The organism is Tenacibaculum soleae, from assembly GCF_001693415.1.
GTDB classification, from domain to species: Bacteria; Bacteroidota; Bacteroidia; order Flavobacteriales; family Flavobacteriaceae; genus Polaribacter; species Polaribacter soleae.
The window spans coordinates 230,686-288,356 of record NZ_MAKX01000024.1; the positions used below are offsets into that span (position 1 = coordinate 230,686).

54 protein-coding genes (2 of these 54 only partly in view) are annotated in these 57,671 nt (G+C 29.6%); 27 read left to right on the plus strand and 27 right to left on the minus strand.

Annotated features, from left to right (window positions below; all coding sequences use genetic code 11):
- The 4 genes from BA195_RS12145 to fabG form a co-directional block, all read left to right on the plus strand.
- Positions 1–685, plus strand: partial view of a UDP-3-O-(3-hydroxymyristoyl)glucosamine N-acyltransferase gene (locus BA195_RS12145; protein WP_068705849.1) — the 3' portion only. It extends 242 nt beyond the left edge of the window; the window shows 685 of its 927 coding nt (coding positions 243–927); its start codon lies off the left edge, out of view; it ends in the stop codon at positions 683–685.
- A 65-nt stretch (positions 686–750) separates the two neighbouring features.
- On the plus strand, positions 751–1,623 hold the full coding sequence (gene sucD / locus BA195_RS12150) for a succinate--CoA ligase subunit alpha (RefSeq protein ID WP_068705851.1): 873 nt from the start codon (positions 751–753) through the stop codon (positions 1,621–1,623).
- A gap of 99 nt (positions 1,624–1,722) precedes the next feature.
- A complete protein-coding gene (locus BA195_RS12155) occupies positions 1,723–4,692 on the plus strand; it encodes a M16 family metallopeptidase (protein ID WP_068705853.1) in 2,970 nt (989 codons plus the stop codon).
- A gap of 92 nt (positions 4,693–4,784) precedes the next feature.
- Positions 4,785–5,531: a 3-oxoacyl-[acyl-carrier-protein] reductase gene (gene fabG, locus BA195_RS12160; protein ID WP_068705855.1), complete on the plus strand. Its 747-nt coding sequence runs from the start codon at positions 4,785–4,787 to the stop codon at positions 5,529–5,531.
- A gap of 78 nt (positions 5,532–5,609) precedes the next feature.
- On the opposite strand, the gene fahA is transcribed toward fabG, so the two are convergent.
- Positions 5,610–6,890 carry a fumarylacetoacetase gene (gene fahA / locus BA195_RS12165; RefSeq protein ID WP_068705857.1) on the minus strand — a complete coding sequence of 427 codons (1,281 nt, stop codon included), beginning with the start codon at positions 6,888–6,890 and terminating at the stop codon, positions 5,610–5,612.
- Between the two features lie 191 nt (positions 6,891–7,081).
- Between fahA and BA195_RS12170 the strand changes: the two genes are divergently transcribed.
- Positions 7,082–8,356, plus strand: a complete 1,275-nt coding sequence (locus BA195_RS12170; protein ID WP_068705859.1) for a serine hydroxymethyltransferase — start codon at positions 7,082–7,084, stop codon at positions 8,354–8,356.
- 46 nt (positions 8,357–8,402) lie between these two features.
- Here BA195_RS12170 and BA195_RS12175 read toward each other — a convergent pair whose 3' ends face one another.
- Entirely contained in the window at positions 8,403–9,779 is a 1,377-nt protein-coding gene (locus BA195_RS12175; protein WP_068705860.1) for a DNA recombination protein RmuC, read from the minus strand.
- A 195-nt stretch (positions 9,780–9,974) separates the two neighbouring features.
- On the opposite strand from BA195_RS12175, the gene BA195_RS12180 reads away from it, so the two are divergent.
- The 3 genes from BA195_RS12180 (at position 9,975) to BA195_RS12190 (ending at position 12,605) form a co-directional block, all read left to right on the plus strand.
- Positions 9,975–10,526, plus strand: coding sequence for a 1-acyl-sn-glycerol-3-phosphate acyltransferase (locus BA195_RS12180; RefSeq protein WP_068705862.1), 552 nt, complete (start codon positions 9,975–9,977; stop codon positions 10,524–10,526).
- A 109-nt stretch (positions 10,527–10,635) separates the two neighbouring features.
- On the plus strand, positions 10,636–11,970 hold the full coding sequence (locus tag BA195_RS12185; protein ID WP_068705864.1) for a DEAD/DEAH box helicase: 1,335 nt from the start codon (positions 10,636–10,638) through the stop codon (positions 11,968–11,970).
- Between the two features lie 173 nt (positions 11,971–12,143).
- The gene (locus BA195_RS12190; protein WP_068705866.1) at positions 12,144–12,605 is read left to right on the plus strand and encodes a cold-shock protein; all 462 of its coding nucleotides are present in this window, start codon (positions 12,144–12,146) and stop codon (positions 12,603–12,605) included.
- Between the two features lie 61 nt (positions 12,606–12,666).
- Here the strand turns inward: BA195_RS12190 and BA195_RS12195 are convergent, their stop codons facing one another.
- The 3 genes from BA195_RS12195 to BA195_RS12205 form a co-directional block, all read right to left on the minus strand.
- Positions 12,667–13,080, minus strand: a complete 414-nt coding sequence (locus BA195_RS12195) for a helix-turn-helix transcriptional regulator (protein WP_141677711.1) — start codon at positions 13,078–13,080, stop codon at positions 12,667–12,669.
- A gap of 561 nt (positions 13,081–13,641) precedes the next feature.
- Positions 13,642–14,970 carry a sensor histidine kinase gene (locus tag BA195_RS12200; protein ID WP_068705870.1) on the minus strand — a complete coding sequence of 443 codons (1,329 nt, stop codon included), beginning with the start codon at positions 14,968–14,970 and terminating at the stop codon, positions 13,642–13,644.
- A 1-nt stretch (position 14,971) separates the two neighbouring features.
- Complete coding sequence (locus BA195_RS12205; RefSeq protein WP_068705871.1) at positions 14,972–16,345, minus strand: sigma-54-dependent transcriptional regulator; 1,374 nt, start codon at positions 16,343–16,345, stop codon at positions 14,972–14,974.
- A gap of 164 nt (positions 16,346–16,509) precedes the next feature.
- Between BA195_RS12205 and BA195_RS12210 the strand changes: the two genes are divergently transcribed.
- From BA195_RS12210 to BA195_RS12230, 5 genes are all read left to right on the plus strand, one after another.
- Positions 16,510–17,757, plus strand: a complete 1,248-nt coding sequence (locus BA195_RS12210; RefSeq protein ID WP_068705872.1) for an efflux RND transporter periplasmic adaptor subunit — start codon at positions 16,510–16,512, stop codon at positions 17,755–17,757.
- A gap of 67 nt (positions 17,758–17,824) precedes the next feature.
- Complete coding sequence (locus BA195_RS12215; protein WP_068705873.1) at positions 17,825–18,526, plus strand: ABC transporter ATP-binding protein; 702 nt, start codon at positions 17,825–17,827, stop codon at positions 18,524–18,526.
- 16 nt (positions 18,527–18,542) lie between these two features.
- Entirely contained in the window at positions 18,543–20,969 is a 2,427-nt protein-coding gene (locus BA195_RS12220; protein WP_068705874.1) for an ABC transporter permease, read from the plus strand.
- Between the two features lie 259 nt (positions 20,970–21,228).
- Positions 21,229–21,876: a response regulator transcription factor gene (locus tag BA195_RS12225; protein ID WP_068705875.1), complete on the plus strand. Its 648-nt coding sequence runs from the start codon at positions 21,229–21,231 to the stop codon at positions 21,874–21,876.
- Positions 21,877–21,998: 122 nt separating this feature from the next.
- On the plus strand, positions 21,999–22,418 hold the full coding sequence (locus tag BA195_RS12230) for a hypothetical protein (RefSeq protein ID WP_068705877.1): 420 nt from the start codon (positions 21,999–22,001) through the stop codon (positions 22,416–22,418).
- Positions 22,419–22,529: 111 nt separating this feature from the next.
- Here the strand turns inward: BA195_RS12230 and BA195_RS12235 are convergent, their stop codons facing one another.
- From BA195_RS12235 to BA195_RS12250, 4 genes are all read right to left on the minus strand, one after another.
- On the minus strand, positions 22,530–23,141 hold the full coding sequence (locus BA195_RS12235; protein WP_068705879.1) for a DEAD/DEAH box helicase: 612 nt from the start codon (positions 23,139–23,141) through the stop codon (positions 22,530–22,532).
- Between the two features lie 213 nt (positions 23,142–23,354).
- Entirely contained in the window at positions 23,355–24,446 is a 1,092-nt protein-coding gene (locus BA195_RS12240; protein WP_068705881.1) for a M42 family metallopeptidase, read from the minus strand.
- 20 nt (positions 24,447–24,466) lie between these two features.
- Positions 24,467–25,297 carry a lysophospholipid acyltransferase family protein gene (locus tag BA195_RS12245; RefSeq protein ID WP_068705882.1) on the minus strand — a complete coding sequence of 277 codons (831 nt, stop codon included), beginning with the start codon at positions 25,295–25,297 and terminating at the stop codon, positions 24,467–24,469.
- 52 nt (positions 25,298–25,349) lie between these two features.
- A complete protein-coding gene (locus tag BA195_RS12250; RefSeq protein WP_068705883.1) occupies positions 25,350–25,979 on the minus strand; it encodes an NUDIX hydrolase in 630 nt (209 codons plus the stop codon).
- Positions 25,980–26,082: 103 nt separating this feature from the next.
- On the opposite strand from BA195_RS12250, the gene BA195_RS12255 reads away from it, so the two are divergent.
- From BA195_RS12255 to BA195_RS12270, 4 genes are all read left to right on the plus strand, one after another.
- Positions 26,083–26,376: a hypothetical protein gene (locus BA195_RS12255; RefSeq protein ID WP_068705884.1), complete on the plus strand. Its 294-nt coding sequence runs from the start codon at positions 26,083–26,085 to the stop codon at positions 26,374–26,376.
- Positions 26,377–26,513: 137 nt separating this feature from the next.
- Positions 26,514–28,940: a phenylalanine--tRNA ligase subunit beta gene (gene pheT / locus BA195_RS12260; protein ID WP_068705885.1), complete on the plus strand. Its 2,427-nt coding sequence runs from the start codon at positions 26,514–26,516 to the stop codon at positions 28,938–28,940.
- 133 nt (positions 28,941–29,073) lie between these two features.
- The gene (locus BA195_RS12265; protein WP_068705892.1) at positions 29,074–30,108 is read left to right on the plus strand and encodes a quinone-dependent dihydroorotate dehydrogenase; all 1,035 of its coding nucleotides are present in this window, start codon (positions 29,074–29,076) and stop codon (positions 30,106–30,108) included.
- 3 nt (positions 30,109–30,111) lie between these two features.
- Positions 30,112–30,726, plus strand: a complete 615-nt coding sequence (locus BA195_RS12270; RefSeq protein ID WP_068705893.1) for a LysE family translocator — start codon at positions 30,112–30,114, stop codon at positions 30,724–30,726.
- A 215-nt stretch (positions 30,727–30,941) separates the two neighbouring features.
- On the opposite strand, the gene BA195_RS12275 is transcribed toward BA195_RS12270, so the two are convergent.
- The 3 genes from BA195_RS12275 to BA195_RS12285 form a co-directional block, all read right to left on the minus strand.
- The gene (locus BA195_RS12275; protein WP_068705895.1) at positions 30,942–31,493 is read right to left on the minus strand and encodes an HNH endonuclease; all 552 of its coding nucleotides are present in this window, start codon (positions 31,491–31,493) and stop codon (positions 30,942–30,944) included.
- A gap of 75 nt (positions 31,494–31,568) precedes the next feature.
- Positions 31,569–32,096 carry a YfiT family bacillithiol transferase gene (locus BA195_RS12280; protein WP_068705897.1) on the minus strand — a complete coding sequence of 176 codons (528 nt, stop codon included), beginning with the start codon at positions 32,094–32,096 and terminating at the stop codon, positions 31,569–31,571.
- Entirely contained in the window at positions 32,096–32,779 is a 684-nt protein-coding gene (locus tag BA195_RS12285) for a tetratricopeptide repeat protein (protein ID WP_068705902.1), read from the minus strand. Before BA195_RS12285 ends, BA195_RS12280 begins: the two co-directional genes overlap by 1 nt.
- A gap of 203 nt (positions 32,780–32,982) precedes the next feature.
- Here BA195_RS12285 and lon point away from each other — a divergent pair, with 203 nt between their 5' ends.
- Positions 32,983–35,457: an endopeptidase La gene (gene lon, locus BA195_RS12290; protein WP_084443199.1), complete on the plus strand. Its 2,475-nt coding sequence runs from the start codon at positions 32,983–32,985 to the stop codon at positions 35,455–35,457.
- A 243-nt stretch (positions 35,458–35,700) separates the two neighbouring features.
- On the opposite strand, the gene BA195_RS12295 is transcribed toward lon, so the two are convergent.
- The 15 genes from BA195_RS12295 to BA195_RS12365 all read right to left on the minus strand — a co-directional run bounded on the left by BA195_RS12295 (position 35,701) and on the right by BA195_RS12365 (position 50,145).
- Complete coding sequence (locus tag BA195_RS12295) at positions 35,701–37,377, minus strand: RluA family pseudouridine synthase (RefSeq protein WP_068705903.1); 1,677 nt, start codon at positions 37,375–37,377, stop codon at positions 35,701–35,703.
- A 14-nt stretch (positions 37,378–37,391) separates the two neighbouring features.
- Positions 37,392–38,912: a hypothetical protein gene (locus tag BA195_RS12300; RefSeq protein ID WP_245662351.1), complete on the minus strand. Its 1,521-nt coding sequence runs from the start codon at positions 38,910–38,912 to the stop codon at positions 37,392–37,394.
- A 12-nt stretch (positions 38,913–38,924) separates the two neighbouring features.
- Entirely contained in the window at positions 38,925–39,542 is a 618-nt protein-coding gene (locus BA195_RS12305) for a hypothetical protein (RefSeq protein WP_068705907.1), read from the minus strand.
- A 52-nt stretch (positions 39,543–39,594) separates the two neighbouring features.
- The gene (locus tag BA195_RS12310) at positions 39,595–41,889 is read right to left on the minus strand and encodes an FdhF/YdeP family oxidoreductase (protein WP_068705908.1); all 2,295 of its coding nucleotides are present in this window, start codon (positions 41,887–41,889) and stop codon (positions 39,595–39,597) included.
- The gene (gene fdhD / locus BA195_RS12315; RefSeq protein WP_068705910.1) at positions 41,879–42,679 is read right to left on the minus strand and encodes a formate dehydrogenase accessory sulfurtransferase FdhD; all 801 of its coding nucleotides are present in this window, start codon (positions 42,677–42,679) and stop codon (positions 41,879–41,881) included. Before fdhD ends, BA195_RS12310 begins: the two co-directional genes overlap by 11 nt.
- Before the next feature lie 153 nt (positions 42,680–42,832).
- Positions 42,833–44,014 carry a class I SAM-dependent methyltransferase gene (locus BA195_RS12320; RefSeq protein ID WP_068705912.1) on the minus strand — a complete coding sequence of 394 codons (1,182 nt, stop codon included), beginning with the start codon at positions 44,012–44,014 and terminating at the stop codon, positions 42,833–42,835.
- Complete coding sequence (locus tag BA195_RS12325; protein ID WP_068705914.1) at positions 44,015–45,295, minus strand: hypothetical protein; 1,281 nt, start codon at positions 45,293–45,295, stop codon at positions 44,015–44,017.
- Positions 45,285–46,196, minus strand: coding sequence for an ATP-grasp domain-containing protein (locus tag BA195_RS12330; RefSeq protein ID WP_068705916.1), 912 nt, complete (start codon positions 46,194–46,196; stop codon positions 45,285–45,287). Before BA195_RS12330 ends, BA195_RS12325 begins: the two co-directional genes overlap by 11 nt.
- A gap of 73 nt (positions 46,197–46,269) precedes the next feature.
- Positions 46,270–46,737: a CAP domain-containing protein gene (locus tag BA195_RS12335; protein WP_068705918.1), complete on the minus strand. Its 468-nt coding sequence runs from the start codon at positions 46,735–46,737 to the stop codon at positions 46,270–46,272.
- Positions 46,738–46,770: 33 nt separating this feature from the next.
- Positions 46,771–47,433, minus strand: a complete 663-nt coding sequence (locus BA195_RS12340) for a pyridoxamine 5'-phosphate oxidase family protein (RefSeq protein WP_068705920.1) — start codon at positions 47,431–47,433, stop codon at positions 46,771–46,773.
- A gap of 2 nt (positions 47,434–47,435) precedes the next feature.
- Positions 47,436–47,951, minus strand: a complete 516-nt coding sequence (locus tag BA195_RS12345) for a GNAT family N-acetyltransferase (RefSeq protein ID WP_068705923.1) — start codon at positions 47,949–47,951, stop codon at positions 47,436–47,438.
- Between the two features lie 3 nt (positions 47,952–47,954).
- The gene (locus tag BA195_RS12350; RefSeq protein WP_068705926.1) at positions 47,955–48,245 is read right to left on the minus strand and encodes a DUF1272 domain-containing protein; all 291 of its coding nucleotides are present in this window, start codon (positions 48,243–48,245) and stop codon (positions 47,955–47,957) included.
- Complete coding sequence (locus tag BA195_RS12355) at positions 48,245–48,763, minus strand: DinB family protein (protein ID WP_068705927.1); 519 nt, start codon at positions 48,761–48,763, stop codon at positions 48,245–48,247. Before BA195_RS12355 ends, BA195_RS12350 begins: the two co-directional genes overlap by 1 nt.
- A 12-nt stretch (positions 48,764–48,775) precedes the next feature.
- Positions 48,776–49,651 (minus strand): peptide chain release factor N(5)-glutamine methyltransferase, encoded by an 876-nt coding sequence (prmC, locus tag BA195_RS12360; RefSeq protein WP_068705928.1) that lies wholly within the window; start codon positions 49,649–49,651, stop codon positions 48,776–48,778.
- 2 nt (positions 49,652–49,653) lie between these two features.
- Positions 49,654–50,145, minus strand: coding sequence for a GNAT family N-acetyltransferase (locus BA195_RS12365; protein WP_068705931.1), 492 nt, complete (start codon positions 50,143–50,145; stop codon positions 49,654–49,656).
- Positions 50,146–50,195: 50 nt separating this feature from the next.
- On the opposite strand from BA195_RS12365, the gene BA195_RS12370 reads away from it, so the two are divergent.
- The 9 genes from BA195_RS12370 to rpsA form a co-directional block, all read left to right on the plus strand.
- The gene (locus tag BA195_RS12370; protein ID WP_068705932.1) at positions 50,196–50,657 is read left to right on the plus strand and encodes an LEA type 2 family protein; all 462 of its coding nucleotides are present in this window, start codon (positions 50,196–50,198) and stop codon (positions 50,655–50,657) included.
- A 4-nt stretch (positions 50,658–50,661) separates the two neighbouring features.
- Entirely contained in the window at positions 50,662–51,717 is a 1,056-nt protein-coding gene (gene ribD / locus BA195_RS12375; RefSeq protein ID WP_068705933.1) for a bifunctional diaminohydroxyphosphoribosylaminopyrimidine deaminase/5-amino-6-(5-phosphoribosylamino)uracil reductase RibD, read from the plus strand.
- Positions 51,710–52,321, plus strand: coding sequence for an HAD-IA family hydrolase (locus BA195_RS12380; RefSeq protein WP_068705934.1), 612 nt, complete (start codon positions 51,710–51,712; stop codon positions 52,319–52,321). Before ribD ends, BA195_RS12380 begins: the two co-directional genes overlap by 8 nt.
- 1 nt (position 52,322) lies before the next feature.
- Positions 52,323–53,183, plus strand: a complete 861-nt coding sequence (locus BA195_RS12385) for an EamA family transporter (RefSeq protein WP_068705936.1) — start codon at positions 52,323–52,325, stop codon at positions 53,181–53,183.
- Entirely contained in the window at positions 53,183–53,797 is a 615-nt protein-coding gene (locus tag BA195_RS12390) for an IMPACT family protein (protein WP_176714999.1), read from the plus strand. Before BA195_RS12385 ends, BA195_RS12390 begins: the two co-directional genes overlap by 1 nt.
- Position 53,798: 1 nt before the next feature.
- Positions 53,799–54,665, plus strand: coding sequence for a YkgJ family cysteine cluster protein (locus BA195_RS12395; protein ID WP_068705967.1), 867 nt, complete (start codon positions 53,799–53,801; stop codon positions 54,663–54,665).
- Positions 54,666–54,773: 108 nt separating this feature from the next.
- Positions 54,774–56,345, plus strand: a complete 1,572-nt coding sequence (locus tag BA195_RS12400; RefSeq protein ID WP_068705938.1) for a GMC family oxidoreductase — start codon at positions 54,774–54,776, stop codon at positions 56,343–56,345.
- Positions 56,346–56,351: 6 nt separating this feature from the next.
- Complete coding sequence (locus tag BA195_RS12405; RefSeq protein WP_068705940.1) at positions 56,352–57,287, plus strand: alpha/beta fold hydrolase; 936 nt, start codon at positions 56,352–56,354, stop codon at positions 57,285–57,287.
- A 197-nt stretch (positions 57,288–57,484) separates the two neighbouring features.
- On the plus strand, positions 57,485–57,671 hold the 5' portion of the coding sequence (gene rpsA / locus BA195_RS12410; protein WP_068705942.1) for a 30S ribosomal protein S1. It continues 1,586 nt past the right edge of the window; only the first 187 of its 1,773 coding nucleotides appear in the window; the start codon lies at positions 57,485–57,487; its stop codon lies beyond the right edge, outside the window.

The window sequence follows — 57,671 nt, forward strand, 5'->3', positions numbered from 1 at the left end:
CCCTTTTCGTGATTTCAATAAAATAACAACACATTTTAACCCCTTTATAGCATCAAAAGAAAGTATATCTGAAAACGCCATTATTGGAGAAGGAACCATTATTCAGCCGAATGTTTTTATAGGTAACGATGTTCAAATCGGAAAAAACTGTGTAATTCACCCTAACGTTACTATTTATAGTAATACAATTATAGGTAATAATGTTACCATTCATGCGAATACAGTATTAGGAGGAGATGCATTTTATTATAAAAATAGGCCTACAGGATTTGATAAATTAATATCAGGAGGTAGGGTAGTTTTAGAAGATAATGTAGATTTAGGAGCTTCTTGTACTATTGATAAAGGAGTTACCGGAGATACAACGATAGGAGCAGAAACAAAAATAGACAACCAAGTACATGTTGGGCATGATACAATTATCGGTAAAAAATGCTTGATTGCATCACAAACAGGTATTGCAGGGTGTGTTATAATTGAAGATGAAGTAACTATTTGGGGGCAAGTAGGTACCAATAGCGGAATTACCATTGGTAAAGGTGCTGTAATACTTGGTCAAACTGGAGTTACAAAATCGGTTGAAGGAGGTAAATCGTACTTCGGAACACCAGTTTCAGAATCAAGAAATAAGCTAAAAGAATTGGCTGAAATAAAACGATTAATAAAACAACAAAAAAAGAAATAAAAGTTTCACAAATCAATTACAAAAAACTATTTTTGTGAAGCTTAAATTTAAATAAAAATATACCAATGAGTGTTTTAGTAAATAAAGATTCAAAAATTATAGTTCAAGGATTTACAGGTAGTGAAGGTACTTTTCACGCTGGTCAAATGATCGATTACGGTACAAACGTCGTAGGAGGTGTAACACCAGGTAAAGGAGGTCAAGAGCATTTAGGTAAGCCAGTTTTTAATACAGTTGATGAGGCTGTACAAAAAGTAGGAGCAGATACTTCTATTATATTTGTACCACCAGCTTTTGCTGCTGATGCTATTATGGAATCTGCTGAGGCAGGAATTAAAGTAATTATTTGTATTACTGAAGGAATTCCTACAGCTGATATGGTTAAAGTAAAATCATACATTGATCAATTAGATTGTACTCTAGTTGGACCTAACTGTCCAGGAGTTATTACACCAGACGAAGCTAAAGTTGGTATTATGCCAGGGTTTATCTTCAAAAAAGGAAAAGTAGGTATTGTTTCTAAATCAGGTACTTTAACTTATGAAGCTGCTGATCAAGTTGTAAAACAAGGTTTCGGTATAACAACTGCAATCGGTATTGGAGGAGATCCAATTATTGGAACTACAACAAAAGAAGCTGTTGAGTTATTAATGAATGATGATGAAACTGAAGCAATCGTTATGATTGGTGAAATTGGAGGTAATTTAGAAGCAGAAGCTGCTCGTTGGATAAAAGCTGATGGTAACCGTAAACCAGTAGTTGGTTTTATAGCAGGTCAAACTGCACCAGCTGGTAGAACAATGGGACATGCCGGAGCTATTGTAGGTGGTGATGATGATACCGCTCAAGCAAAAATGAAAATTTTAGCAGAAAATGGAGTTCACGTTGTTGAATCTCCTGCAAAAATTGGTGAAATGGTTGCAAAAGTTTTAGCATAGTTTTATAAAAACTGTTAAAATATCATAATATATTATTTTTTAATCCGTTGAATTTGTAAATTCAACGGATTTTTACATTTAATAAAAAAACAAATTTACATGAAAACAATCAAAATGCTATTTATTAGCATGGTACTTATATCAATAGTAGGGTGTAAGCAAACAAACTCTTTAGAGAAAGAAATAAAAACCGAAAAGCAATCTGATGCTAATGGTTATAATTATGAAACGGTTACAAACGACCCAACAGGTTTACGTTTGTATACATTAGACAATGGTTTAAAAGTATACTTAAGTAAAAATACTGATGAACCTAAAATTCAAACCTATATAGCTGTTCGCGCAGGTTCAAATTATGATCCAAAAGAATCAACAGGTTTGGCACACTATTTAGAGCATATGGTGTTTAAAGGAACTCACAAAATTGGTACTGCTGATTGGGAAAAAGAAAAAGCTTATTTAGATAAGATTTCTGATTTGTATGAACAACATAGAGCTGAAACAGATACTATTAAAAAATTAGCATTGTATAAAGAAATTGATAAAGTTTCTTTAGAAGCATCTAATTATTCAATTGCAAATGAATATGACAAAATGATCAGTTCATTAGGTGCAACAGGTACAAACGCACATACTTGGTTTGAAGAAACGGTATATAAAAACAAAATACCAACAAACGAATTAGATAAGTGGCTGAATGTTGAAGCAGAGCGTTTTAGTACGTTAGTATTACGTTTATTTCACACGGAATTAGAAGCTGTTTTTGAAGAGTTTAATAGAGGACAGGATAATGACGGAAGAAAACGTTATGCAGCAATGTTAAAAGATTTATTTCCTAATCACCCTTATGGACAACAATCAACAATTGGTATAGCAGCACATTTAAAAAACCCTTCGATGATAGATATTCATAACTATTTTGATAAATATTATGTACCAAATAATATGGCAATCGTTTTAGTTGGTGATTTAGATTTTGATGCAACTATTAAAAAAGTAAATGATACTTTTGGTAAGTTTGAAAAGAAAGAATTAACACACCCAACATTACCAAAAGAAGAACCAATAACTAGCCCAGTTATTAATGAGGTTTTTGGACCAACTTCTGAATCAATCTCTATTGCTTACCGTTCAGGTGGTGTAAATACTAAAGATGAAAAGTTTGTAACACTTTGTGATATGATTATGGCTAATGGTAATGCAGGTTTAATCGATTTAAATTTAAATCAAAAACAAGCAGTACAATATGCAGGATGTTCACCAACATTTTTAAATGATTATGGCTACCACTCTTTTACAGGAGCACCAAAATCTGGTCAAACTTTAGATGAAGTTAAAGATTTATTATTAGCGCAAGTTGAAAAGTTAAAAAAAGGTGAGTTTGACGAATGGATGATTGATGCGGTTGTAAATGACTTAAAATTAAGCCAAACGCGTCAGTATGAAAATAATACGGCTTTAGCATCTGCTTACTTTAATGCATTTATTCACCATGAAAATTGGGCAGATAAAGTAAAGTTCTTAGATGATTTAAAGAAAATTACTAAACAAGAATTAGTAGATTTTGCAAATAAATTTTACCAAAATAATTACGTTGTAACATATAAACGTAAAGGAGCTGATAAAAATATAGTAAAAGTATCTAACCCTGGTATTACTCCAGTAAATTTAAATAGAGGAAAAACTTCAGCATATGTTACTGAATTTAATAAAATTAAATCAGCACCTTTACAGCCTCAGTTTGTAGATTATAAAACTGCTATTAAAGAAACTAAAACAGCTAATGGGATTAAAGTTTCTTATGTAGAAAATGAAAAAAATGATTTATTTGATATGAATATCATTTTTGATATGGGAAGTGATAATGATAAAAAATTATCGTTAGCAGCTGGGTATTTAGAATACCTTGGTACTGAAAAATATACTGCTGAAGAGTTAAAGAAAGAGTTTTATAAATTAGGAATTTCTTATTATGTAAGTACAGGAAACGACAAAACATATGTAGGATTAAATGGGTTAAAAGAAAATTTACCCAAAGGATTAGAGTTATTAGAGCATTTATGGGATAATGCAAAAGCAGATTCTGAAGCTTATGATAAATATGTAGCTAAAATTCAGAAAGGACGTGAAAATGGAAAAACTCAAAAAGGAAATATCTTATTTGGTGGTTTAATGAACTATGGTAAATATGGAGAAAACTCTAGGTTAAGAGATATCATGCAAATTGATGAGTTAAAAGCCATAAATCCTGAAGAATTAGTAGCTATAGTTAAAGACATGAAAAACTATAAACAGCGAGTTTTTTATTATGGTAAAGATGTAAATACAGCTGTGGCATCATTAAATAAAAGTCATAAATTATATGGTGAATTAAAAGAATATCCACCTGCAAAAGAATACAAAGAAACAGAAACTGGTGGAAATGTATTTTTTACAAATTATGATATGGTGCAAACTGAAATGATGTTTTTAGCTAAAGGAGAGCCTTTTAAAGCAGAAAACTTAGCAGCATCAACCTTATTTAATACGTATTTTGGTAGTGGATTATCATCAATCGTTTTTCAAGAAATTAGAGAATCTAAATCATTAGCATACTCTGCATTTGCCTCATATAGTAATGCTTCTAAAAAAGGAGACTCAAATTATGTTATGGCTTATGTAGGTACGCAGGCTAATAAATTAGAGCAAGCTGTTGATGCTATGATGGATTTAATGAACAACATGCCAGAAGCAGAAAAGCAATTTAATGCAGCAAAAGAATCTACATTAAAAAAATTAGCAGCGCAACGTATTACTAAATCTAATATTTTTTGGACTTATGAAGGTTTAAAGAAAAGAGGTATTGATAATGATCATAGAGAAGCGATGTACAATACTATCAAAAACATGAAAATGGAAGATTTAAAAGCATTTTTTGATAAAAATGTAAAAGGGGAATCTTACAATGTTATGGTTATTGGTAATAAAAAGGATTTAAATGTTGAATCTTTAAAAAAGTTAGGTAAAATTAAAGAGCTAGATATAGATTATTTGTTTAATTATGTAAATGAAAAAAAGATTAAATCTTAATAAAATAAATTAGAACTATTTAAAATCCTGCTAAAGACTATTCTTTAGCAGGATTTTTATTTTTATATTTGACCTATCAAAACAACTAGGTAATGAAATTATTAGAAAATAAAACAGCTATTATAACCGGAGCTTCTAGAGGAATCGGAAGAGGAATAGCTTTAGAGTTTGCAAAACAAGGAGCAAATATTGCTTTTACATACAGTTCATCTGTAGAAGCTGCAACTGCTTTAGAAAATGAATTAATAGCTTTAGGAGTAAAAGCAAAAGGATATCAATCTAACGCAGCAGATTTTGATGCAGCACAAGAATTAGCTAAAGAAGTACATGCAGAATTTGGTAGTATTGATGTATTAATTAACAATGCAGGTATTACCAAAGATAATTTATTGATGCGTATTTCTGAAGATGATTTTGATAAAGTTATTGAAGTTAATTTAAAATCGGTTTTCAATTTAACAAAAGCTGTTATTCGCCCAATGATGAAACAACGTAAAGGGTCAATTATAAACATGAGTTCTGTTGTTGGATTAAAAGGAAATGCAGGTCAGGCTAATTATGCAGCTTCAAAAGCAGGAATTTTAGGTTTTTCAAAATCAGTAGCTTTAGAATTAGGTTCTCGTAATATTAGAAGTAACGTAGTTGCTCCTGGATTTATTGAAACAGAAATGACCGCAAAATTAGATGAAAAAGTAGTGGAAGGATGGCGTAATGAAATTCCTTTAAAAAGAGGAGGTACTCCAGAAGATATTGCAAACGCTTGTGTATTTTTAGCTTCTGATATGAGTGCTTATATTACAGGTCAAACTTTGTCTGTTGATGGAGGAATGTTAACTTAAGATATACATATTAAAACAAAAAAGCAGCAATTTTAAATTGCTGCTTTTTTATAAAAATAATTTTGAATAGATGTTTTGTTATTCAATAGCCGGTAAAATTTTACCAGTACATTCTCCAAATCCGATACGAACTTCATCGTTTTGAGAATAACCACGCATAATAACTGTATCGTGGTCGTTGATAAACTTACGTTCAGAACCATCATTCATTTTTATAGGATTTTGTCCTCTCCAAGTTAATTCTAACATCGAACCAAAACTGTCTTTTGTAGGTCCAGAAATAGTACCAGATCCCATCATATCTCCAGCATTTACAGGACATCCATTTACGGTATGATGTGCTAATTGCTGCGCCATCGTCCAATACATATACTTAAAGTTCGAGTTACAAACTACAGTTTCTTCTTTACCTTCTGGTTGAATTGCCATTTGTAAGTTAATATCTAAACTATCTTTACCTTCTTTTTTCAAATATGGCAAAGGTTCATGTACTTGTTTTGGATTATCAACTCTAAAAGGCTCTAAAGCATCTAAAGTTACAATCCAAGGAGAAATTGTTGAAGCGAAATTTTTTCCTAAAAAAGGTCCTAAAGGCACATATTCCCAAGCTTGTATATCACGAGCAGACCAATCATTAAATAAAACCAATCCAAAAATATATTCATCAGCATCTTCAATCGGAATTCTATCTCCTAGATCATTTGCAACAGTTGTAATAAAAGCCATTTCTAGTTCAAAATCTAATAATTTTGAAGGACCAAAGTTAGGAGTTGTACTTCCTTCACTAGGGCGTTGTTGCCCAACAGGACGACGAATTGGTGTCCCTGAAGGAATAATAGAAGAGCTTCTACCATGATATCCAATAGGTATGTGTAACCAGTTTGGTAACAATGCATTTTCTGGATCACGGAATAATGAACCTACATTGGTTGCATGCTCTTTACTTGCATAAAAATCGGTATAATCACCAACAGAAACAGGAAGTTGCATTTCAACTTCATCCATTCTAAAAATTATTTTGTCTTTATGTTCAGCATTGTCACGTAATTTACCATTGGTAACATCAAAAACATCGGCAATTCTATTACGTACTAAACGCCAAGTTTTACGTCCATCAGCAATAAAATCATTTAAGGTATCTTGTAAAAAAATATCATCTGTTAACGGAATGCCATCAAAGTACCCTAATTGGTGTAAAGCTCCTAAATCAATAGCAAAATCACCAATTCTTGTACCAATTGTTATAATATCATCTTTCGTAATAAATACTCCAAAAGGAATATTTTGTATCGGAAAATCAGAGTTTTTATCAACAGTTAACCAAGATTTTCTATTAGGATTATTTGCAGTTATTTTCATTAAAGTTGTAGTGTTTAATTTTAAACTCAAACCTACATATTTTTTTCAATTAAAACCAATATGAAACTGAAAAAAAATAATTTTTATAAAAAAAGTAAGCAAGTTAATTTATGTTTAAAATTAGATAACAATTGCTTAAAAATTAATTAATAAAATTAGTATTTTTGGTTACTTATTTAACAACACAAAAAATGCAAAAAGATCATCAAATATTTGATTTAATTCAAGAAGAGAAAGAACGTCAGCTAAATGGTTTAGAGTTGATTGCTTCTGAAAACTTTGTAAGTGAGCAAGTAATGCAAGCGCAAGGTTCTATTTTAACTAATAAATATGCGGAAGGATATCCTGGTAAACGTTATTACGGTGGATGTGAAGTAGTAGATGTTGTAGAACAAATAGCGATTGATAGAGCAAAAGAGTTATTTGGCGCAGAATATGTAAATGTACAGCCACACTCAGGCTCGCAAGCAAATACAGCTGTTTTTGCAGCGTGTTTAAATCCTGGAGATACTATTTTAGGTTTTGATTTATCTCACGGAGGGCATTTAACACACGGGTCGCCAGTAAATTTTTCAGGTAAATTATACAATCCTGTTTTTTATGGAGTAGATAAAGCTACTGGACTTATTGATTACAATCATTTAGAGCAGCAAGCTAAAGAACATAAACCAAAGTTAATTATTGCAGGAGCTTCGGCTTATTCTCGCGATATGAATTTTGAAAAATTTAGAGAGATTGCTGATAGTGTAGGTGCTATTTTAATGGCTGATATTTCGCATCCGGCAGGTTTAATAGCAAAAGGTATTTTATCTGATCCATTACCGCATTGTCATATTGTTACCACAACAACACACAAAACATTACGTGGACCTCGTGGAGGAATGATTATGATTGGTAAAGATTTTGAAAATCCGTTTGGATTAAAATTAAAATCAGGAAAACTAAAGAAAATGTCTACATTGATTAATTCTGCTGTTTTTCCAGGAAATCAAGGTGGTCCATTAGAGCATGTTATTGCAGCAAAAGCAATTGCTTTTGGTGAAGCTTTAACGGATGAATTTTTAGAATATCAAATTCAAGTAAAAGAAAATGCACAAGCAATGGCGAAAGCTTTTGTAGCAAAAGGATATGATATTATTTCTGGTGGAACAGACAATCACTGTATGTTAATTGATTTAAGAAATAAAGATATTACAGGTAAAGATGCTGAAATTGCTTTAGGAAAAGCTGATATTACGGTAAATAAAAATATGGTTCCTTTTGATACTCAAAGTCCGTTTGTAACTTCAGGTATTCGTATTGGTACATCAGCTATAACTACGCGTGGTTTACTTGAAGAAGATATGCAAATAGTTGTTGATTTTATTGATGAAGCAATTAAAAACCATGATAATGACGAAGCTTTGTTAGAAATTGCTAATAAAGTAGAAGAAATGATGAGCGCTAGAAGGTTATTTGTAATGTAATACAATATACTTTAACATAAAAAAAGCAGCCAATTGGCTGCTTTTTTTATTCATTATCGTTTGCACGTTCTATAATTTTTTGTGGTAATGCCTTTTTAGCTTTGGCTCCCATTTTTTTAAGTTTCTCTACACTTGTTATTAGGTTTCCTCTACCATCAACTAACTTATTCATAGCGCTATTGTAATCAGCTTTAGAAGCATCAATTTTTTTACCAATACCAATTAAATCTTGCAATAAACCTTCAAATTTATCATACAAAGCCCCCGCTTGCCTTGCTATTTCTAAAGCATTTCGTTGTTGTTTTTCATTATTCCACATTGTATCAATAGTACGCAAAGTAGCTAGTAGCGTGGTTGGTGTTACAATTACAATATTTTTTTCAAAAGCTTTATTATATAAGGTATTGTCTTGATTTAAAGCTACTGCAAAGGCAGGTTCAATTGGTACAAAAAGTAATACAAAATCTGGCGAAGCTATTTTATAAAGATCTTCATATTTTTTTTCTGATAATTGCTCTACATGACGCTTTAATGAATTTACATGCTCTTTTAAAAAGCGTTCTTTTTCTTGAGTATCATCTGTATTTACAAATTGTTCATAGGCAGTTAAAGAAACTTTTGAGTCAACAATCATTTTTTTATTATCAGGTAAATGAATAACAACATCGGGTAAAACACGCTTACCATCATCATTTGTAAAAGATTGTTGCACAAAATACTCTCTATCTTTTTCTAATCCTGATTTTTCTAAAACACGTTCCAACACTAATTCACCCCAATTACCTTGTGTTTTACTATCACCTTTTAAAGCTTTGGTTAAGTTAATAGTTTCTTTACTCATTTGTAAGTTCATTTCTTTTAAGCCTATAATTTGTTGGCGTAAAGCTGAATGATAATCAATACTTTCTTTATGAGTTTTATCAACTTTATCTTCAAAAGTTTTAATTTTTTCTTGAAGCGGATTTAAAATATTTTTAATATTCTCTTTATTCTGTTCAGTAAATTTATTCGATTTTTCATCCAAAATTTTATTCGCTAAGTTTTCAAATTCTTTGGTGAATTTATCTTGTAGTTTTTCAACCTCTTCTTTATTTTCACTTAATTTAAGTTGTAAATTTTTAAGTTCTTCATTTTTTCGAGCTAACTCAACCGATAAAAATTCTTTTTCTCTACGAACCTCTTCCGTTTCTTTAGCTTGATTTTCTATCCGAAATAATAAATCTTCTTTTTGTTGTGCAACTGTTTTTTCTCTTTCGCTTTTTTGAATCTCAAAATTTTTAATACTAGCATTAAGCGTATTGTTTTCTTTTTCTAAAATATCTGTTACATTTTTTAGGTTTAACTTACCTAATAAATAGCCTATAAAACCGCCTAAAATTAATCCAGAAACGATAGTGATAATTAATAACAATGTTGTGCTCATTTAAATGAAAATAAAATTAATTGAATAAGCAAATATACAGCAACCGATTATAAAAACACATGTAATTGTTATTGAAAACCACAGGTGTTATTTGTTTTTAATATAGAAAACGGTATCGTTAAATTGATTAATTAGAAAAGAACTAAACTCTACAATAAAAAAATAAAGAGTATTTTTGCAACTTATTTATACTAGATGTTATCTAAATTTATATTTACTACAGTTTTAGGATGGAAGTTTGATGGAGAGTTTCCGAAAGAACTTAAAAAATACGTGTTAATAGGAGCGCCTCATACTAGTTGGAAAGACTTTTATGTAGGTTTGTTTTCTAAAAACATAACTAAAACACGTCTTAATTTTGTAGGAAAAAAATCATTATTTAAACCTCCTTTTGGCTTTTTTTTTAAAGCGTTAGGTGGCGCCCCTATTGATAGAACTAAGAGCACTAATGTTGTAGATGCAATTGTAAATATTTTTAACTCGAAAGATGAATTTAAATTAGCTATATCACCAGAAGGAACCAGACAATATGTTGATAAATGGAAAACAGGATTTTACTATATTGCTAAAGGTGCTAATGTACCAATAGTAATGCTTGGTTTTGATTTTGAAAATAAACGTGTACGATTATCGAAACCATTTTATGTAACGAATGATATAAAAGCTGACTTTGCACATTTTTATGAGTTTTATAAAAATATAAAAGGAGCAAATCCAACATTATTTAATAACAAAAACCTACTTTAAAAGTAGGTTTTTTAAATTTAAATCAGCATATTTTTCTTTTAAAATAAGAAGAAACTTAAATTGATAGTATATCCTATAAAGTGTAAGTATCTTTGCAAAAAATAAATTTATGTCAAAACAGTTTTCTGATTTAGGAATTAACAAACAGTTACAACAAAGCTTAGCTGATTTAAAAATTTCGGTACCAACAAGCGTACAAGAAAAAACAATTCCGGTTATATTAAATAGAAAAAAAGATCTTGTTGTTTTGGCAAAAACAGGAACAGGAAAAACAGCTTCGTTTGGTTTACCTTTATTGCAATTAATCGATGTAGAGTCAACAAAATTACAAGCAATAATATTAGCGCCAACAAGAGAGCTAGGACAGCAGATATATACTAATTTAGTTTCATTTGCAACACATAATTTAGCCATATCAATCGCAGCTGTTTGTGGTGGAACGCCAATTAAACCACAAATTGAGCGTTTACAAAAAGTAACACATATTGTAGTAGCAACACCAGGACGTTTGGCAGATTTAATTAAAAGAAATGCTATTGATGTTTCGCAAATTTCATACTTTATTTTAGATGAAGCCGATGAAATGGTTAGTGCTTTAAAAGAAGGTTTGGATAGTATTATTAAAGAAGTTCCAAAAAGCAGAAGAACTTTATTGTTTACCGCAACAATGCCAGGAACTGTAAAACAACTGGTTCAGAATTACATGTCTAAAAATGTACTTCAAATTGAAGCGGATATGGAAACTGTAGGTCATCAAGGTATTAAGCATCAATATGTGGTAGTAAAACCAATCGAAAAACTAGAAGTTTTACTGCATTTTTTAAACTCTAAAGAAGGAAAACGCGGAATTATATTCTGTAAAACAAAAGCAGCTGTTAATAAATTAGCTAAAAACTTAGCCATCAATAAATTTTCATCTGGCGCTATTCATGGTAGTTTAACTCAAGGAATTCGTGATCGAATTATGGGACAATTTAGAGAAGGCTATATTGATATATTAGTAGCAACCGATTTAGCTGCTCGAGGCATTGATGTTAAAGAAATTTCGTATGTAGTAAATTATCATTTACCAGATACTTATGATGCTTATGTACATAGAAGCGGGCGAACGGCAAGGGCAGGAGCAACCGGACTTTCACTTACTGTATTACAAGAAGAAGAAATTGATGATATTTCAGATTTTGAAAATGAGTTAGGCATTGTTTTTAAGCCCTTTAAAAAGGCTGATAGTAAAAGTATTGAAGAAAACAATGGTTTATTATGGGCAAAAAAAATATTTAAAACAAAACCTAATCGTGCAGTTTCTGAAGATTTTAAAGCTAAGGTAAAAACGATTTTTCATCATTTAACAAAAGAAGAATTGGTTGATAAAATAATTGCCAATTATCTAGCTGAAAATAATACAGGAAACTCGAAAATAGGTAAGTCTAAAAATAAGGAATAGAACAGTGTTTTCTTTAAATTTGAATTTAATTTCTATTTTATGTAAAAAAAATACAAAAAAATGGAATAAATATTGTAATTTAGAATATATTGGGCAATATGATGATTTTCGTTAAAAATGAAAATTAACATTATTCAAAAAATAAATACAAAAACTATATATTAATTAATCTTATGGCAAAATCTCAGCAATCATTTAACAAGAATGAAAAAGAGAAAAAGCGTTTAAAGAAACGTGAAGATAAAAGAAAAAAGATGGAAGCTCGAAAGGCTGATATAAGAGAGAATGGAAAAACAGGAATTGAATTTGCATATACAGATGCTTATGGAAATTTAACATCTACACCACCAGATCCAGATCAAAAGATAGAGATAAATTTAGAAGACATTCAAGTAAGTGTTCCTAAAACTCTAGAAGGTGATAAAGAAGAATTTGATCCTGTAAGAAAAGGAACTGTTTCTTTTTTCGATTCTTCAAAAGGGTTCGGTTTTATTATAGACGGGGCTGATCAAGAAAAATACTTTACGCATGTTAGTGGAATCATCGATCAGATTTCAGAGAATGATAAAGTTTCTTTTGAACTTGAAAAAGGGATGAAAGGAATGAATGCCGTTAAAGTTACCTTGATTAAATAAACTAATTTTAAAAATTAAAAAGGGATAAATTATATACAATATAATTTATCCCTTTTTTTTATTATTGATTAAATTCTTCAAAACTTCCGTCAGTATATAAAAGAACTACTTTTCGTAGTTTTTTTGCACCTCCTGAGAGTTGCGTATTTGAATTAATTACGGGTTCTTCTTCAGATATCGAATTTTCAGAAAACAGAGAAGGTGTTTCTTTTTTATCTTCTTTTAAATTCGTTATTGTTGTTTGTATATCCCTTTTTTCTTTTTTAGGAAAAGATCCTTCATTATACAATAGCCAATATAAATCAACTTCTGGAAATTTATCAATTACCTTCATAACAAAATCTAAGCTAGGTTTATTCCTGCCAGATAATAGGTGAGATATGCTTGAACGAGGCACTTCTATAGTATCAGCAAAAGTTGATGATGTTAAATCGTAATGAGTAATTATTGCTTTTAATCGAGTAAGTAAATCCATAAACAAGTTACAATTGTGAATTACATAAATGAATTGTAAAGATACACAATTGTAAATTACTGTAAAAATCGAATAAGAACAACTATATACCCTCTTTTGTGCTTCACTAAAACTTTAGGTCACGTGATTTAAATCATTAAAAAACAGTGTTTTAGATTTTTAATATAGAGTTTTTCAATAGTTTTTAGAGGTTAAGTTGATGTTACGGAAAGAGTCAGGTAAACACATTTGTAAAGATATAGATTTATTTAAACACTTATTTTACATATGTAAAAAGCATGATTTGTTAATGTAAAATGGATATTTAATAACTAATAAACAGAATTATAGCTCTTGTAAATTTATAAGTTTACTATTTTTAAGATGTTTAAGTGAGGGTTTATAATATATATTCAAGTATTATACATAAGATTAAGATATATGAAGCTATATATACCTAAAACAGCGCGATAATAAGGTTTTTACTCTTAATTACAATTGTAAACAATACAAATATATGATTATGTAGATGTAGAATACTACAAACTGAAATAAAAACATCAGGCAATTTACATTTGTAAACTACTTGATGTTTATAAAAGTTAACTTAAAAACAGTCTCATCTATATGTGATACAAACCGAATTGTTCCGTTGTGAGCTTCCATAATACTTTTACTTAAAGTTAAGCCAATTCCAGAACCGTCTTTTCTGGTTGTAAAATATGGAATAAAGATGTTGTCTTTAATATCATTAGAAATACCAATACCGTTATCTATAACAGATAAGTTTATTCGGTTATTCTCTTGATGTAATTTAATTCTGATTTTTGGATTTTCAATACCAACTAAAGCATACAAACAATTAGATAATAAATTTATAAGTACTTGTTCTATTTGTTGTTTGTCAGCATCAATAATTACTTCTTTAGAGAAATCGAATTTTACACTTATTTTTTTAGATGAAAATTCATGTTGAAAAAGCATTAAAGTATTTTTAATAATTTTAGTAAGATCTACTTTCATTTTTTGAGGCAAAGGTAATTCAGCTAACTTTCTATAAGTATCTACAAAAGATGTTAAATGGTATGAACGACGTTTAATTATTTGCAACCCTTGCGATAGCTCTTGTATTGTTTCTTCATCTGTTTGATTTTCTTGTAAAAGAGAATCTAAATTTTCGGCTAAACTACTAATAGGAGTAATGGTATTAATTATTTCGTGAGACATTACATTCATTAATTTATACCAAGCTTCTTTTTCTTTTTTATCAATTAATTGCTGAATAGTTTCTAAAGAAATAATTAAATACTCATATTGATTGGTTTGTGTAACCGAGGTTTTTAAGAAAAAACTTTCTTTTATATCGTTTACATCAATGGTAATAGTATGTTTAATTTCTTGCCATTTAGCTATAAAGTTAGCGAGGTTACCTAGTTTACCTTTCAGTAATTTCCAATTATAAAACTTAGGTATCTTTAAAAATTCGGTAAACGCTTTATTAATTTGAAATACCTCAATATGCTCATTTGTGTCTTTTCTTAAAATAAGAACACCAATACTTAAACTTTCTATAATATTGGTAAGAATTAACGCTTCAGATGTTTTTAAAAGACTTTTTTTTCGGTTTTTTTCTAACAATAAAGCGGTTTTGTTATGTAACGGATTTTCTCTTTTTTTAGAAGAAAAAGTATTCGAATAATCATCATGCAACAAACAATCTATCGATTTTTCAATATCAGCAAACAGTTTTGTTAAATAATCAAAAAATAAGAATAGTTGAAAAATAAACAAAAAAGAAAACCCAATAGTATTAATTGAGTATCCGTTTAAATAGGTAAAAAAAACCAGAACTCCGTTTACTATTAATAGTAAAACTCTAATGAGAATCTGAATAAATTGAGGTTTTCCCATTTTATAATTGATGTTTTTCTAGTCGTCTATATAATGCAGCACGGGTTAAGCCTAAATCTTTTGCTGCACGAGAAATATTACCTTGATGCTTTTGTAAAGCTTGTTCAATTAACAACTTTTCAGTTTCTTCTAAGTTTAAACTATTCGCCAATCTAGCTTCTAATTTTTTAGTTGAAAAATGTAAATCTTCTAATTGAATTTCAGTGTTATCTGTAATAATTACAGCACGTTCAACAATATGTTCTATTTCTCTAATATTTCCGGGCCAATGGTATTTTTTTAATCCACCGATGGCTTGTGTACTATATCCGTTTATTTTCTTTCTGTATTTTTGGTTTAGTTTCTTTAAAAAATGATTCGCAAGTAACTCAACATCACCAACACGATCTCGAAGCGGCGGTAAGTTTAATTCGATGGTATTTATTCTAAACAACAAATCCTGACGAAACAATTGCTCTGCTACCATTTTATGAATATTGGCATTGGTAGCACAAATAATACGTACATCAATAGCACGTTCTTTACCTTCACCTAAACGAGTTATTTTTCTGTTCTGAACAACCGTTAATAATTTAGATTGTAAATGGAGTGGGAGGTTACCTATTTCATCTAAAAAAATAGTACCGCCTTTTGCTAATTCAAATCTACCAATAGTATCTTTATGAGCATCCGTAAAAGCTCCTTTTGTATAACCAAATAATTCACTTTCAAATAAATTTTCATTTAAAGAACCTAAATCGACATGAATAAAAGGATGGTTTTTTCTTTCGGATTTTAAATGTATTTCTTTTGCAAATACGTATTTACCTGTTCCGTTTTCACCTAAAATTAAAATAGTAGCATCTGTAGGTGCAACTTTTTGCGCCAAGCCAACCGCCGATTTCATTGCTGGAGAAGTACCAATAATATGTTCTGTTTGTTGATGAAAATCTTTATCGTTTAATTTTTGAACGGTTTGTAATTGTGTTGTTTTTCGTTTAGAACGTGATAATTCTATTCCCGAATTTACAATTCCATATAACTTTTCGGTGTTCCAAGGTTTTAATATAAAATCGGTAGCTCCTTTTTTAATCGCATCAACTGCTAAATTTACACTACCAAAAGCTGTCATTAAAAGTACGGTAGTTTCCGGACTTACTTCTTTAATATGCTTTAACCAATACAAACCTTCTTTACCATCTTCATAACCAATACGGTAATTCATGTCTAACAAAACAACATCTATATGGGTTGAAGAAGTTAAATGATTACTTATTTTCTTCGGATTATTTGCTGTTATAATTTCGGTAAAATATTTTTTTAAACTTATTCTGGCAGAAAACAAAATGTCATCATCATCATCTACTATTAATATGGTTGCTTCTTTTTTTCTCATACTACATAGTTAGTCAATTGTTTGAATATGAACAAAAATATGTTCGGTTTTGAACATGTGTAAAATCATTACAAAACTCAAAACCCTATCTATCAAAGTGTTGTAGTTGTGTTTTCTAGTGGCATATTTATGGAGTTAACTATGCCAAACGAATATAAATTATAATGGATAAGCAGCTACAAACTAAAAACAAAACAACTAAAAAGATGCTAATATGGGGAATTCCAATCGTCTTATTAATATGTATTATTTTAATGAATTTAACGCGTAAAAAACAAGTTAACATTCATAAAGACAGTTTAAGTATTAGAGAGGTTACTCTAGGAAATTTTGAAGATGTTATTCTATTTAACAGTACAGTTGAGCCAAAAACTTCTGTCTTGGTAAATGTCATTCAGGGTGGTTCAGTTTCTGAAATTTATGTAGAAAGCGGACAAATGATAAAAAAAGGAACCCCTTTATTAAAAGTCTACAATCCGAATGCTGAATTAAATTATTTAACGCAAGAAACAGCAATGATTGAGCAGATTAATAATTTAAGAAATTTACGTGTAAGCATTAAAAATCAGCAATTAAGTTTAGATCAACAATTATTAAGTATTAATAATGATTTTAGAAATGCAAAACGTCAATACGATTTAGATAAGAAATTATTCGATAAGGGAGTTGTAGCAAAAAATGATTATGAAAAATCTGCTCAAGAACACTCGTATCAAAAAGAGAGAAATGGCGTAATTAAAAAAAGTGTTTCAGAAGAAAAAAGGAGTAGAGATTTACAATTAATAAGTATAAATTCATCGTTAAATAACATGGGAAAAAGCTTAGGATTGTTAAGAAAAAATAAGGAAAACTTTACTGTAAAAGCACCGGTAGATGGTTTGTTATCATCTTTTAATCCAATACTAGGAGAAAATTATAATCAAGGACAACCAATCGGAAAAATGGATGTTCTAGACGGTTATAAATTAGTAGCAAATGTTGATGAATACTATATTTCTAAACTTAAAAAGGGAATTAAAGGAAGCGTTTCTGCAAATAATGAAAATTATAAAATAGCCTTATCAAAAATTTATCCTGAAATTAAAAGCGGACAATTTAAAGTAGAATTATTGTTTGAGAAGGATACTTTATCAAACAATATAAAAAGAGGAATGTCTTTAAAAAGTAAAGTGTTTTTATCGGGTAAAACAAAAGCTTTATTAATACCTAAAGGATTATTTTATCAAAGTACTAACGGTAAATGGGTTTTTGTTTTAGACTTTGATAATAAAGCGGTAAAAAGAAACATTAAAATTGGTAGAGAAAACCCTTTTTATTATGAAGTTTTAGAAGGTTTAAAAGAAGGTGATAAAATAATTACTTCAAACTATGATGATTTTAAAAATGTAGAGGAAGTAAATATAAATGAATAAAAAAATATAAATGTTAGTTTGAGCGCAATCGAAAACTATGAAATTAAACGATTAAAAACATATTAAAATGATAAAAATAACAGATTTAGTAAAAATATACAGAACAGAAGAGGTAGAAACAACCGCTTTAAATAAATTAAGTTTAGAGGTTAAAAAAGGGGAATTTGTTTCAATTATGGGAGCATCGGGCTGCGGTAAATCAACTTTATTAAATATTATCGGTTTATTGGATGCTCCAAATGATGGAAGTTATTTATTTGACGAGACAGAAGTTGCTAAATTTAATGAAAAAGAAAGAGCAAGCTTACGTAAAGCAAACATCGGTTTTGTTTTTCAAAACTTTAATTTAATTGATGAGTTAACTGTTTATGAAAATGTAGAATTGCCTTTAATTTACAATAAAGTTAAAGCATCAGAAAGAAAAATAAGAGTTACAGAAATTTTAGAAAGAATAGGTATTGCACACAGAGCAAAACATTATCCATTGCAATTATCTGGTGGTCAGCAGCAAAGAGTTGCTGTTGCAAGAGCTTTGGTTACAAATCCTAAGTTAATTTTAGCAGATGAACCAACAGGAAATTTAGATAGTAAAAGTGGTAATGATGTAATGGAGTTATTAACAGAGTTACACGCAACAGGTGCAACAATTGTTATGGTTACACACTCATCATACGATGCGCAATTTTCATCTAGAGTTATTACTTTAAAAGATGGAGAAGTAATATCTGAGAAAAAAAATGAACACACAATTGATGTTTTAATTAACTAATTTAAAAAGAAGTTTTATGTATCAAATATGGTTAAAAATATTCTTTAGGAATAGTAAAAAAAATTGGTTAAACACATTAATTAATATTAGTGGTTTAACTTTAGGCTTGGCGGGTTTGCTAATTGTTTTATTATATATAAATGAAGAAAAAAGCTATAATCAATGGAACCCTAATAAAGATGATGTTTATCGAGTTAACCTTAATCGACCAACATCAGGAGAGGTTTGGTTTACCGTAAATGCAGGAATGTACTTAACATATCCAAAAGAATTACCTGAAGTAACTGAGGCTTTAATGGTTAATCCATTTTATAGAAGTAAAGTTGTGCAATATAAAGATGGTTTTGAGTTTAATAATAAAACTATCTCAACTGAACCTCAGTTTTTTGATTTTTTCCCGTTTGAAATTTTAGAGGGTTCAACTCAAAAATTTGCTGAAACAAGAAAAAATATAGCGCTATCTAAAGCATATGCAAATAGAATTTTTAAAGGAGAAAAAGCTGTCGGAAACACTGTAAAAATAGATGATGAAAGTTATATAGTAGCTTGTGTTTATAAAATTCCAAAAAATTCACATCAAGAACCTGATCTATTAATGCAATATAGTGAAGATTTTGAAGTGCATTGGGGTAATCATAATAACGAATTATTTTGTAAAATTACTGAAGGAACAGATTTAGAAGCTCTAAAACAAAAGATGGATGCTATAATTATTAATAAAGCATACAAATCTGAAATTGAAGAAAACGGGCTTACCATAGCCGAATTTGAAAGTCGCTATGGTTTTCCGACCGTAGTTTTTGATAAGTTGAATACGATGTATTTACATAATACTGCAAAAAGAGCAGGGCCAAGTGGCACAGGAAACTACCAACTGTTAATGGTTTTGTTAGGTTTATCTATATTATTAATAATAATTTCTTGTGTAAATTTTATTAATTTATCTGTTGCTACAGCAACTCAAAGAGCAAAAGAAGTAGGGGTAAAGAAAACACTTGGCTTATCAAAAAAACAACTAATGTTTCAATACATATTTGAAATTGTTTTGCAAGGATTTATATCTTTTATATTATCATTAATTATTGTAGAATTAGCATTGCCTTTTTTTAATGAATTTGTTGAAACAGATATTTCAATACTACATACAAACTCATTATTTACTTTGTTATTATCGGTAATATTTGTATCTCTTTTAGTAGGGAGTATTCCAGCATTTTATCTGTCAAATTTTAAAGCAGTAGAGGTTTTAAAAGGAAGTATTTCTAAAAGTAAAAAAGGAAATTTTATAAGAAATATGATGCTTGGACTTCAATTTTTAATTTCAGGGTTCTTTATTATCAGTATGCTAATTGTTGGTAATCAAATTAATTATATGATGAAAAAAGATTTAGGCTTTGATAAAAAGCAAGTCTTATCTGTTGATGTATATAGCTTGCCAAATAAATTTAAAAAATTTAAGTTAGCTCAAGAAGTTTTATCGAAAAATAAAAATATTGTGGCGGTAACAACAAGTATGTTTGTTCCTGGAGAGGGGTTTGTAAATGGTACATCTTTAAGGCATCCTAAAAACGATAAAAGTTTTAATTCTGCGTCAAATTTAGTAGCATATAATTATTTAAATTTTGCTAAGATTAAAATAATAAAAGGAAGAGATTTTTCAAAGGAAATTGCCTCAGATAGTATTAATAAAATTATAATAAATGAAACTGCCGCTAAAAAACTAGGTATTTATAATAAACCTTTAGGAGAAAAATTAACTTTAGGTTGGTTAGACGATAATGATAGTACTAATAATTTTGAAGTAATTGGTATGGTAAAGGATTATCATTTTGATGGTTTTGATACAAAAATTTCACCAATGTTTTTTATTCCTTGGAAAAGTTTTGATTTTACGCATAGATGGATTCCTGCTATTCAGTTTAAAATAAACTCTAATAATATTGATAAAACTATTACAGCGATAGAAACTTTTTGGAAACAAAATATTGATGCAAAATACCCTTTTTCTTATGAGTTTTTAGATAAAAAGTTTGCAAAAACTTATAAGAAATATCAAAAGCAGCAAACATTATTCCTGGTACTTTCTTTACTAGTTATCTTAATATCGTTATTGGGGTTGTTTGCCTTAGCAACTTTAACAATTCAACAACGATTAAAAGAAGTTGCTATTCGTAAAACACTTGGCGCATCAGTAAAAGAAATTATGTTCCAATTGTTGCAGAATTTTTTAAAGATTGTACTAATTTCTTCAATAATATTAATTCCAATAGCTTATTATTTTATGCAAAATTGGTTGCAAAACTTTGTTTATAGGATAGATATGCCAGTGTTACCTTATGTTTTAACGCCTATTATTTTAATCATCTTGGTGTTTATTGTTGTTGGTTTTAAAGCTTATAAAGCAACAAAAATTGATTTAATTAAATATTTAAAATTTGAGTAATATATCAAAAAGGCAGCTCATAAAATAACATGTATTTATGAGCTTCTTTTTTAATTAATTTTATTTAAAGACTTATAACTATTGTAACTTTTGCTGAAAAACATGTAGGTTATTCAAAAGAATAATGGTTATTATTTTATAAAAGAAGATAATAACTATTTCTATATGATATTATACAATTCAAAAGGATTTTAAATACCTTCGTTTTATTATTTAAAATTATTAAAACCTAAAGTAAGTTTATAATAACCTATAAAGTATGATAACACAATATTCAATTATAATAGTAGACGATCATAGTATGTTTTTAGATGGTTTGCGTAGTATTATTTCTGAAGAAAAAAATATAGATATAATATTAACAGCCACAAAAGGAACACAGGTACTTAAGTATTTACAAATAAATCCTACACAAAAAGTAGATTTAGTAATTACAGATATTAATATGCCTGAAATGGATGGTGTTGCTTTAAATAAGGCTATAAAAGAGCAATTTCCAACAATAAAAACATTAGTTGTTAGTATGCTGGAAGATCCTGTTAAAGTTCAAAATTTAATTGAGTCAAAAGCAAATGGTTATTTATCAAAAAATGCTGAAAAAACTGAATTATTAAAAGCTATAAAAATTATCTTAAATGGCGAAAATTATTTTTCACCAAGAATAAAAACTATTCTAATGGAAGCTATGTTTACAGCTAAAACAAAATCTCAAGTTTCATTAACAAAAAGGGAAAAAGAAGTTTTAAAACTTATAGCTAAAGAATTTACCACTAAAGAAATTGCATCACAATTATTTTTAAGTAAACATACAATAGAAAGTTATCGAAAAAATTTAATTTCAAAATTAAATGTACGTAATCTTGCTGGTTTAACACGTTATGCTATGGAAGAAGGTCTTTTAAATTAACATAAATAAATATACCCCTGAAAACAGGGGGTATAATTTCACGGTATTTCGTCTGAAATAAATTTATTAATTCCTGCAACTTTGCAGCATACAATTATACAATCAATTAAAAAATAAAAATTATGATTTACGGAATTACATTAATCCTTTTAAGTATCATCGCAGTACCTTCTTTAATTTTAGCAAAGAAACCTAATGCACAAGAATTATTAGATAAAATTGAGCCTTATCAAGGTTGGATTGGTTTGGTTTTTTGTTTAGCAGGTGTATGGGGTATTATTTCTGCTTTTTTAAATATGGGATGGATAACCTCATTACCTATTTGGTGGGTAACTCTTTTAGCAGGAAGTGTAGTGCAAGCTGTATTAGGGTTTATGTTAGGTTTTGGAATGATTAATAAAATATTATTAAGTAAAAATGAAGCTGCACAAGAAAAAGCTGCTTTGTTAAGAGAAAAATTAGCTCCAAAACAAGGAAAATTAGGAATCTTCGGACTTATTGTTGGAGGATGGATGATTGTAGCATCAATATTATTTATATAAGCATACAAAATAGTGAAAAAGAAGGGGAATCTAAAAAGTAATTTTTAGATAATTAAAGCCTGTGCATTTTATAATTGTGCAGGTTTTTTTATTATTTTGATAAAACAGAAATTAAACAGCAACTAATTTTGCATATTTCATAAAATAATCTTCTAAACGTTTTAAAATAGGGGGCATTTTTTCTGAATACATTACAAACTGACATTTATTAATGCTTTGAGTAATAGCCATAACAGCAGTGTAAGCAGAGTTTTGAGTTAAAAAATCAGCATCGTCAATACAAAATATTTTTACCTGTGAAATACTTAATCCCTCCAATAATAATAATTTATTTACTATTTTGGGTGTGGCTATTAAAACATCAATACCTTCAAATATTTCAGATTTTATTACATCAATATGAAGTCTTTCATCACCAAAATATACCCGTAAAGGATGATGTCTTGTATATTTTAAAAACTCATTGTACAACTCTAATACTTTCTCATTATTTTCTGCTAAAATAATAGCTCTAGGAGCATTTCCAATAGCTTCAAATTTTAATTTATGTAATGTAGTAAGTACCAGCGCAGTTGTTTTTCCACTACCAACTGAAGCCGTACAGAAAACGTTTGAACCACTTTTTATTACAGGAATACTTGCTTTTTGAAAAGGTGTAGGTGTCGTTATATTAAGAGAGGTTAATTTTTCTTTTATATCAACATGTAATTTTTTAAATGGCATAAAATAATTGTTTAATTGTACTGATTAAGTAAAAGCGACAAATATACAATTAAATGGCTGTTTTTGTAATTTAATGTTTTTTATAATGAGTATTATTAATAAAAAAGTAGCTGAAAAAACACAGTTTTAAAATCTCAGATATGGGATTTATTGCCTAAAAACAAAATAATGTTTTAGACAATAAATTTCCCACCCTTTTAGTGTTGAAAGAATTTATTTAAAGTAAGAGAAATCTTCTCCTTCTTCAATCTTTAATAAACTTTCATATATCATTTTAATAACGTTTTCAACATCTTCACGATGTACCATTTCAACCGTTGTATGCATGTAACGTAATGGTAAAGAAATTAAAGCGGAAGCAACCCCTCCGTTACTATAAGCAAAAGCATCTGTATCAGTACCAGTAGCTCTTGATAAAGCCGAGCGTTGAAAAGGAATTTCGTTTGCTTCAGCAGCATCAATAATTAAATCACGTAATTTTTGTTGCACAGCAGGAGCATAGGCAACGACAGGGCCTTTACCAAGTTCTAAAAGGCCTTCTTTTTTCTGATCAATCATTGGTGTTGTAGTATCGTGTGTTACATCAGTAACAATTGCTACATTAGGTTTAATGGTTTGTGTAATCATTTCAGCTCCACGTAAACCTATTTCTTCTTGTACAGAGTTTGTGATGTATAATCCGAAAGGTAATTCTTTCTTATTTTCTTTTAATAAGCGAGCAACTTCGGCAATCATAAATCCACCCATTCTGTTGTCTAGCGCTCTACATACAAATTTATCTCCATTTAAAATATGAAATTCATCTGGATATGTAATTACACAACCAACATGTATTCCTAGTTTTTCAACTTCTTCTTTCGTAGCACAACCTGTATCAATAAAAATATTATCTGGTTTTGGTGCTTCTTCATTAGCTTTATTGCGAGTATGAATTGCTGGCCAACCAAATACTCCTTTTACGATGCCGTTTTTACCATGAATGTTAACAATTTTACTAGGAGCAATTTGATGATCTGAGCCTCCGTTACGAATCACGTAAATTAATCCGTTATCAGAGATGTAATTTACATACCATGAAATTTCATCGGCATGTCCTTCAATTACTACTTTGTATTTAGCATCAGGGTTTATTACTCCAACTGCTGATCCGTATGTATCTGTAATAAATTCATCAACATAAGGTTTTAAGTAATCCATCCAAATTTTTTGCCCTTCCCATTCATATCCAGTAGGGGCAGCATTGTTTAAGTATGTAGCTAAGAAATCGATAGATTTCTCATTTAAAATTGATTTATTTTTAGCCATAATATGTAATGTTATTTTTGTTATTCCTCTTCTTCTTTTTTAGAATCTGGCCCCCAAAAACGTCGTTGTTCACGATATGCTTGTTCTTCTTTAATTTGTTTAGGGGTTAGTACTTTTAAAAAGGAAGGATGCTGTTCGATAGCATATTCTATTTTTTCAACAATATTAGCAACACTTTCATTTTCGTAATCAATATCTAAAGGTTCTTTGATAACCATTGATTGTAAAACGTTTCGTTTTTTTATCATCAATCCTTTTTTATCAAAAGAACGTCTAAAACCATCAATAACAATAGGTACTACTACAGGTTTATAGGTTTTTATAATGTGTGCTGTACCACGGCGAATAGGTTTGAAAGGTGTTGTGGTTCCTTGCGGAAATGTAATTACCCAACCATCATCTAAAGCTTTTCGAATGTTAGAAATGTCAGACATTTTTACTTGTCTTTTTACATCTTTACCGTCACTTCGCCAAGTTCTTTCAACAGATACAGAACCTACATAAGCAAATATTTTAGGTAATATACCAGACCGCATTGTTTCTCCAGCTGCAATATAGTATAAGTTTAATTTAGGATTCCATAAATAGCCTACGTTTCTAATATTATCATCACGTCCTTTTAAAGCAGCGTTAAATACATGAAACATTGAAGCTACATCAGCAAAATAAGTTTGGTGATTAGAGATAAATAATACATTTTTATCAGGTAAATTTCTAAGCACGTCCATACCTTCAATTTGTAAGTTATTGAATTTACGGTAACGTCCATGCGATATGATACCTAACGTTTGTATAAGAAAACGTTTAATAAATAATATATGACCAAACGGGTTCCTTTTGAATAAAGGCATTTATAATTATATTTTTAGTGTAAGTGCTAAATTACAAAAGAAATAGAAAATATTAGAGTTTAAATAAATCTTTAATTTCTGACAACATCATGGCTGTTGCCCCCCAAACAACGTAATTGTTTAGTTTAAAGCAAGGTACCTTAATTTTTTTCATGTAAGAAGTTTCCATATTTACAGATGTTAAATTACGATCATTAAATAAATCACTAATTAAAACTTCAATAATATTAGCTACTTCATAATTAGGTTTAAAAACAGGTTTTGTTTTTGTAAAACCAATAAAAGGAGCCACTAAAAAATTACTAGGTGGTATATAGGAATCTGAAAGTTGTCGAATAATCTTTATATCTTTAGGTATTATACCTACTTCTTCAAATGTTTCCCTTAAAGCTGTTGTTTTAAGATTTTTATCTTCGATATCAATTTTTCCACCAGGAAAACTAACTTGAGCAGAATGTTTACCGTTATAACTTGCTCTTTCTGTTAGTAATAATCGTGTTTTATTATTTTTATCAGGATAAAATAAAGCTAAAACAGCTGCTTTTTTTGGATTTTTACTGTTGATTAATTCTTGAGAAAATTGAGTTCTTAACTTTGGTGCTAATTTTAACTGCGAATGCAATCCTCCCAAAGGTTTGTTTTGTAATTCGTTAAGTTGATTTGTGAAATCAGAAAAAGTCATTCAATTTTAGTATTTTAAAGCAAACATATAAATTCACAAAGTTAAAAATATAATAATTTGGCTTGAATTTTGATTTATGCTAAACATAATTAATATTTAATAAATGAACACAAAAAATAAATACAAAAAATTAGCATTAAGTTTAGTGTTTGACGCCATAGGGTTTTTATCATATATAATACCAGGTATAGGTGAGCTACTTGATGTAATTTGGGCACCAATTTCTGCCTATTTAATGACTAAAATGTATAAAGGTAATAAAGGTAAAATAGGGGCAGCAGTTTCTTTTATCGAAGAAGCAATGCCTGGTTTAGATGTAATACCAACATTTACATTAATGTGGTTATTTACTCATGTTTTTACAGCTAATCAATCAAAAAAAACAATTGAAATTTAACTTATATATTTCAAATTTAATGATTTAAATTAATCGTAAAACAGGTAATAATTACTTATAATAAAGAGTCTGGTAAATCAATGTAGTTTTTTCTTTTATTTTCCGTAAATTCGCAGGCTTAAACTTAGAGATTGATTATGAAAATATCATATAATTGGTTACGACAATTTTTACAAACCGACTGGGAAGCTGAAAAAACTGGAGAATTATTAACAGATTTAGGCCTTGAAGTAGAAGGTATTGAAACTGTAGAAAGTATTAAAGGAAGTTTAAAAGGGATTGTAGTTGGTGAAGTAAAAACATGTGTAAAGCATCCAAATGCAGATAAACTTAAAGTTACTACCGTAGATTTAGGTGACGGAAAACCTGTACAGATTGTATGTGGAGCTCCTAATGTTGATGCTGGACAAAAAGTACCAGTGGCAACTGTTGGAACCACCTTATATGATGAAAAAGGAGAAGGGTTTAAAATTAAGAAAGGTAAAATTAGAGGAGAAGAAAGTCATGGAATGATTTGTGCCGAAGACGAGTTAGGTTTAGGTAAAAGTCATGACGGAATTATGATTTTAGACGACGCTATTGCGCCAGGAACTTTAGGTTCAGAGGTTTTTAATATTGAAACAGATTATGTTTTTGAAATTGGTTTAACGCCAAATCGTGCTGATGCAATGAGCCATTTTGGAGTAGCTCGTGATTTACGTGCAGGGTTAATTCAGCAAGGAACAAATATAGAGTTGATATCTCCTTCAGTATCTGATTTTCATGTAGACGAACGTACTTTAAAAATTGATATTGAAGTTGAAGATAAAAACTTAGTGCCTCGCTATTGCGGAATTACAATTACAGATATTGAAGTAAAAGAATCTCCAGAATGGATTCAAAATAGATTAAAAGCCATAGGGATTGTGCCTAAAAATAATATTGTAGACATTACAAACTATGTTTTACACGAATTAGGACAACCTTTACATGCTTTTGATGCAAATAAAATACGAGGAAATAAAGTACTTGTTAAAACTTTAGAAGCTGGAACAAAATTTACAACTTTAGACGAAGTTGAAAGAACATTAGATGCTGATGATATAATGATCTGTGATGCTGATGACAATCCATTATGTATTGGTGGAGTTTTTGGAGGAATAACATCTGGAGTAACCGAGCATACAACTTCGGTTTTCTTAGAAAGTGCGTATTTTAACCCAGTTTCTATCCGTAAAACAGCCAAAAGACATGCGTTAAATACTGATGCTTCTTTCCGTTTTGAAAGAGGAATAGATGTTAATTTAACTAAATATGCCTTAAAACGTGCCGCATTATTAATTGAGGAGTATGCTGGAGGAAAAATGTCTTCTGATATTTTAGATTTTTATCCAGAAAGAATTGAAGATTTCGAAGTTTTCTTATCTTTTGAAAATACATATAAATTAATAGGACAAGAGATTCCAAGAGAAACAATCAAAAACATTTTAGCTTCTTTAGAAATTAAAATAAACAGTGTTACCGATGCTGGGTTAGGCTTAGTAATACCATCTTACAGAGTAGATGTACAGCGTGAAGCTGATATTATTGAAGAAATTTTAAGAGTTTACGGATATAATAATATTGAGTTTTCTCATAAATTAAACACATCTATTTCTTTTGATAGCGATAAAGAAGTTAAAATTGAAAACATTGTAGCAAACCAATTAACCTCATTAGGGTTTAATGAAACAATGGCTAATTCTTTAACCAAAGAAGATTATGTTGCCTTGTCTGATAATTTAAATCCAGCGAATAACGTAGAAATGTTAAATCCGTTAAGTAACGATTTAAAAGTAATGCGTCAATCGTTATTATTTAGTGGTTTAGAATCTGTTTCGTATAACATTAACAGAAAAAACAATACGCTAAAATTTTATGAATTTGGTAAAACATATCATAAATACGAAAGTGGGTATCAAGAAGACAAGCATTTAACCTTATTTGTTACAGGAAATAGAACTAAAGATAGCTGGAAAACAGCTAACAAAACATCTGATTTCTTTTATTTAAAGGGAATTGTAACTAGTTTATTAAGTCGATTAGGCTTAGAAAAACTAAAAACATCACCAGTAAAGGCAGATATATTTTCTGAAGGAATTGTATTAAGTTTAGGTAAAACTAAATTAGTAGAATTTGGAGTGGTAAAAAGAGCTATTTTAAAAGAGTTTTCTATTAAGCAAGAAGTATTATTTGCTGATTTTAATTGGCAAAATATTTTGAATTTTGTGGGTAAGAAAAACATTAAAGTAACTGATTTGGCAAAATTTCCATCAGTAAAACGTGATTTAGCATTATTGCTAGATGATAAGGTTGAGTTTAAAGAAATTTACAATCTTGCTTTTCAATCAGAAAAGAAACTTTTAAAAGAAGTAGATTTATTTGATGTTTATGAAGGCGATAAACTACCTGAAGGTAAAAAATCGTATGCAGTTAGTTTTGTTTTACAAGATGAAAATAAAACGTTAGCAGATAAACAAATTGATAAGATAATGCAAAAATTACAGCAAACATTCGAAAAGAATTTAGCAGCTGTTTTAAGATAATTAAGAAGCTCCAATTTTTATTGGGGCTTTTTTTATGAAATTTTACGTCATTCTGAACCTGTTTCAGAATCACATCAAGATAAGTTAATTATGAGTTACTGAAATTAATTAAGTATAACAAAAAAACAAACACATGTATAAAATATTAATCCGTCCGATATTCTTTCTTTTTGATCCAGAAAAGATTCATTATTTTACTTTTTCATTAGTAAAATTCATGACAAAAATTCCATTCGTAGCTTCAATATTTAGAGGGTTGTATCAAGTAAATGATAAAAAATTAGAACGTAATTTATTCGGACTTACATTTAAAAACCCTGTTGGGTTAGCTGCAGGTTTTGATAAAAATGCAGTGTTATATAATGAATTAGCAAACTTCGGATTTGGTTTTGTAGAAATAGGAACTGTAACTCCTAAAGGGCAGGCAGGAAATCCGAAGAAAAGATTGTTTCGTTTAAAAGATGATCAAGGAATTATTAATAGAATGGGATTTAATAATGAGGGATTGGCTATTGCCATTGAACAATTAAAAAAGAATAAAGGAAAAATAATTATTGGAGGTAATATTGGTAAAAATACTGATACTGCTCCTGAAAATTATACTGAAGATTATATAGCGTGTTTTAAAGGCTTACATCCATATGTTGATTACTTTGTATTAAATGTAAGTTGCCCTAATGTTGGTAGTCATGCAAAATTAGATGATGTTGAGTATTTACAAGAATTGATTACTGAGGTTCAACAATTAAATACTAAAGAAGCTGTTCAAAAACCAATATTATTAAAAATAGCTCCAGATTTAAATAACCAACAATTAGATGAAATAATTGAACTGGTTGCTAAAACTAAAATAGATGGAGTAATTGCATCAAACACATCTGTAAATAGAGATAATTTAAAAGCATCAAAAGAAATATTACAAGAAATAGGTAATGGTGGTGTAAGTGGACAACCTGTAAAAGAAAAAAGCACAAAAGTTATTAAATATCTGGCAGATAACTCAAACAAAGCCTTTCCTATTATTGGAGTAGGAGGTATTCACTCTGAAAAAGATGCTTTAGATAAAATCAATGCTGGCGCTGATTTAGTGCAAATTTACACAGGTTTTATTTACGAGGGACCAAGTTTGGTAAAACGAATTAATAAAGCAATTTTAGCTAAAAGTTAAAATATGCTCGAAACGTTAATCTCTTTTGTTTTAGCTACTGCTACTTTGGCTTTTTCGCCAGGGCCAGATAATATTTTTGTACTAACACAAAGTATTGTACACGGTAAAAAATATGGTTTAGCAACAGTTGTTGGTTTAATGACAGGTTGCATAATTCATACAACATTAGTAGCTTTTGGGGTATCAGAAGTAATTAAACAAAACCCTAATTTATTTTTTATCATTAAGGTGTTTGGAGCGTTGTATTTACTATATATAGCTTTTCAGGTATATAAAAGCGATGCTAAAATTGCATTTTCGACAGAAAATATAGTTAAAAAGTCTACTTTCGAATTGTTTAAAAAAGGCTTTTGGATGAATGTATTAAACCCGAAGGTTACTATTTTCTTTTTAGCTTTTTTTCCACAGTTTTTGTTTTCAAAAACGATTTCAACGGTAGTTCAATTTTACGTTTTAGGAGGACTGTTTATTATAACTTCTTTTCTAATATTTTCAACAATTGCTGTTTTGGCAGGAAGTATTTCAGCTTCAATAAAAAAGAATGCCCAAATAGGAGTATTTCTAAAATGGGCTCAAATTGTAGTTTTTATAGCTATTGCTGTTTTAATTTTACTATAAGAATAATCTCATGTGTTAAAAAGACTTTTGTAATGTCAGTTTGAGTGATTTTTGCTAAAAAATCGTATCGAGAACTAATTTAGAATCTGAAATATTAATTCTCGATATAATTTTTTACGCATTATTAACCGTAAAACTCATTCGAATTTAAAATGTTTTATCAAAAACCTAAACTTGTTTCAGGTTATCGTAAAGAGAATAATAAAAACTACAAATCAATCTTCAGTAACATACCCCCAATTTTCACCCGTTTTTATTCGATGCAATTGCATTTCGGATACCCCAAATTGTCTAGCTAAAATTTTTAAACGAGTTCTCCTATTCGGATCATTTAATTTTCTTTTAAGAAATTTAACCCTAGTTTCAGTAAGTTTTGAGGTTCTTGCTTTGTGTACCTTATTCACATATTCAGGGTTAGTATATTGATGCACCTCTTTTTCCCTCTTTGTAGCCCATTTAAGGTTTTCAACCCTGTTATCTTTTTTATCGTAATTTAAATGAATTACATAAAGTTGATCCTCATTACGCTCTAAAAAAGCTTCTGCAACTAATTTATGAACATACCTACTGGTATTTTTTCCGTTTACACGTTGTTTTAAAGGTAAATTTTGATAACCATTTATAAAATATTCATTTACTAAAGATTCTTCCTCATTTTTGCAATTAATAATCCTTCCGTAATTAGATATTTTAAATTTTTCTTTTTCAGCTATTTTATTGTCAAATACTATTTCTTTCCACTTTTCATTTCTATAGTTTCGTATCATCTTCCAATATTTTATCTGAACTTAAATAATAAATAGCACTTTATTATTTTATGTAAAAATACACATTTTGTTTGATTACCAATTATTTTTAAGCAACAACTGGTTTATATGCTCATAATGATGCTTACAATGCCAAGCATAAATCCCTATATTTTGTTTTAAAGAAACTTTTTCATTTCCTTCTGGATGTATAAAAAAAGTGTTTAAATCAGTTTCTGATAAACCTTTTAAAAGATACACCCATTTAGCGTGTAAAGCTTTTAAAGCATCTAAGGATAAATGTATAGGTGCAGCTTTTGAATCAAATAATTCAGCCCATCGATCTTCGTAATAAGCTTTAATTATTGGTTTATCTTCAGTTAAAGCCCATTTAAAACGAGTGTATGAGTTATGATGGCTATCTGCACAGTGATGAATTACCTGCCTTACCGTCCATCCTCCATCTCTATAAACAGTGTTTAATTGTTGTTCAGATAAATGTTTTACTAAAAGCTCTAATTTTATAGGAAACTCTTCTAAAACGGTTATCCATTTCTTTATTACTTTTGATGATATTTTGGTAGGAATATTTGGTTTTCCTATCGGATATTTTAAATGCTCCATTAATTTTTTTTCGTTTTAATTAGCCTAGTTAAAGTTCTTTTTGCACTGTTATTTTCTGGATTAATAGCTAATGCTTTCTTGTAAAACTCTATAGCTTTTAAAGTATCCTTTGTTTTTAAATAAGCATCACCAGTGCTATCATAAGTGTTTGAGCTGTTTGGGTACAGTTCTATATTAATTTTAAAAATAGCCAAAGCTTTTTTATATTGATTATCTCTAATATATTGATACCCTAATCTATTAAAGGTGTTTTCTCTGATGATAACATTTAAACTATCCTTTTCTTTAATTTTTTTATAACCAAGTAATGCTGCTTTATAGTCACCTTGATTAAAATATTCTTTAGGTGTTTTTTCTCCGTCAGTTAACTTATTAAAAATATAGGTATTATTTTTATGTTCTCTTTTTTTAGCTAATGCAATATTATTTTTAGAAGTATTAAAAATCAATTTTTCATTTAATTCACTAACATAAAAAGTACTATCATTAATTTTTAAAGGAGTTAAATTTTGGTTACGCCAAGTTAAAAACAAAGTACCATCATTAAATTTAACTTCAATAATTTCATCAGCATTAAAAAAGTAGCGTCCAGTGGTTTTTTTAATAAAATCAGCAGAGTTTTTACTTGGTGTACAACTTATAAAGAGTAATATAATTCCAGTAAAAAAAAGTTTAGTTTTCATTGTTTTAATAGCTTTTAGTAAAAATATATAAATAAGACGACTTACTTGATAAATAGTTACAATCACTTATTTTTTACTTGGCATAACAATTGACTTATATATTATAGAAAAACAGTGTTTATTTATTTAAAACATTGTTTATTAGATATTTACGTTTTTAATAGTGTTTTTTTTATTGTTTTAATTAACATAAAAATGTCACTATGACATACATACAAGATATGAGCAAATCAAAAATTATACATTTAGACAATTTGTCGCTTCAAGATGCTTTTAATGAAGATTCTGAATTGATACCTTTATTAACTCCTGAAGACGAAGAAATAATAAATAAAGAAGAAGTTCCATCTGAATTACCAATATTACCGTTAAGAAATACAGTATTATTTCCTGGTGTTGTAATTCCAATTACCGCTGGTAGAGATAAATCTATTCAGTTAATAAAGGATGCAAACAAAGGTGATAAAGTAATTGGAGTAGTAGCGCAAAAAGATGGTAATGTTGAAAACCCAGGATTAAACGACATTCATAAAACTGGAGTTGTAGCACAAATATTACGCGTTCTTAAAATGCCTGATGGTAACACAACAGTTATCATCCAAGGAAAAAAACGTTTTGAGATTGATGAAATTACACAAGAAGAACCATACTTAAAAGCAAAGGTTCATGAAGCGGTTGATGATAGAGAAGTTGATGATCAAAAAGAATTTGATGCAATTATAGAATCTATAAAAGAGCTAGCTTTAGAGGTTATTAAAGAAAACCCAATGTTACCTTCTGAAGCTTCATTTGCTATTAAAAATATTCAATCAAACTCGTTTTTAGTAAACTTTATTTCATCAAATATGGAGTTAAGTGTAGCTAAAAAACAAGTGCTACTTGAAAAAGATAGTTTAAAAGAGCGAGCACTTTTAACATTAAAAAACCTTGATAAAGAACTTCAAAAATTACAGTTACGTAATGATATTCAGTCTAAAACACGTTCTGATTTAGATAAGCAACAACGTGAATATTATTTACATCAGCAATTAAAAACCATTCAAGATGAATTAGGTGGTGTTTCTCATGATCAGGAATTAGATGAAATGAGAGTTAAAGCAAAATCTAAAAAATGGACTAAAGAAGTTGCTGCTACTTTTGAAAAGGAATTAGGTCGTTTAAAACGAATGAATCCTCAAATGGCAGAATATGGTGTACAGCGTAACTATTTAGAGTTGATGTTAGAGTTGCCTTGGAATGTGTATTCTGAAGATAAATTTGATTTAAAACGAGCTCAAAAAATATTAGATAGAGATCATTTTGGTTTAGAAAAAGTTAAAGAGCGTATTATTGAGCATTTAGCGGTTTTAAAATTACGAGGTGATATGAAGTCGCCAATAATCTGTTTATACGGACCTCCAGGAGTTGGTAAAACATCGTTAGGTAAATCGGTTGCCGAGGCTTTAGGACGTAAATACGTACGTATGTCGTTAGGTGGTTTACGTGATGAAGCTGAAATTCGCGGGCACCGTAAAACATATATTGGCGCAATGCCAGGGCGTTTAATTCAAAATTTGAAAAAAGCAGAAACGTCAAATCCAGTTTTTGTATTAGATGAAATTGATAAATTAAGTCAAAGTCATCAAGGAGATCCATCTTCAGCTATGTTAGAAGTATTAGATCCTGAACAAAACACTGCTTTTTATGATAATTATTTAGAAGTAGGCTACGATTTATCAAAAGTACTTTTTATAGCTACTGCCAACAATTTAGGGCAAATTCCTTGGGCATTACGCGACCGTATGGAGCTTATTAATGTTACAGGTTATACCATTGAAGAAAAAGTTGAAATAGCTAAAAAATACTTATTTCCAAAGCAGTTAAAAGAACACGGTTTAACACCAGAACATTTAACAGTTGCAAAAAAACAATTAGAAAAAATTGTTGAAGGCTATACGCGTGAATCTGGAGTTCGTGGTTTAGAAAAACAAGTAGCCAAAGTGGTGCGTTTTGCTGCAAAATCAATCGCAATGGAAGAGGAATACAACATTGCTTTAACTAACGAGGACATTGAAACTATTTTAGGCCCTGCTCGTTTAGAACGCGATAAGTATGAAACTAATGACGTTGCAGGTGTAGTTACAGGTTTAGCCTGGACAAGTGTTGGTGGAGATATTTTATTTATTGAATCTATTTTATCAAAAGGAAAGGGAAACCTTTCTATTACAGGTAATTTAGGAAAAGTAATGAAAGAATCTTCAACAATTGCCATGAAATATATCAAAGCAAATACAGAAGAATTTGGAATAAATCCAGAAGTTATAGATAAATACGATGTGCATATTCACGTGCCAGAAGGCGCAACACCAAAGGATGGTCCAAGTGCAGGTATTACCATGTTAACTTCATTAGTATCGGTATTTACGCAACGTAAAGTAAAAAATAAACTGGCCATGACAGGTGAAATTACCTTACGTGGAAAAGTATTACCAGTAGGCGGAATTAAAGAAAAAATATTAGCCGCAAAACGCGCCAATATCAAAGAAATTATTTTATGTGCCGATAATAAAAAAGACATTGAAGAAATAAAACAAAGCTACTTAAAAGGCTTAAAGTTTCATTATGTAACCGATATGCACGAGGTAATTGAAATAGCACTTACCAAGCAAAAAGTAAAAAATGCTAAAAAATTAGTGTAAATACAAGTTACTGTCTAAAAAGTATTGAAATCGTCATTCTGAATTTATTTCAGAATCTCACCATAGCGATTACTAATCATTATGGGAGCCTGAAACAAGTTTAGGTTGACTGAAAACTTACTTTTTAGGCAGTTTTTATTTTTTATCAGAAGCTATTTCCCGCTTTCCGCACTCGCTCTCTGTGAGGAGCTCAAGCAATTGCTACAATCGGGGCTAAGCTATTTTATAAAGTTTTAGTGAAAGCTAAAAATCAGCTTTTTTATAAAATTTAATTTTCTCTTTAGTTGTTGGATGTGTAAACTCTAAGGTGTCAGCATGTAAATACAATCTGTCAGCTTTTTTGCCATACAAATCATCGCCAATAATTGGAGTATTTAAACCTGAACTATGAGAAGCATGCATTCGTAATTGATGTGTTCTACCAGAAATAGGGTAGAAGTGTACTTTTGTTTTTCCATCTTTCCTTTCAATAACTTCCCAGTTAGTTTTTGCTGGTTTTCCATGTTCATAACACACCAATTGTCTTGGCCTGTCATCTAAATCCACGCGAAGCGGTAAATTTATCGTCCCTTTATCTTCTGTAATAATTCCATCCAACAAAGCGGTGTATCTTTTTTGCATTGTTTTATTAATAAACTGATTTTGTATAATTTTGTGCGCTTCTTTGTTTTTTGCTAAAACTAACAATCCAGAAGTAGCCATATCTAATCGATGTATAATAATTGGACCTGAAATATTTTTTACTTGTTGTTTAACCCGAGTATATACCGAATCTTGAATCTGGATTCCAGGAACCGATAAAAAATCGTTAGGTTTATAAATTACAATTAAATCATCATCTTCAAAAATGGTTTCCAGTACCTTTCCAATAGCCGGGTTTTTTAACAACGGATTGGTGTCCATTTCAATTCCGTTTAACATATGCGCTAAGATAGGCTTGCATTTACCTTGGCAAGCTGGATAAAACTGTTTGTGTTTCCGTACTTCTTTATTAGGCGATTTACCCCACCAAAACTCAGCCATAGCCACAGGTTTTAAATCGTGTGAAAAAGCATATTGTAATAATTTAGGTGCGGCACATTCGCCAGTACCAGCAGGTATATTTTCTATTGAAGTATTTATGAATAATTCGGTTAAATTTTTAACCTCTTTTTTAGAGTTTAAAAATTGATATTGCTCTGAAATATATTTTTGTAAAGCTAAAGACTTAGTTTTGCGTTCGTTTTTTAGTTTTGCTATTTGATTGGTATATGCTAATAGTTTTTCTTCTACAGGTTTTAAAGTGTGTTGCCAATAACGTGTTACATTATTAAAAAAATGTTTTGCAGCTAAACTTTCTTTTTTTAATTTTTTATCAAAAACAATATAAGCTTCCTCCGAAACTTCTTTTTTAGCTTTTTCTCTTTTTAGTTTTCGAGCTGCTTTAGCTATTTTTAAAGCTTCTTTTTTTTCTGTAATATCAGCATTAGCTTTGTTAGTTTCTTGTTCGTAAAGAGTACATAATTTTAAATAATCAGCAGAGTTCTCTATGCTTTCTAACTCAATACTTATATTTCTTAAAACTTCTTTTTCTTGTAAAAAAAAAGAATCTTTAGCAAGCATATCATACACAGGCGGAACAAACATTTTATGAGTATTTGTTTCGCCTAATTTACCTGAAACAGCAGCTATATAACCAATTTTATTTTCTTTATTATATACAACTAAAACCCCGAACATTTTACCAGTTATAGTTCCTTTTTTACCAGGTTTTAATCCGAAATTATGTTCAAAATCTGTTTGCGTACTTAAATAATTCTGAACCTCTTTTACAGCTAATTCACATAACGGATGTGGTTCATAATAAAAAGGAAAGGTAAACTTTTTAGGAAGTTTTATTTCATTAATATCGCTTAAAAAGTATTGAAAATATGATTGCAAAACAGATGTGTTTTTTATTTAACGCTTAAAAATGAAAAATTATAATTAACACCAAAATTTAAATAAGTACTACTTAAATTCCCTCCGCGTGCCTTTACATATCCTAAACCACCTCGTAAATTTAATTTATTAGTTAGCCTGTAGTTAAGTCCAGCACTTGGTTTTACAATTAATCCTTCTCCTGTACTAATTCCACCACCACCAGCTGCTCCTCCTAAAACTTGCAAGAATACTGATGTTGTATTGTTAAAAAAAGTATTTGATTGTACGCCTAAACCTACAATACCTTCCGCATAGGCACCAGCATCACCAAAATTAGCAAATGATGTTTGTCCGGCTCCGTAAAGATATTTATTTAAGAAAAAGTTTATTTGTAATGAAATTTGATGCATGTTTTGTTCAAATTTACCATTATTATCTCTTGCTGCATTTATATATAAATCTTGTTTTATAATAGCTTCCAAACCTTTAAATTTAGCTATTGTAAAATCCTTTTCTTTAGATGAAGTACCGTCTTTATCAACATAATACTTTAAACCAAAACCTAATGTTGAAGATTTAAAATGTGCATCAGGACTCATTAAGTATCCTTTATTTATTGAAGCATAAATATTATCAAATAATTTTTGTTCAATTGAAATATCTGGATAAATTAAAAATCCACCTTTGGTATCAACACCACCACCACCGCCTGCACCTACACCAAATTTGGCTAAGATATTTGTACGGTTTTTATTCATTGATATATGATAACCACCACCCAATAAAACATCCATGTATCCTGCCTTAATTCCATGATAAGCACCATCAGCTTTCAGAAAAAAGAATAGATTATTGGTTAAATAAGAATTTAATTCAAAACCTGCTAAACGTATGGTTTTACCTGTGTATGAACCTTTAGTAACTTCTAAGTTGTTTAAATGTACCAATAAAGAAATTCGGTTACTAAGATTTTTCCATGAACTATTTTTCAAGTCATCAATAGAAAATGAATTTTCATGCGCTTTAAAAGTTGCATTTTTAAAAGATAAAGGTACTTGAACAGCAACATTAAATTGCTCACTTTTTATAGTTCCTCCATCAAAAAAATTAACATAACTATATCCTGCAGTAGTTGAAAAATACTTAAAATCGTATCCTAAATTAAAATGTGGTAAAATAAAAGCACCACCACCATCAGGGGCTGCTGCACCGCCACCGCCTCCAAAATGAATACCGGTATCAATAAATAATCTCTTTGTTATTTTGTGCTGTATACCTGCGTTAATGCCTAGGGTAAAAAAACCACCTCGTATTCCGCCAATTGCACCATAAATACCTAAACCAACATAGCTCCATTCATTAGGTTTTAAGTTATAATGGATTCCCGAAAAATCCATGTTTTTTTCACTTTCAGGCATTTTTATTGATAAAAAATCTAATTGACCAAAACCTATTTGAGTTTTTTGTTGCGGAATTTCAGATTGTGCGCATAAAAAATGAACACTCAAGATAAAACCTACCATGAGTGCTCGTTTACTAAAGTTTAATAGCATTAAATTGTATTTTTAGTGATGTATTTTTTGACGTTTTCCATTAATATAAGAAGCTACAAAGGCGTCTTTAAAACCAATTTGTATCAGTTCTTTTCTTAGAGATTTGGCTTCATCTAAAGACTCAAATAAACCAATAGAATATTTAAAATAACCATTTGCTATGGTAACAGTTGATGGTATTGTTACTGATGATATTAAAGGTTGTTTTTTTTGTGAAAGTACGCCAATTTGAACTGAATAAATTGTTTTATCACTAGTATTGTCAACGACAGCGTCAATTGTTTCATTTAAATTAACCTCATTATTTGTTTTAGTATTTCTGCTAGCTCTAGCGTTTGCTCTTTTAATACTATCTAAAACTCTTGTGTGCTCATTCTTTTTAACCGTAGCAATTTCTTCTGATGAAGGAAAAGACGCGCCGCTACTGTTTGAATAAAAGTAGTACGCAGCTCCTAAAGCAATACCTAATAATACACCCAAAACGATAGGGAGTCTCATTGATCCTTTTTTTAAAGAACTAAATTTTTCTTGAGCTTCGCTTAATTCATTTTCAGCTTCTTCTCTTTTTAACTTTGCATTATCTAAGTCTTCTTGCATTAACTTAAACTTTTCTTCTTCTATAAAAGGCATAATGTTGGTTGATTTTTGATTGAAAATATTTTACTAAAGTACAAATCTTTTTTTAGTCGCACTTTTTAACAGAAATAATCACTGTTTTTGATGCGGGTGTATGGCTAATTCTAGCTTTACTCTTTAAAGGTACCAAAACGTTTGCTTCTGGAAAATAGGTAGCAGTACATTGTTTTGGTATACTGTACGGAACAACTAAAAAACCAAAAGCCTTTCTTTTTTCTCCTTGAAAATGACTTATTAAATCTACTTTATCTAATTTAGATAGCCCTTGAGTTTTCATATCTTCTGGGTTCATGAAAATAACTCTTCGCTCATTTAAAACACCTCTGTAACGATCATTTAATCCGTAAATAGTAGTGTTGTATTGATCATGCGTTCGAATGGTCATCATCATAAATTGATTTTTCTCTAAAGCAATATCAGAAGGTAGGTTTGTTGTAAAATTTGCTTTTCCTGTTTTAGTAGGTGTAAAGTTATTATCACGCGCATTGTTTGGTAGATAAAAACCACCTTTTTTACGTACTTTTGCATTGTAATTATCAAACCCAGTAATGGTAGCTTCAATTTTAGCACGAATTAAATCATAATTTGTAATTAATTGCTGCCATTCAACTTTAGTGTTTTTTAAGGTGGCTTGGGCTATACCAGCAACAATAGCAGGTTCGCTTAATAAATGTGTAGATACAGGATCTAAATGACCACTTGATTGATGTACAACTCCCATTGAGTTTTCTACAGTAATAAACTGTTCTCCAGTTTTTTGAATATCTTTTTCTGAACGCCCTAAACAAGGTAAAATCAAAGCTTCTTTACCTGTTATTAAATGACTTCTATTTAGTTTTGTAGATATTTGCACTGTTAAATTACAATTTTGTAATGCTTGAGCTGTGATTTCTGTATCAGGAGTTGCTGAAATAAAGTTTCCGCCCATTCCTATAAAAACACTCGCTTTTTTTTGATGCATAGCTTCAATGGCAGCAACTACATCATAACCATGTTCTCTTGGAGCTATAAAAGAAAATTCTTTTTCTAAGTTATCTAGAAAATCATCTTTGGGCTTCTCCCAAATTCCCATAGTACGATCTCCTTGTACGTTTGAATGCCCACGAACAGGACAGGTTCCAGCTCCTTTTTTACCAATGCTTCCTTTTAATAATAGTAAATTTACTACTTCACGAATATTATCCACCGCATTTTTATGCTGTGTTAAGCCCATTGCCCAACAAATAATTATTTTATCATTATTTATAATTAAGTCAGTTGCTTTTTTAATTTTATCTAAAGATAATCCTGTTTGGGGTAATAAATCTTCAATAGAATAGGTGTCTAAATCAATTAAAAATTCTTCTAAACCATGTGTTTTGTCTTTTATAAATTGATGATCAAAAATAGTACCTGATTTATCGTCAGCAGTTTTCATCAATTTTAAAATAATTTTTAATAAAGCAACATCTCCGTTGATTTTTACTTGTAAAAACAGGTCAGTTAATTTGTCCCCTGAACCTAACCATTTCAATGGATTTTGAGGATCAACATAATTCATTAAACCAACTTCTGGTAACGGATTTATAGTCATTATTTTTCCACCATTCTTTTTAGTGTCTTTTAACGCCGTTAACATTCTTGGGTGATTTGTACCTGGGTTTTGCCCAATAACAATCACCAAATCAGCATGATTAAAATCATCTAAAGTAACGGACCCTTTACCAATACCTAATGTTTCAGATAACCCTGTTCCACTACTTTCGTGACACATATTAGAGCAATCTGGTAAATTGTTGGTTCCGAATTGACGAACTAAAAGTTGATATAAAAAAGCGGCTTCATTACTTGTTCTTCCTGAAGTATAGAAAATAGCTTCATCTGGCGATTTTAAAGCGTTTAATTCTTTGCCTATAATTTTAAAAGCATTTTCCCATGATATTTCTTCGTACATATCACTTCCTGCTTTTAAATACATCGGATGGGTAATTCGCCCGCTTTTACCAATTTTATAATCAGACCATTCCGACATTTCTTGTACAGAGTGAGTTGCAAAAAATAGGGGAGATACTCTGTTAGTTGTAGCTTCTTCAGCAATAGCTTTAGCTCCGTTTTCACAATATTCTGCTAAAAAAGCCCTTTTTGCATCAGGATCTGGCCATGCGCAACCTGGACAATCAAAACCATTAATTTGGTTCATGTTTTTTAGCAAACTAATTCCTTTAGCTACACCTGTTTCGCTAAAAACATGGTTTAAAGCCGATTTTATAGCTTTTGTTCCTACTGCCTTTTTAGGAACATCAATTAATTTAATTCCTGTTAAATCTTTAGGTGGTTGGGCTTTTATATTTTTATCGCTCATAATTTATGTATTGAGGATTTGAGTACACTGTCATTTTATCATTTCTACTAAAACCGATAAGGCAAATCCCGAATTCTTTAGCAAAATCTACAGCTAAACTAGAGCATGCAGAAACAGCAATAATAATTGGAATTTTAGCAAAAAAAGCTTTTGAAACTATCTCATAAGAAACACGTCCGCTAACTAACATATAATTTGCTTTTTTTAACTGTTTTTTATTAATTAAATCTCCTATGGATTTATCAACTGCGTTATGACGACCTATATCTTCTTTAATAGTTAGTAGCTCGTTTTTTTTATTAAAAATTGCACATGCATGACTTCCTCCTGTGTGTTTAAATAAAAACTGTAATTCATTCATTTTTAAAAACATATCACCACTCACCTCAATTGATTGATTAGTTACTTTTTTAAGAGGTTTATCAGTTGTTTTTAAATCTGTTAATTCTTTTTTGCCGCATATTCCACAAGACGAAACTGATAAAAGTGTGCGTTTATTTAAGTAACCCTTTCGTAATTTTTCTTTAGGAATAATTACATTTAAAATTGCCGAAAAATCAGGATTAATTTCTGTAATCTCTATCAATAAATCGGTATTACTTTTATAAATGTCTTCTGCATATAAAAGCCCTCTGATAAGTTCGTTATCGTCGTTTGGAGTTCGCATTACAACCGTGTAAGGTTCACTATTGATACTAATTTGTAAAGGCGCTTCAATAACCAACGTATCTTCTATTATTGAAGATGTATTTGCAGTAATTTTTATTGATTGATAATTGATAGATTGCATACCATCAAAAGTAACAATTTTTAAAGGATTTTGTGGTTTATAAATCCTTTCCTTTTATGAAAAAACAGAATTTTTAATAGATGGTTTAGTGCATTTAAGATGAAATCCTTGCTTTTTTTAAAATGAGAGCTCAAATAATACATTTTTACGTAATTAAAATATTTGAGTACACTTTAAAACAATTAATTTTTCATCAAGGTTTTTAGTGAAAAATAAATAGATGTTTCCACCATCTTTTAGTTTTGTTTCTTTTCTGATTTGTGCAACTGTTTTTGGGAAATTTCGAGTAGTAATATTTGCTTTATCAATAGCCAATTCTTTTTTTAGTTGTTTTTTATTGTACGAAAAAACAGCATCAATTTTAAAAATTCTACCAGGGAAATTTTCAATAATTTCTTCTGACGTGTATAAGTGAGAGTGCTGGTGTAATTTACCTACATTATACTGTTTAGTTATTTGATTAAAGCCACCTGATTTTAAAATTGCAGCATTGGGTTCGTAAATAAATTTTTGAGGTGAGTTATATTTTAAATCACTATTGTTTTTTAAGATGAAATTAAATTCTTGACTTTTGTCTTTCAGTAAGTTAACTGTATTTACATTAACTGTACCTTTATATTCTTTCTTTAGTAGAAAAAGTAATTCTTTAACTTCATTATTTACTGCAATAATATGAATTTCTTTTACAAATTTTAACTCATTAATGGTAGCTGTAATGTCTAACATTGGTGAATTTTTAATCATAATATTAGCTGATTTTGTAAACAAAAAATCAATATTTTCAGGTACATTTGGTAAGCAGTCTTTTAGCAAAAAAACTTTACCTTTTATATCATCTCTTCGAGAAGGGTCTATATAGATACAATCGAATTTTTGATTGGTATTTTTAAGAAACTCCAACCCATCAGAAGCTACTGTTTGAATGTTATTTACTTTTAATTGCTGATAATTATGAGCAACTATTTTAGATAGTTTATCATTAATTTCTGAATGAATTACGTTTTTAAATTTTTTAGCAAAATAAAAAACATCAATACCAAAACCACCCGTAATATCAATTATTGCATCACCTGAAACTAAGTTTGATTTATAGTTTGCTGTAATTTCAGAAGATGTTTGCTCGATGCTAATTTTTGGAGGGTAATAGACATTTTGAGTGTTAAACCAATTAGGTAGCTTGTTTTTAGATTTTTGCTTGCTAATAATTTGATTTGATAACTCTTGTATAGAGATATTGTTAAAAGGGCTTCCTTTTAAAATCAGTTTTGTGATATCTGAATTTAAATTAGTAGTTATAAAATCTTGTACTTCTTTATGTAAAATATGTTGATTCAATTAATTATAAGCTTTAACGGTTCCCATACTTAATTTGCCTCCTTTACCAAACGAATGATTTGTTGGTAATAACGTACCAGTTTGTGTAGTAATCCAATCATCCCAAGTAGCAGGAACTCCATCCATTTTCATGCTAGGAACATACATTTTATAGCTTTTAGGAACGTTATTTTTATCTAAAATCCATAAATATGAATCGCCAGGTGTTGATCCTCCTGTAGTATATTTTACTAACAACGCTTCTTTTCCATCAATATTTTGAACACTTCTGATAATGCCTTTTTCAAATAATTTATGAGGAGCAACTAGCCAAAAAGAATCATTATTAAAAATATCCCAAGCTTTTTTTACTGTTTTAGTATCTGCTATTTCTTGTTGTTTTTTATTTATGTAAACCGAACTTTTTTCTAAATTATTTGGATGCAAGTTTACACGAATAGAATCCCAAGAAACATTAACAATATGTTGTTTTTTATCCCATTTAAAATGTCTTTTCCCTCCAAAACTCCACTCTAAATAGCGTGTTTTTTTATAAGCTTCATGGTTGATAGCTTTTAATATTTTATTTGCTAAAATATCGGCTTTAGGGTTTGAAGCTTTTACATTTCCCATAGCTAAAGTTAAACCAAATAAAGAAATTTTGTGTTTGGTAGGTAATTTAAAACCTGCATTGGTAGTTTTCCAATCAGACCAAGTTGCTGAAACTCCGCCAATCGGAATAATTTTTGTCCACATTTTATACTCTGTAGGAAAACCATTGTCATCAAAAACCCAAAGATAAGAATCTCCTGGAGTTGAACCACCAGAAGTGTAAGTGACTAATAAAGCATCTTTGTTTTGGTGTTTTACAATACGTCTTTCAACACCTTTATCTAATACTTTATGAGGAGCAACTAACCAAAAAGAATCATTATTAAAAAAGTTAGTAGCGGTTTTAATTAAATTTAAGTTTGTAGTTTTTTTATCGTTTATAAAACAAACAGATTCATTAGGATTTATAGTATTTAAAATTACTTTATTAGCATTCCAAGAAACTTCAACTTTATTATCTTGTTTGTACCATTTGTAAAAATGTTTGCCCCTAAAAGACCATTCAATAAGTTCAGTTTTTTCAAAAAAATCATTATTTATTGCTGTTAACATTTTTGTTGCTAAAGCATCTGCTTCGGCTCCTTGCTTTCCTTCAGGGAGTTTTTCATTATTTGCTATGTAAAATATACTTATCGAAATTATAAGTATTAAAATAATTGCGCCTAAAAATTTTAAAATTTTATTTTTCATTTTGATTGATTAATTGCTGTATACCTTTTGCTAATTCATCGGCTGCTTTTGGGTGATTTCTAAACCATAATTCGGGTTCAATCAGTTCTAATTCAGCTATGGCTAAATTACCGTTATTATCGGTAAAAACATCTACTCGTGCATAAATAGGTAGCTCTTTACAGGCTTTTACAGCTTTTTCGGCAAAGTTTATTTCAGATTGGGTAGGAGTGTAGCTGTGCACTGTACCTCCAAAATCATCTTGAACTCTAAAATCACCTTTTTTAGCTATTTTTAAAACGGCATGTGTAAATTTTCCGTTCATAACCATGAGTGAAATTTCCCCTTTCTGAACTATATTATGTTGAAAAGGTTGTAAAATCATTGCTTCATCATTAATCAATTTTTTAAAAATAGCTTCGTGTTTAGTTATGTTTGATGAGTTTATCTTATAAGTATGCCTCCCGCCGCCAGATATACAAGGTTTTAAAACAAAATTAGTAAGTGTATGCTGATTAGCTAATTCTTGTAAAGTTTTAGTTTCTCCTTTTTCGATAAAATAAGATTCGCAAATATTTACTCCACCTTTTTGCAAATCTAGTAAGTAGTGTTTGTCAATATTCCAGCGAATAATTGCTTCAGAGTTTAACAATATCGTTTGTTTAGAAACATTGTTTAACCATGCAGAAAATTCTGTATACCTATCAAAATAATCCCAAGTAGTTCTAAAAAGAATGTATTTGGTTGAAGGCCAATCGAAATCTTTGTCATCCCAAGAAAGTCTATCAACTTTTAAGCCTAATTTATCTAAAGCTTTTTTTACAAAACCATCTTCGGTTAACACATTTTTTGTGTACGCATCAACTTCCTTCGGATTTACATATCTTTTATCGGTAAGTATTATAACATCATAAATTTTCATGCGTGCAATTTAGTGTATTTTATTATGTTGTTTAGCGGTATTTTTTATCAGAAACTAATAAATATTAAACTTGTTATTTTGAATAAAATAATTGCGTAAAATAATAATTTCCAGAAGCATTTTTTAAAACCCCAATACCTGTATGTGTATAATCGCCTTCAATATTTGCTCTATGGCCAGCGCTATTTAGCCAACCGGTAACAACTTCTTGAGCTGAGTTTTGTTTAGAAGCTACATTTTCAGCAAAACTCATGGCGTTTACAAGCGCTCTAACTTGTGCAAAACGAGCATCAAAATTATCATGACTTATTTTACCTTTATTAATCATGTATTTTGTGTGTTCTAAAGCCATTTCTGAAATTTGATTATTAAAAGTAAGCGCACTTTTACCAATTGTGGCTCTATGTTCGTTTACTAATTGATGAACTTCTTGAGTAATCGATTTATTTTCTAAATCTTCTATTTCGTCTGTTGAATTATCTCCACATGAAAGAAATGAAAATGCAATTAATAAAATTAAAAAGTGTTTTTTTGAAAACATTTTAGGGGATTTTAAGGTTAATTTTAAACAAAATTACTCTTTATTTTGTTCATAATAAGCTAACACATGTTTAGGGATTTCAATTTCTTTTTTTAATTTATCGTCAGAAATTGGGTGTTCGGCAACTTGTTTTATAGGTACCACGCCAGCCCAAACGGGTAAATCATAATCTTCTGGTTCATCAATAACACCTTCGTCTCTTATTTTTGCTGATGCTGATGTAATTGCAAACTCAACCACTAAAGTTCTGTCTAATTCTTTTTGATGCATTGGTCTAATTGTTTCCCATTGATTTGGAACCATTTGGTTTACAATTAACTTTAAAATTTCAGTTTTATCTAAGTCATTTTCTACTTTTTTTAAATTACCAAAAAGTGTAGCAGAGCGGTAATTTACTGAATGATGTAATCCTGAACGTGCTAAAACTAATCCGTCTAAATGCATTACAGTTATTGATGTTTCTTCGCTTTTTAAAATGGCTAATAACATTCTATTAGCTGTAGAACCATGAATATAAATTTTATTATCACGACGAGCATAAGCCATAGGGATAGAAATGGGGTTGCCTTCATAAATATAACCCACATAACATAAAAAACCAGCATCTAAAATAGTATTGATTTTAGCTACATCATACGTAGCTCTATTTTGTCCGCGTTTAACTCTATTTAATTTTGATTGTTCGTATGTTGCCATTTTTAAATATTTTTTGATAAAACAAAATTGTCGTATTCTTTTCCGTTTACTAGAAAATTTAAGTCGCCAATGCTTTTAAAATTATTTCGCTTGTAAAAATTAATTCCTCTTTCATTTTTAATGTATACAGATAACCACATGCTGGTGGCATTTTGTTGTTTTGCTTTTTCAGTGATGAAATCTAAAACAGGCTGCCCTAGTTTTAACGATAAAAAATGATCTAAAATATAAATGCGCTCTAATCTACAACTTGTTATTTCGTTTTTGTTTTCAAATGGTGTATTCAAAACAATTTTAGAGTATCCTACTGGTAAATCGTTTACATATACAACATGAAATAAATTGTTTTTATCATTTAAATCAGTTGTTAACTTTTGTATTGAAAAAGCATTGTTACAGTAAGCTAATAAATCGTTTTTATCTTCAATAAAATGACCGTGAGATTCTGTGTAGGTAGTTCTACCTAAAAGAGCAATTATTTTAGCATCTGAAAAAGTCGCTTTTTTTATATCAATCATAAATTACCGGTTTTTTGGCGCTATATTTTTAAATTTAGTTGAATTTATAGTAGCTTTATTTAAATCTTTTGGATCAAAAACTCTTTGTGTAGAAGCAGGGTGTTTAGCAACCATTTTTGAAGGTCTTATTGGGCGTTGCACAAAATTACCACTGCAACTAGGACATACATTTTTAAAAAGCTCTAAGGCGCATGTTTTGCAATAGGTACACTCAAATGAACAAATCATTGCCTCGGTTGATGTATTTGGCAAATCTTTATTACAGTGTTCACAATTTGGTCTAATTTGTAACACTATAAATAACGCTCTTTAATAATGTTAATATGCCAAACACTGTGGCCTAATAATATAAAAGCACAAGCACGCGCAGAGACTGGAGAATCACTTGCTGTACCTAGGTTTTTTAAATTTTCGTTAGTAATACTGTTAATTAAATTGATAGAATACATACGACCAATTGTAAATTCTTCAATTAAATCATTGATAGATTTATCGTTTGCTGCTGATGGATCTACATAAATATCTTGATCAAAACCAGCTAAAGCAGTCGTGTCTTTACGTGCTATTCGTAAAAAACGATACATAAAAATGCGTTCAGTATCAATAATATGTTGCAAAACCTCTTTTACAGTCCATTTTTTTGGTTGATAACGGAATTCTAATTTATCTTCTGGAAGTGACGAAAAGAAATCAATCACTATGTTTTTGTCTTCTTGAAAACCATAATTTAGTTCAGTTTCGGTCGGAACTAAATTCAAATAATTCAAATAGTATTCATCAAATTCGTTTGGTTGTAATTCTTGTTTTTTCATGATGTTTTGTTTTTATAAGCTGGCTTTTATCATTCGATCATTACCAACAAAATCTTTTTTAAGTTCGATGTTTTTAAATCCTTTTTTATTTAATATTTCGACGGTTTCTTTTCCTAAATATTGATTAATTTCAAAAAACAACAATCCGTTTTTGGTAAGGTGCCTTACTGCTAAATTGGCAATTTTATCGTAAAAAATTAACGGATTATTATCTTCAACAAACAGGGCTAGGTGTGGTTCGTTTTCTAAAACATTATTTTTAATTTCTACTTTTTCTAAATTACGAACATAAGGTGGATTTGATACAATAATATCTATTTTTTTGCTGTCTAAAACTTGATTTAAATCATCAGTATATAAAATATCTTGTTCAATAAAATTTATTTCAACCGTATTTAATTTAGCATTTTTTCTTGCTACTTTTAAAGCTTCCGATGAAACGTCGATAGCTGAAACAATTGTGTTCGGTAAATTGTGCTTAATTGAAATGGGAATACATCCTGTTCCGGTTCCAATATCAAGTATTGAAAAATTAATTATATTTTTACCATGTGCTTCTGAAACTTCGGTAATGATCCATTCAACTAATTCTTCTGTTTCAGGTCTCGGAATTAAGGTGTTTTTATTTACTAAAAAAGGCAAACCATAAAACTCGGTATTACCTATTATATATTGAATAGGTTCCTCTTTTAATAAACGTTCAGTTATGTTTTGTAACTGATTTAAAACATCCGAAGAAATTAAAAAATCAGCTTTTAAAACACTACCTATTCGTTTAAAACCTAATATTTCTTCAATCAATATAAAAAAGAAAGAATCTATTTCTGATTGTGGATAAACAGAAGAGAGTTGCTTTGTGAAAACGCTTTTAAAATCTTTTAAAATCATGTTTATAAATTTTTAAGCATCCAAACATTACATGAATAATGACCAGTGTTTCCCATAGGTTTTTCTAAATTAATAAATCCATTTTTAGCGTACAATGCTCTCGCAGCATCCATATACGGCATGGTTTCTAAATAGCATTGTTTAAAACCTTGTTCTTTAGCTTTAGACAAACAAAAATTAATTAATTTACTACCCAAACCTTTGCCACGAGCAATTGGCAAAAAATACATTTTTTGTAACTCACAAATAAGGTTTTCAAAACCAGGTAAATCAGCAAAACCAACTCCGCCAACTATTTTTTGCTGATACTCAACAACAAAGTAAGCTGTTTTATTTTTTTGATAAGTTTCAAACATTTCATCAGTTGCTTTATCTTCATAAGCAGTACCTACTTTTGGGGCACCAAATTCAGTTAAAACATTACGAATAACTTTTGCTATTTGCTGATTATCGTTGGGTTTTATTTCTCTAATAATAAAATCGGAAGGAGTCATATGAATACCTTATTTTTGCAACGCAAATTACCTAAATTTTAAGAAATCAAATGAAGAAGTGGCTGTTTTTTATAATAATATTGTTTGTTTTAAGCTGTTCGGTTAAAAAGAAACCTGTTTTTATAAAGGTTGATAGCATCAAAATTGCTTCAGTAGCTTTAGATACTATTAGATTAAAAGCAATTGCAATTTTTAAAAATGAGAATAATATTGGTGGTAAAATAGCTACCGATGAAATAAAGGTAATTGTAAATGGCAACCAATTAGCTCAAGTATCTTCAGAAGAGTTTAAAGTACCTGCAAATAAAGAGTTTTCAATTCCTTTAAAAGTGGTAATTCCTGCTAAAAAAGTGTTTGATAATAATAAAAATGGAGTTTTGGGAGGTTTACTTAATTCACTTATTAGTAAAAAAATAAAAGTACAATTAAAAGGTGATTTAAAATATAAGGTATTTGGTTTTTCTCATGTTTATTCGATTGATAAAACTGAAGATGTTAACATAAAATTTTAATTTCTTGGAGCACGAAAAATACATAAAACGTTGTTTGCAATTAGCTAAAAATGGTATCGGTAGTACACGCCCAAACCCTTCTGTTGGGGCAGTAATTGTACTTAATAATAAGATTATTGCTGAAGGTTTTACATCTCCTTACGGAGAAAGTCATGCCGAGGTAAACGCTATAAATGCGGTTAAAAATAAAAATCTTTTAACAGAAGCTACAATTTATGTAACCTTAGAGCCTTGTTCTCATTATGGAAAAACACCACCTTGTGCTGATTTAATTGTAAAACATCAATTAAAAAAAGTAGTAATTGGTTGTGTGGATACCAATAGTTTGGTTGCTGGAAAAGGTATTGAACGTTTAAAAAATGCAGGCATAAATGTAGTTGTTGGTATCTTAGAAAATGAATGTAAAAAACATCACAAAAGATTTTTTACAGTTCAAAATAAAAAACGACCATATATTATTTTAAAATGGGCGCAATCGCAAGATGGTTTTATAGCTCCAAAAACAAAAAATGAGCAAAAACCAGTTTGGATATCTAATCAATATTCGCAACAATTAGTGCACAAATATCGAAGTGAAGAACATGCAATTTTGGTGGGTACTAATACAGTAGTTGCTGACAACCCGTCGTTAACAGTACGTAATTGGTCTGGAAATAACCCAGTTAGAATAGTGTTAGATAAAAATTTACGAATACCTAAAGAAGCTACTGTTTTAAACGGAAAAGTAAAAACAATTGTTATTCTTAATTCTAAAACCAACCAAGAAGAGTATCAGTTCGAACACAGTAAAGAACTTGTTTTTGAACCTATTAATTTTGCATCCCGCGTAGCGGAACAAATTTGTATTGTGTTACAAAAACACAACATTCAATCGGTAATAATTGAAGGTGGTACGCAAACTTTGCAAACTTTTATAAATGCTAATTTATGGGATGAAGCAAAGGTGTTTACAGGTAAGTCATTATTTAAAAATGGAGTAGAAGCTCCTGATTTTAATGGGAAATTAAATAAACAAATATACATCGGCAATGATGTTTTAAAGACATATATAAATGATTAAAAATATCATTTTTGATTTTGGTGATATCTTCATCAATTTAGATAAACAAGCAACTTATAAAGAGTTGGCAAAATTAGGAGTTACAAGTATTTCTGAAGACATGATTAATACCTATCATCAGTATGAAATGGGATTAATTTCTACAGATGATTTTGTTGGTTTTTATAAACAAAAATTTCCGCAATTAAGTAGCGAAAATTTAATAAATGCATGGAATGCTATCTTGTTAGATTTTCCGTTACAAAGATTGTCGTTTTTAAAAGAATTAGCTGGATCAAAAAAGTATCGTTTATTTTTATTAAGTAATACAAATGATTTACATATTTCATGGATTAAAAATGATTGGGGAACTGAACTGTATAATGAATTTAAAAATTGTTTTGAGCAATTTTATTTATCACATGAAATAAATTTTAGAAAACCCAACGCAAATATTTATGAATTTGTTTTAAGTGAAAACAACTTAAAAGCCTCAGAAACTATTTTTGTTGATGATTTAAAAGAAAATACAGATGCGGCTACCGAATTAGGTATAAAAGTTTGGAATTTAGTTCCAGGAAAAGATGAAGTGACTAATTTATTAAATAAGCTCGAGTTTAATTAATATGATACACTTAATTTTAAGTATTCTTTTTTCAACTTCTCTATTTGTAATATTTAAATACTTTAAAGTTTTTAAAATAAACACATTACAAGCTATTGTTGTTAATTATTTTGTTGCTTTTATATTGGGAGCGTTTTTATCTAATTCATTTGGTAAATTAGCAACTATTGGAAATCAACCATGGATTTATGGAACTTTTTTATTAGGTTTTTTATTTGTTACTATTTTTTTTGTGATGGCAAAAACATCGCAAGAAAACGGAGTGTCAGTTGCTTCTATTGCTGGTAAAATGTCAGTGGTTGTGCCTATTTTTTTTGGTATTGTTTTGTATAATGAAAGTATAACAATTCTTAAGGTTTTAGGAACCATAATTGCACTTACAGCTGTTTATTTGTCTTCAGCTAAAGAAAAAAAAGAAACAGGTCAAGCAAACTTACTTTTTCCAATCTTGTTATTTATTGGTTCAGGGGTTATTGATACTACTTTAAAGTATGTTGAAATTAATTATGTTGCGTTAGATCAGGTAGAGTTTTTCTCATCAAGTTTATTCGGATTTGCAGCATTTTTCGGAACTATTATTTTACTTATAAATCAAAAAATAACTAAAGAAAAGTTTGAATTTAAAAACCTTCTTGCTGGTGTAGTATTAGGAGTTCCTAATTATTATTCAATTGTTTTTTTAATAAAAGCATTACAAAACAAGGATTTTGAAAGTTCTACTTTATTTACCATTAATAATGTTGGTATTGTAATTGTTTCTACTTTAATTGGCTTATTGTTATTTAAAGAAAATTTTAGTGTAAAAAACAAAATCGGTGTTGGGTTGGCTATTTTAGGAATCATTTTAATAACTATTGCCTAATGAGTGAAATTAAAGACACCTATAAAACGATTGATGTAGCATCTGAAGAAACGCTTTTTAAAGACAGAAATAGTAAGTTTTTTGGGTATGCATTTCCTGTATTTACTGAAGATGAGATAAAAGAAGCTTTAGAAGGTTTGAGGAAAAAACACCATTCGGCACGTCATTTTTGCTACGCTTGGCAATTAGGGACAGAAACAACTCGCTTTAGAGCAAATGATGATGGAGAGCCAAGTAACTCGGCAGGAATGCCTATTTACGGACAGTTACAAGCTTTTGATGTAACTAATATTTTAGTAGTTTCTGTACGTTATTTTGGCGGAACTAAGCTGGGTGTTGGCGGATTGATAAATGCGTATAGAACATCAGCACAGTTAGCTTTAGATATTTCAGAAATTAAAGAAAAAACAATTGATATTCAATACTTATTAAAGTTCGGATATGATATGATGAATAAAGTACAGCGTATTGTTAAAGAACGAAACCTAAACATCATCGCTCAAAAATTAGAAATGGATTGTGAATATACTATTTCAGTTCGTAAAAAAGAAGCACAAACGATTTTTGATATTTTTGATACCCTTTTTAAAGTTGAAATAAAAGAAGTTGAGTAAAATGCAAACAACCAAACTTACCTCAAAAAGTATATTACCACTCACATGCTCTAGATCGGGTACCTGTTGTTTTGGTAAAGATGTAATGTTAAACCCGTGGGAGCTATTTCGTTTTAGTAATGAAAAGAAAGTTACAGTTAAAGAATTTCGTGATTTATATACCGAATATGGTGGAATTCAATTATTATTTGATGGAAAGCAAGATAAAAAAGGACAAAAATCGTGTAGTCAATATATAGAAAATTCGGGTTGCAGCGTACATCTTGGTCGTCCGTTAGCTTGTCGCTTGTATCCATTAGGTCGTCAAATACAATTTGATAAAGCACATTATATTTATGAAGGAAAACAATTTCCTTGTTTAAATGATTGTGCAGAAGTTTTAGAGTTACCTAAACTTAGCGTAGAGGATTACCTTAAAGGACAGAAAGCAAATAAATTTGAAAAAGCTTTAGACGAATATTTAATTGTAATGCAAAATATTGCTGATATTGGTTTCGAGTTGCTTTTAGATACTGGTTTAGCAGCATCAGGTGATACTAAAACATTGGCTTTATGGAGAGCTTCTGGTTGTGAAACACATGAGTTATCTGCAAAAAGAATAGGGCAAGAGTGGGTAGATTGTTTAATGATACCCAAAATAACTATTGATACTGAAAACCCTGTTAGTTTTGCTAAAAAACACAATGAATTATTATTGTTAAAAGCACAAGAACAATTTGGAGGTATTCAAACCTTTAAAGAAATACAAGAAGCATCTAGTTTGTTAATTGCTGTTGCATTGCATTTATCTAGAGGCTTAGGCGCTGATACCAAAGGAATTTCTGAACATTGGATTGAAATTGCAAAATCTCACGGAGCTCAAGAATAGTTTTTAATCATCAATCAAAGAAAAAACCAGTTTGATTGTTAACACAAAATCTCATAACTTGCTATCTTAACGAAATCTACAGTAAAAAGTAGGTTTAAACTGTGGTTTGTGAGTTTAAATAAAAAATATGACTATATTATTATAGGAAGCGGTTTTGGAGGTTCAGTGAGTGCTTTACGTTTATCTGAAAAAGGTTATAAAGTTTTAGTAATTGAAAAAGGAAAATGGTATAAAGCTAACGATTTTCCTAAAAACAATTGGAACTTAAAAAAATGGCTTTGGATGCCTAAGTTGCGATTTTTCGGCATTATGAAATTGACTATTTTTAGACATATTGCCATAGTTTCTGGTACAGGAGTTGGTGGTGGGTCATTAGTATATGCCAATACTTTGCCGGTACCAAAATCTACATTCTTTAAAACTGGTAGCTGGAGAAATCTTTTAGATTGGGAAGAAGAACTTTTTCCATATTATGAAAAAGCATTAAAAATGTTAGGAGCAACCAAAAACCCTAAATTATATGATGGCGATATCGGGCTTAAAAAAGTAGCCAATCAACTTAATATTTCCGACAAGTTTGATGCACCAAATGTCGCCGTTTATTTTGGAGAAGAAAATGTAACTAAAAAAGATCCATATTTTAAAGGTAAAGGGCCTGAAAGGACAGGTTGTAACTTTTGTGGTGCTTGTATGACAGGTTGTAGAAATAATTCTAAAAACACCTTAGATAAAAATTATTTATACTTGGCACAACAAAACGGAGCAAAAATACTTGCCGAAAATGAAGTATATGATGTGCAACCTATTAATACTATTGATGGTAGCAGTGGTTATGAAGTATTTATAAAAACAAGTACAACGCTTTTTAAAAAACGTCAAAAAATTAAAACAAAAGCAGTAGTTTTTTCTGGTGGCGTTTTAGGAACAATCAAGCTATTATTAAAACTAAAAAAAGATTCATTACCTAATATTTCAGATAGATTAGGATTGGATATTAGAACCAATAACGAAACTTTGGTAAGTGTATCTACTTTAGATAAAGATAAAAATTTCTCAAAAGGTGTAGCTATCGGAAGTATTTTGGATACTGATGAAAACTCTCATTTAGAAATTGTACGATACGGTAAAGGTTCTAATGCTTGGAAATTATTACACTTACCATATGTAGCCAATAATAACGTATTTTCTCGTTTAATAATGATGTTTGTTTCGTTATTAAAATCGCCTATAAAATACTTTGAAATTTATTTTATAAATAGTTGGGCAAAAAAAACAGTGGTACTATTATTTATGCAAACTTTAGATAGCACATTAAAGTTTAAACGTAATATATTTGGTTTAATGACTTCTACCATTAATTCAGGTAAAAAGCCAACGCCATTTATAAAGGAATCAAAAGAATTAGTAAAAGCGTACAGTAAAGCTGTAAACGGTGTTAGTACCTCGTTCGCATTAGAAACTATTGCGGGTATTCCATCAACAGCACATGTTTTAGGTGGCGCTGTTATGGGAAATAATGCATCAAAAGGTGTGATTGATAAAAACAATAAAATTTTCGGATATAAGAATTTGTACGTTATTGATGGATCGATGATTTCGGCAAACCCAGGAGTAAATCCTTCTTTATCAATTACCGCTATTGCAGAACGGGCAATGAGTCAAATTCCTTCAAAAAAATAATTAAACATGAAAAAGGTAATAAAAATACTTTTAACAATTGTTTTGCTAATTTTTGGAATGATTATTATTTTCTTTGGATATCAAGATATTTCTGTTGAAAAATTAAAGGTTAAATATGCAAACCAAGCATCTTCATTTGTTACTATTGATGGAATGGAAGTACATTATCGTGATGAAGGAATAAAATCAGATAATATTCCTATTGTGTTAATTCACGGAACAGGCGCAAGCCTACACACTTTTGATGCTTGGACGGATGAATTAAAAAAAATAAAAAGAGTGATTAGAATGGATTTACCAGCTTATGGGTTAACTGGTCCATTTCCTAACAGAAATTATTCGATGGATAATTATGTAAAATTTATAAAAAACTTTTTAGCTAAACTAGGAGTAAAGAAATGTGTTATAGCAGGTAACTCTTTAGGTGGCCAAATAGCATGGAACTTTACTGCAACACACGCCACGATAGTGCAAAAATTAATTTTAATTGATGCTGCTGGTTACCCCACGAAATCTAAAAGTATTCCGATAGCTTTTAAAGTAGCGCAAACACCTATTTTAAATAAATTGCTGTTATATGTAACACCTCGTTTTTTAGTAAAAGCAAGTGTAGAAAATGTATATTTTGATAAAACTAAAGTAACAGAAAAAATTGTAAATCGATATTTTGACCTAACATTAAGAAAAGGAAATAGAAAAGCCTTTGTAGATCGACTTAATATGAAAAAAACAATAACATCTTTTGATAAAATAAAATCAATACAACAACCGACTTTAATATTATGGGGATCAGAAGACTTATTGATTCCGGTAGAAAACGCCTATAAATTTCAAAAAGATTTACCCAATAATAAACTTGTTATATTAAATAAAGTAGGGCATACACCTATGGAAGAAAGTCCGAGACAAAGTTTAAAATCAGTTCAAGAATTTTTAGAATAGTTTTTTTGATAAAATTCTCAACCCCTTAAATTTAAAACCTTTATAGGTTATTTAAATAAAACTTCGTAAATTTGCACGCCTTTTTACAAGAACAGGTTTATAAAAGGTTAAAAACAAATTTATATAAGTTTAATTTCTCTTTGCATTAGTATTGTTAATAATCTGGCTAATAAAAAGATACAAAAATTATTTCAGACATGTCTGAAGAAACAAAAAACACTGCTCCAGAAGCAGTAAACCCAGCAGAATTTTTAGCAACATTTAATTGGCATAAATACGAAGAAGGTATTGATGAAGTTGATGAGTCTAAATTACAAGAATTTGAAAAAGCCCTAGAAGGTACAGTAGGTTTCGTAAACGAACGTGATGTAATCGAAGGTACAG

Bases quoted from the DNA above. Each gene is read 5' to 3' on its own strand.
- sucD (WP_068705851.1), top strand. From the start codon at position 751: ATGAGTGTTTTAGTAAATAAAGATTCAAAAATTATAGTTCAAGGATTT.
- BA195_RS12155 (WP_068705853.1), top strand. From the start codon at position 1,723: ATGAAAACAATCAAAATGCTATTTATTAGCATGGTACTTATATCAATA.
- fabG (WP_068705855.1), top strand. From the start codon at position 4,785: ATGAAATTATTAGAAAATAAAACAGCTATTATAACCGGAGCTTCTAGA.
- fahA (WP_068705857.1), bottom strand. From the start codon at position 6,890: ATGAAAATAACTGCAAATAATCCTAATAGAAAATCTTGGTTAACTGTT.
- BA195_RS12170 (WP_068705859.1), top strand. From the start codon at position 7,082: ATGCAAAAAGATCATCAAATATTTGATTTAATTCAAGAAGAGAAAGAA.
- BA195_RS12175 (WP_068705860.1), bottom strand. From the start codon at position 9,779: ATGAGCACAACATTGTTATTAATTATCACTATCGTTTCTGGATTAATT.
- BA195_RS12180 (WP_068705862.1), top strand. From the start codon at position 9,975: ATGTTATCTAAATTTATATTTACTACAGTTTTAGGATGGAAGTTTGAT.
- BA195_RS12185 (WP_068705864.1), top strand. From the start codon at position 10,636: ATGTCAAAACAGTTTTCTGATTTAGGAATTAACAAACAGTTACAACAA.
- BA195_RS12190 (WP_068705866.1), top strand. From the start codon at position 12,144: ATGGCAAAATCTCAGCAATCATTTAACAAGAATGAAAAAGAGAAAAAG.
- BA195_RS12195 (WP_141677711.1), bottom strand. From the start codon at position 13,080: ATGGATTTACTTACTCGATTAAAAGCAATAATTACTCATTACGATTTA.
- BA195_RS12200 (WP_068705870.1), bottom strand. From the start codon at position 14,970: ATGGGAAAACCTCAATTTATTCAGATTCTCATTAGAGTTTTACTATTA.
- BA195_RS12205 (WP_068705871.1), bottom strand. From the start codon at position 16,345: ATGAGAAAAAAAGAAGCAACCATATTAATAGTAGATGATGATGATGAC.
- BA195_RS12210 (WP_068705872.1), top strand. From the start codon at position 16,510: ATGGATAAGCAGCTACAAACTAAAAACAAAACAACTAAAAAGATGCTA.
- BA195_RS12215 (WP_068705873.1), top strand. From the start codon at position 17,825: ATGATAAAAATAACAGATTTAGTAAAAATATACAGAACAGAAGAGGTA.
- BA195_RS12220 (WP_068705874.1), top strand. From the start codon at position 18,543: ATGTATCAAATATGGTTAAAAATATTCTTTAGGAATAGTAAAAAAAAT.
- BA195_RS12225 (WP_068705875.1), top strand. From the start codon at position 21,229: ATGATAACACAATATTCAATTATAATAGTAGACGATCATAGTATGTTT.
- BA195_RS12230 (WP_068705877.1), top strand. From the start codon at position 21,999: ATGATTTACGGAATTACATTAATCCTTTTAAGTATCATCGCAGTACCT.
- BA195_RS12235 (WP_068705879.1), bottom strand. From the start codon at position 23,141: ATGCCATTTAAAAAATTACATGTTGATATAAAAGAAAAATTAACCTCT.
- BA195_RS12240 (WP_068705881.1), bottom strand. From the start codon at position 24,446: ATGGCTAAAAATAAATCAATTTTAAATGAGAAATCTATCGATTTCTTA.
- BA195_RS12245 (WP_068705882.1), bottom strand. From the start codon at position 25,297: ATGCCTTTATTCAAAAGGAACCCGTTTGGTCATATATTATTTATTAAA.
- BA195_RS12250 (WP_068705883.1), bottom strand. From the start codon at position 25,979: ATGACTTTTTCTGATTTCACAAATCAACTTAACGAATTACAAAACAAA.
- BA195_RS12255 (WP_068705884.1), top strand. From the start codon at position 26,083: ATGAACACAAAAAATAAATACAAAAAATTAGCATTAAGTTTAGTGTTT.
- pheT (WP_068705885.1), top strand. From the start codon at position 26,514: ATGAAAATATCATATAATTGGTTACGACAATTTTTACAAACCGACTGG.
- BA195_RS12265 (WP_068705892.1), top strand. From the start codon at position 29,074: ATGTATAAAATATTAATCCGTCCGATATTCTTTCTTTTTGATCCAGAA.
- BA195_RS12270 (WP_068705893.1), top strand. From the start codon at position 30,112: ATGCTCGAAACGTTAATCTCTTTTGTTTTAGCTACTGCTACTTTGGCT.
- BA195_RS12275 (WP_068705895.1), bottom strand. From the start codon at position 31,493: ATGATACGAAACTATAGAAATGAAAAGTGGAAAGAAATAGTATTTGAC.
- BA195_RS12280 (WP_068705897.1), bottom strand. From the start codon at position 32,096: ATGGAGCATTTAAAATATCCGATAGGAAAACCAAATATTCCTACCAAA.
- BA195_RS12285 (WP_068705902.1), bottom strand. From the start codon at position 32,779: ATGAAAACTAAACTTTTTTTTACTGGAATTATATTACTCTTTATAAGT.
- lon (WP_084443199.1), top strand. From the start codon at position 32,983: ATGACATACATACAAGATATGAGCAAATCAAAAATTATACATTTAGAC.
- BA195_RS12300 (WP_245662351.1), bottom strand. From the start codon at position 38,912: ATGCTATTAAACTTTAGTAAACGAGCACTCATGGTAGGTTTTATCTTG.
- BA195_RS12305 (WP_068705907.1), bottom strand. From the start codon at position 39,542: ATGCCTTTTATAGAAGAAGAAAAGTTTAAGTTAATGCAAGAAGACTTA.
- BA195_RS12310 (WP_068705908.1), bottom strand. From the start codon at position 41,889: ATGAGCGATAAAAATATAAAAGCCCAACCACCTAAAGATTTAACAGGA.
- fdhD (WP_068705910.1), bottom strand. From the start codon at position 42,679: ATGCAATCTATCAATTATCAATCAATAAAAATTACTGCAAATACATCT.
- BA195_RS12325 (WP_068705914.1), bottom strand. From the start codon at position 45,295: ATGAAAAATAAAATTTTAAAATTTTTAGGCGCAATTATTTTAATACTT.
- BA195_RS12330 (WP_068705916.1), bottom strand. From the start codon at position 46,196: ATGAAAATTTATGATGTTATAATACTTACCGATAAAAGATATGTAAAT.
- BA195_RS12335 (WP_068705918.1), bottom strand. From the start codon at position 46,737: ATGTTTTCAAAAAAACACTTTTTAATTTTATTAATTGCATTTTCATTT.
- BA195_RS12340 (WP_068705920.1), bottom strand. From the start codon at position 47,433: ATGGCAACATACGAACAATCAAAATTAAATAGAGTTAAACGCGGACAA.
- BA195_RS12345 (WP_068705923.1), bottom strand. From the start codon at position 47,951: ATGATTGATATAAAAAAAGCGACTTTTTCAGATGCTAAAATAATTGCT.
- BA195_RS12355 (WP_068705927.1), bottom strand. From the start codon at position 48,763: ATGAAAAAACAAGAATTACAACCAAACGAATTTGATGAATACTATTTG.
- prmC (WP_068705928.1), bottom strand. From the start codon at position 49,651: ATGATTTTAAAAGATTTTAAAAGCGTTTTCACAAAGCAACTCTCTTCT.
- BA195_RS12365 (WP_068705931.1), bottom strand. From the start codon at position 50,145: ATGACTCCTTCCGATTTTATTATTAGAGAAATAAAACCCAACGATAAT.
- BA195_RS12370 (WP_068705932.1), top strand. From the start codon at position 50,196: ATGAAGAAGTGGCTGTTTTTTATAATAATATTGTTTGTTTTAAGCTGT.
- BA195_RS12380 (WP_068705934.1), top strand. From the start codon at position 51,710: ATGATTAAAAATATCATTTTTGATTTTGGTGATATCTTCATCAATTTA.
- BA195_RS12385 (WP_068705936.1), top strand. From the start codon at position 52,323: ATGATACACTTAATTTTAAGTATTCTTTTTTCAACTTCTCTATTTGTA.
- BA195_RS12390 (WP_176714999.1), top strand. From the start codon at position 53,183: ATGAGTGAAATTAAAGACACCTATAAAACGATTGATGTAGCATCTGAA.
- BA195_RS12395 (WP_068705967.1), top strand. From the start codon at position 53,799: ATGCAAACAACCAAACTTACCTCAAAAAGTATATTACCACTCACATGC.
- BA195_RS12405 (WP_068705940.1), top strand. From the start codon at position 56,352: ATGAAAAAGGTAATAAAAATACTTTTAACAATTGTTTTGCTAATTTTT.